This is a genomic window from uncultured Idiomarina sp. (assembly GCF_964010655.1).
Classification (GTDB): domain Bacteria; phylum Pseudomonadota; class Gammaproteobacteria; order Enterobacterales; family Alteromonadaceae; genus Idiomarina; species Idiomarina baltica.
On the sequence record NZ_CAXGLS010000021.1, the window covers coordinates 1 to 41,820 of the forward strand.

Here is a 41,820-nt window from a genome sequence, read left to right on the forward strand (position 1 = left end):
ACTCTGCCGGATCGGTCAACCGATCATTGAAAATTTCTTAACTGATCGGCATTACTCACTGAGCGGGTTTTTTATTACCGTTATCTCACTTACTGCAATAACGATATATCAGCAACTCGCAAGAACATACCGCGGAGCTGATACAAAAGGTTCAATCGATTTTGGCGGACTGCTGGGTCTTCATCATTAACCATCACGTTTTCAAAGAAATCGTCGATAGGTGACTTTAATGATGCCATTCGTGTAAGTGCACCTTCGTAGTTACCCGCAGCGATTTCCGGCTCAGCACTTTTCTCTGTTTCAGATATCTGCGCTGCTAAAGTTTTTTCCTCTGCGGCCACCAAGAGCGTATGATCAATTTTACCCGTAAGATCGCCTTCGGATTTAGACAGTATATTACCGACACGCTTATTAGCCGCTGAGAGGCTCTCTGCCGCATCATGTTGCTTAAATGCATCAACAGCGTGAATGCGGAGGTTAAAGTCGGCAGGGCGTGATGGAGCGCGTGCTAAGACCGCCTGAATAACATCTACAGAGATACCTTGTTCTTGATACCAAGGACGGAAACGACCAATAATGAAGTTAAAGACGTTTTCGCGCACATCATTGTTACTAAGACGGTCACCGAATTCACCGATTGCCGCGTCAATTAACTCGTAAAGGTCGAGGTTTAAGTTAGATTCAACAATGATACGAATTAAACCTAGAGCCGCTCGGCGCAGCGCAAAAGGATCACGATCGCCTTTAGGTGTTTGGCCAATACCAAATATACCCACTAAAGAATCAAGTTTATCGGCTAATGCAACGGATCGACTTACATCCGAAGTAGGCAAATTATCGCCCGCAAAGCGTGGCCAGTAGTGCTGTTCAATAGCATCAGCCACTTCAGCATCTAAACCGTCATTGAGCGCGTAATGACGACCCATTACGCCCTGTGTTTCTGGGAATTCAGAAACCATATCAGTGACTAAATCTGTCTTACATAACTCACCGGCTAAGCGCGCATGCTGCTCATCGGCATTAAGAGAACCTGCAATTCGAGCACTCAATCTAGAAATGCGTTCAGATTTGTCTTTCATCGTGCCTAGTTGCTTTTGAAACAACACCGTCCCAAGCTTATCGAGCCGCGAGGAAAGCGTTACCTTTTTATCAGATTCAAAGAAGAACTGTGCATCGGCAAGACGCGGGCGAACGACACGTTCGTTACCCTTAATGATTTGCTTAGGATCTTTGCTGTCGATATTGGTGATAAAAATGAATACAGGCTTCAATTCACCCTTATCATCTTGGACGGGAAAGTAACGTTGATCGTCTTTCATCGTCACGATAAGCGCTTCTTTTGGCACTGTTAAAAACTGTTCATCAAAAGTCGCTGATAGTGCAACGGGCCATTCAACAAGCGCTGATACTTCCTCGACCAAATCCTCGTCAGTTTCGACCGTGCCACCTAACTGTGAAGCGAGGTCATTGATGGAGGTACGGATTAATTCCATACGTTTTGCTTGGTCGGCGATCACGTGGTGTTTATAAAGTTGCGCTTCGTAATCATCGGCATGCTGAATATCGAAACCATCAGGTGCGTGGAAACGATGCGCATTAATGTGCCGACCGCTTTTAATTCCAAGCAAGCTAGCATTAATGAGTTCATCACCAAACAGTAAGGTTAGGGTATGCACAGGGCGAATGAATTGTGCATCGGAATCGCCCCAACGCATCGGTTTCGGAATTGGAAGTTTCTTTAAAGCATCCTCGACAATGCCTGGCAATACCTGCGCAAGCGATTCGCCTTTAACCTCAGCTTTATGTAACAGCCAAGCACCTTTATCCGTCTCTAAACGTTCGGCTTCGCTCACCTCAATACCATTAGAGCGTGCCCAACCCTGTGCTGCTTTAGTCGGTTGACCCGCTTCATCAAAAGCAACATCTACTGAGGGACCACGTTTTTCGACCACTTTATCTTGTTGTTGGCCTTCTAACGAATTAACCAAAACGGCTAAGCGGCGGGGTGTTGCAAGGGCCTTAATTTCACCAAATGCCAACTCTGCTTTGTTTAAGCCTTCCTCAATACCATGCTTAAAGCTCTCGCTTAATTGCTTGAGTGCTTTCGGTGGAAGCTCTTCGGTTCCTAATTCAACGAGTAAAGTATCCTGCTTCACAACTAAGCTCCTTTCGCTTCCGATGAGGTTTCACATAAAGGAAACCCGAGTGCTTCGCGCGCTTGATAATAGACTTCAGCACATGCCTTAGCCATTGTTCTGACGCGCAAGATATAGCGTTGGCGTTCTGTCACTGAAATAGCGTGACGGGCGTCTAATAAGTTAAAAGCGTGTGACGCCTTCATGACCTGTTCATAAGCGGGTAGTGATAGACCACGTTCGATCAGCACATTACATTCTTGCTCACACTCATCAAAACGACGAAATAGGGTATCGGTATTGGCAATTTCAAAGTTGTACGTCGATTGCTCAACTTCGTTTTGGTGGAATACGTCACGGTAGAAAATTTTACCACGCGGGCCGTCGGCCCAAACCAAATCATAGATGCTGTCGACACCTTGAATATACATGGCAAGACGTTCAAGGCCGTAGGTGATCTCTCCAGCAACAGGTTTACATTCAATGCCGCCGACTTGCTGGAAGTACGTGAACTGAGTGACCTCCATGCCGTTCAACCAAACCTCCCAGCCTAAGCCCCAAGCACCCAGTGTTGGGCTTTCCCAGTTGTCCTCGACAAAACGAATGTCGTGAGTAAGTGGGTCGAAACCGAGCAACTTAAGTGAGCCAAGATAGAGTTCTTGAATATCCTTTGGTGACGGTTTCATGATGACTTGAAATTGGTAGTAATGTTGCAGTCGGTTAGGGTTTTCACCATAGCGCCCATCGGTCGGGCGACGACAAGGTTGCACATACGCAAAGCTTGCCGGTTCAGGACCCAGTGACCGCAAAAAGGTCATGGGGTGGAATGTACCTGCACCCACTTCCATGTCTAGCGGCTGTACTACCGCACAACCTTGCTGAGCCCAGTAATCTTGGAGGGCGAGTATCAGCCCTTGGAAAGTATTAACGTCGTATTTTGCCATAAGTGTATGCAACCTATTTTTTGGTTGACCAAAGATAATCATGTATGTCTAGATTATACCCTTTGATAAGCCTCGGTTATAGGGGATAAAATGACAAATCAGCAACTCGTTCGCTGTGGTTGGTGTGAAGGCGACAGCGAATACGAGCATTATCACGATACGCTCTGGGGGATGCCGGTTAAGGATCCGCAGGATTTGTTTGCAAAGCTATGTCTTGATGGACAACAAGCGGGATTAAGTTGGCTTACCATTTTACGCAAGTGGGACGCCTACCATGCGCTGTTCCATAACTTTAATCCAGATGCGCTTGTGAGGATGCCAGATTACGAACGTGAAGCACTGTATACCAACCCTGCCATCATTCGTAGCCAAGCGAAAATTGACGCGATATTTACTAATGCGCGTGCATACCTTAAATTGCGTGATAGGGGACAAGACTTTAGCGAATTTTTGTGGAAATTCGTCGACTTTGAACCCACAATTAATGCGTATCAGGCATTATCTGAAGTACCCACTGAAACAACTGCGTCGCGTCAGATGGCAAAAGCCCTAAAAAAAGAAGGCTTTAAATTTGTCGGCCCGACAATTTGCTACGCTTTTATGGAGGCCGTGGGTATGGTGAACGACCATTTGATCGACTGTCATCGCTATGAACCGTGTAAGACAGCGATGGAAACCTTTAGACTGAGCACTAAACGGAAGTGATATGATAGAAATTACCTTGGCTGACTACGCCAACCCAGCACATGCCCAAGCAGTGGTGAATATGCTCGACATGTATGCAAAAGACCCAATGGGGGGCGGAGAAGGAATATCGGAAGAGGTTAAGGATAACCTCATTAAAGAGATGGCCAAACGGGATAACGTATTTTCCTTACTTGCATTCGACGGTGACCAACCTGTCGGCGTTGTGAATTGTGTAGAAGGTTTCTCAACTTTTGCGGCAAAACCGTTGATGAATATCCACGACATTGCAGTGGTCGATGAGTATCGTGGCCAAGGTGTTGCTCAAAAGCTACTTGAAGAAGTTAAAACCTTGGCGCAGTTTCGTGGTTGCGTAAAACTGACACTAGAAGTACTCACCCACAACGACCGCGCTAAAAAGGCATACGAGAACTTTGGCTTCAAGCCTTACGAGCTGGGCGATGTTGGCCAAGCAGAGTTCTGGGAGTGCTATTTAAACTAAATGGGTTGCCAAAGTCGCACGTCTAATCGTGCGACTTTTCTATCCAGTATCGGAATGGTGTGTCTGCAACAGATTGTTGCACTAACTTGTGCTCCATGAACTCACAGAATTGTGGAATGTCGCGTCGCGTGGCAGGGTCATCGGCTATCACCATCAGTACCTGACCCACCGTTAGCTTACGGATCGTGGCACGCACCAACATGACGGGCTCCGGGCATCTCAGACCTAAAGTATCTAATTCTTTATCGACTTTGATTTGCATCGCTCATCGCTCGTATAAGGCAGTCATAAAAAAGCCCATGATACCATAGGTACCATGGGCTTTTATCTATCTAAGAGCGTTTAAACGCGCTCAAATACCGTTGCTATACCCTGACCTAGACCAATGCACATAGTTGCTAAGCCGAGTTTAGCGTCTTTCTCTTCCATTAAGTTAATCAGCGTCGTAGAGATACGGGCGCCAGAACAACCGAGTGGATGACCTAAAGCAATGGCGCCGCCGTTCAAGTTGACCTTGTCTTCCATTTGGTCGAATAGTTTAAGACCTTTAAGTACAGGGAGTGATTGAGCGGCAAACGCTTCGTTAAGCTCAACGACATCGATGTCATCCATACTTACGCCTGCACGTTTCAGTGCCTTTTCGGTCGCTGGCACCGGGCCATACCCCATGATGCTTGGATCGCAACCTGCGACGGCCATCGAACGAATTTTAACGCGCGGCGTTAAACCTAATGCTTTTGCTTTTTCTGCAGACATGACTAGCATTGCCGCAGCGCCGTCAGATAGTGCAGATGAAGTACCTGCGGTAACCGTCCCGTTAGCAGGGTCGAATACTGGGCGCAGCTGAGCGAGAGACTCCGCTGTGGTTTCCGGACGAATGACTTCATCGGTTGTAACACGAACCAGTTCGCCTTTTTCGTTGTGGCCGTTAATTGCATAGATTTCCTTAGCGAAACGTCCCTCAACCGTGGCTTGATGCGCGCGTTGGTGAGAGCGTGCACCAAAGGCATCTTGTTGTTCGCGAGATATACCAAACTTGCGAGACAACAGTTCTGCGGTCATTCCCATGCTCCCCGCAGCGCGTGCCACGGACTTATTCATGCCTGGATGGAAGTCGATGCCGTGGGTCATTGGCACGTGACCCATGTGTTCAACACCGCCCGCCATAAAGATGTCACCGTCGCCATTCATGATGGCGCGTGTTGCATCATGCAGCGCCTGCATTGATGAGCCACATAAGCGGTTTACGGTAACGCCAGCTACCGAATGCGGAATTCCCGCGATAAGCGCTGAGTTACGTGCAATATTAAAGCCTTGTTCAAGCGTTTGCTGAACACAACCCCAATAGATATCTTCTAGTTCATTGACATCCACCTCGGGATTGCGCTCAAGAAGACCTTTCATCAATGCGGCCGACAGGTCTTCGGCGCGCGTATGGCGAAAAACGCCATTCTTAGAACGTCCCATTGGGGTACGAATACAGTCTACGATAACTACGTCTTTCATTATAAAATCCTCCTCGCCTTACTTCGCGCTAGTTGTGTCGAAGTAAGATTTGCCCGCTTTCGCCATTTCGCGCATACCGTCAGTCACTTGGTAGATTTCACCTAAGTGCGCGTATTTATCTGCGAGCTTCACAAAATTCTCGATACCCACGGTTTCTAAGTAACGGAAAGGTCCGCCACGGAAGGGAGGGAAGCCAAGACCGTAAAGTAACGCAATGTCTGCTTCTGCAGCTGACCCAATAATGCCTTCTTCGAGACAACGAACGACCTCGTTCACCATTGGGATCATGCAGCGAGCGATAACTTCATCTTTATCTGCTTGCTTACCAGGTTCTGCACCAATGAGTTTATAGGTTTCAGGATCGGCTTCTTTAGTCGGCTTACCTTTCTTATCGGTGCCATACACATAGAAACCTTTGCCGTTTTTCTGGCCGTAGCGTTCTGCTTTTGCTAACTGAGCAATTGCGCTACTCTCGTTGCGCGCCATGCGCGATGGGAAGCCATCAGCCATGACCACGGTACAATGATCAGCGGTATCAATACCGACAACGTCGCTTAAGTAAGCAGGGCCCATGGGCCAACCGAACATCTTCTCCATGACCTTATCAATACCAACAAAGTCGATACCTTCGTCGACCATGCCAGCAAAACCAGCTAAGTAAGGGAAAAGTACACGGTTAACGTAGAAGCCAGGACAGTCGTTGACAACAATTGGTGTTTTACCCAACTTCAGCGCGTAAGCGACAACTGCGGCAACGGTTTCGTCGGAGGTTTTTTCGCCACGGATAATTTCAACTAATGGCATTTTATGCACTGGATTGAAGAAGTGCATACCGCAGAATTTCTCGGGACGCTTAAGGTTCTTCGCCAGTTCTGTGATAGAAATAGTCGATGTGTTGGACGTTAAAATAGCATCGTCGCTGATCACCTCTTCGACTTCTGCTAACACCGAGCCTTTGACTTTTGGATTCTCAACAACCGCTTCAACAACAATATCGACGTCTTTAACTGCGTCGTTTAGCAACGTGGGTGTGATAGAAGAAAGTACCTTAATCATTTTTTCGCTAGATACTTTGCCGCGTTCAACACCTTTTTTAAGGATCTTGCCAGCTTCTTTCATACCCAGATCAAGCGCATCTTGCTTGATGTCTTTCATCACTGCAGGAACGCCTTTGAGGGCTGATTGGTAAGCAATACCGCCGCCCATGATGCCGGCACCCAGTACCGCTGCGGTGTTGATCTCTTTACTTGCTGACTTAGCGTATTTCTTTGATTTTCCTTTAACGGCTTGGTCAGCGAGGAAAATACCCACTTGTGCGTGGCATGCATCAGTCTGAGTTAAATCAAAGAATGCCTGATTCTCGGCATTTAATGCACCTTCGCGCGCTTCGCGGGCACCGTTTTCAATGGCTTCAATAGCTTTATGAGGCGCGGGGTAGTGTTTACCCGCTTTGGCTGCGACCATACCTTTAGCGGTCACTAAAGTCATGGTTAGCTCAGTGTCATTCGCTTTCAGCGGTTCCAACTTCGGTTGACGCTTAGCTTTCCAGTCTTGTTCGCCTGCAGCAGCTGCTTTAGCAAGATTCAAAGCTGCTTCCGTGAGGTTGTCCGGTTCAACAACAGCATCGACGGCACCCACTTTTAGTGCGTCTAAAGCAGAGTTGTTCTTACCTGTAGTAATCCACTCAAGCGCGTTGTCAGGGCCGATTACACGCGGTAAACGCATCGTGCCACCGAAGCCTGGAATGAGACCTAACTTCACCTCAGGCAAACCAATTGTGGCAGTGCTATCGGCAACGCGATAATCACACGCAAGTAATGCTTCACAGCCACCACCGAGTGCAAAGCCTTTAACGGCACCAACGGTTGGAACCGGCAGGTCTTCTAATTGGTCGAATACGCGTGAAGCTTTTGCGACCCATTCGCGAGTGTTCTCAGGGTCTGCAAACATGTTTAAGAATTCAGTGATATCAGCGCCGACGATGAACGTTGGTTTAGAACTGGTGACAATCACACCACGCAAGTCATCGGTTTGTGCTAATTGAGTAAGTGCGTCACTAAACTCTTGTAAGGTTTTTTGGTCAAATTTATTAACCGAGCCTTTGGCATCAAACTGAAGCTCTGCAAAACCCGGCTCTATAAAATCAACCCGGATGCTTTCGCCTTGATAAATCATGTTGGGTCTCCCAAGACATCATTAAATTTTTACGTTTCCAATACTTTATTTGGAAAGTAGTTAAGTTAAAGTAAGAAGAGTGTGGCGCGAAAGCGCTAAATTTTCAACGGTTATTTAAACATGCGTTTGAATCAATGGATAAACTGACGTCTATCATTCGTTACAGCTTATTGGCTTGTTTTCTCAGCACAGTGCACGCTATCGCTGCGCAGCCGGGTGGACAATCCGTAGCCAATGCACCTCAGCAGTCGGCGGATGTTAGCCAACAGCGTGAGCTATTTAAAAAGGCTGAATATGCAGCCCGTCGAGGCCGCATTGCTGAATATAACCAACTTTTAGCCCAGTTGGAAAACTATCCTCTCAAACCTTATCTTGAACTTGAGCGGTTACAGCAGATCGGCTATTTAGCTAACGAAGATAGAGTAGTCAGTTTTCTTGAGCAATATAAAGGTACGCCGTTAGACTGGCAATTGCGTCAGCCGTGGTTAGATTACTTAGCGAACCAAGGGGAATATCAGCGTTTTATTCGCGATTTTCGACATCCAGGTACGTTAACGCATCAATGCTACCTCATTGAGGCGGAAAGGGCTCGCGGACTTCAAGACGGTCCCTTTATCCGGAAAGTAGACGCGATATGGCGGCATGGATTTTCCGTGCCTTCAGCGTGTGATGGTATTCTGAATGAATGGGCGGACTTAGGCGCGCGTACCAAAGATAAGGTTTGGCAGAGACTGGTACTTGCCGCAGAGGACGGAAACCCGACTTTAATCCCATATTTGACGAGTTTGTTACCCAACAAAGAACAGTATCTGGGCGATCTCTACTATAAAGTACGCTATTCACCCGCAGCGATTGGTCAGCTATCGAGATTTCGTGGTGTTGATGCTGCTAAAGAAGCACAAATAGCAACGTTTGCGTTGACCAAACTCATTTGGCGAGCAGAAGAGCTCGCACTTAAAGCCTATGAGCGCCTGGTGTCACGTTTGCCATTTACCGCAGCGCAGCGGCACAGAATAGCTGAGGAGTTTGCCGTCGCGTTGAGTTTGAAAGAGCACCCAGAAGCTCGGGTTTGGCATCAAAAAGTACCACCGTCTGAGCTCGATGAGCGCGTTTTACAGTGGCGTCTTGCGGCATACTTGCGTGATCATGACTTCGCGGCCTTAAAGATGACCATTCAAACATTGCCGCCGGCCATATCGGGTGGAAACCAGTGGCAATACTGGCTTGCTCGTGCCATGGAGGAAACGGGCGATAAGCTTAACGCAAATAAAATCTACTCGGAGCTGGCAAAAGAACGCCACTACTATGGCTTTTTGGCCGCGGCGCGTATTGGTGCACCGGTGAGTTTAGAGAAGGACCCGGTCAAGGCGACTCAAACGCAGATAACTACCTTGTTAGAGCGCGATGATGTTAAACGGGCTTATGAATTTCTTCAGTTAGGGCGCGATGTCGATGCCCGCCGCGAGTGGAATCATCTACTCAGTGACATCGACGGTGAGGCATTTAAGACCGCCGCCGTGATAGCCAGTGACTGGGGCTGGCATGATCAGGCCATTTGGACGTTGGCCCAAATTGGTCACTTTGATGCCGTCGAGATAAGGTTTCCCATGGCTTATAGCGAAATCATCAATCTCTCGTCCGAAAAATACGGTATCGACCCAGCGTGGGCGATGGCTATAACCCGACGTGAGAGTAGCTTTCGAGCCGATGCCTACTCAGGAGCTGGCGCGCGCGGGCTCATGCAGATCTTGCCCGGTACCGCGAAGTTGCTACGCAATGATGATAGCTTTAAACGTCTCAACACACCGGAAGTTAATGTCGCGCTTGGTACTTACTATTTGAGTCGGCTGAAAGAACGCTTTGATGGTAATCATGTGCTGGCTACCGCGGCCTACAATGCGGGCTATTATAAGGTCAAAGATTGGCTACCCTCTGAGCCGACTGCGCTCGATGAATGGGTCGAGATGATTCCTTATTACGAAACGCGGGACTATGTAAAAGCGGTACTCAGTTATCAACAGATTTATGAACTTCTCAATGGTAAAGAGGTTAATTTATTTGATGCCTTTGCTACCATGAGAGTGAAAGATGACTAACGGTTCAGAAGTACGTGAAAAAAGCTAATTACCTGCGCTTGACGGAAGCTGTTGAGCATGAGATTGAAATTAAAAACAGTCGTTTCATTGCGTCGTTAGCGCCTGTATTGAGCGCGGACGATGTGGCGAACCATATTGCCGACGTTAAGCAACGTTGGACTAAAGCCAATCACTATTGTACTGCATCTGTCGTCGGGAGCCCCTTCGATGATACCTGTTATGCAAGTAGCGATGATGGCGAGCCCAGTGGCACCGCGGGGCGACCAATGCTTAACGTATTAACCCATCATCCGTTAGGTGAGGTTTCAGCCGTTGTCGTGCGTTACTTTGGGGGGATCAAGCTAGGTACAGGTGGCTTACAGCGTGCTTACAGCCAAGCCGTAGCGGAAGCACTCCCGTTCATCAAAACAGCAGAGCGTAAATACCGTGAATACTACAGTTTAGTCTATGAGTACGGGGATCAGGGTGCTGTTGAGAGCATTTTGAGCAGCTGCGAATATAAAGTTATTGAGCAAACATACACTGAGACAGTACATCAAATCATCGCCATTGAGCCTGGATACCGCGCTCAACTCGACAAGCAGTTTCAGGCTCAAACACAAGGGCGCGTAAAGCTTTTAGAAGAACATCGCGCTGGGTTGGAATAATCGTTCGACCTGATCTATGTACTTCTTGTCTAGCAAGAATAGCATCACATGGTCATCAGATTGAATAATGGTCTCGCTATGAGCCATCAGTACTTCGCTTCCTCGCACAACCGCACCGATAGTCGTTCCTGGGGGAAGCTTAATATCTTTAATGGCTTTACCCACCACTTTTGACGTTGATTCATCCCCATGTGCAATCGCCTCAATGGCCTCGGCCGCACCTTTGCGTAGCGAGTAAACGTTGACGATATCGCCGCGGCGCACGTGCGTTAACAAGGCGGAAATCGTTGCCCGCTGTGGTGATATAGCAATATCAATCTCACCGCCTTGAACTAAATCGACATAAGCACTGCGTTGGATAAGCACCATGGTTTTGCGGGCGCCCATACGTTTTGCCAGCATCGCCGACATGATGTTAGCTTCATCATCGTTGGTTACGGCAATAAAGACATCGGTATCTTCAACGTGTTCTTCCTCTAAAAGCTTTTGATCGGAAGCATCACCTTTGAACACTAGTGTGTGCTCTAGTTGCTGCGATAGAGCCTCTGCACGCGACTCAGACCGTTCGATGAGCTTAACGCGATGATCTGCCTCAAGCTGTTTGGCAAGGCCGGCACCAATATTACCACCGCCCACAATCATAATTCGGCGGTATCGATTTTCGAGTTTTTGCAACTCTTCCATGACCCGGTTTACATGGCGTGTATCGGCAATGAAAAACACCTCGTCATCGGCTTCAATGACGGTTGTACCGGTAGGTCGAATCGGCTTACCTTGGCGATAAATAGCCGCCACCCGCGTATCGATATTGGGCATGTGCTCTTTGAGTGTTGAGATAGCATGACCGACCAGCTTGCCTCCGTAATACGCTTTTACGGCCACCAAACTGGCTTTGCCTGAGGCAAACTCCATGACCTGCAGTGCGCCCGGGTAGTCAATCAACTTACGAATATAGTTAGTGACGAGTTGCTCCGGTGAAATGATGTAATCCACCGGTGCGTCGTTCTTGTGAAACAATTGATCACGGTACCGAATGTACTCTTCAGAGCGAATACGAGCGATTTTAGTCGGCGTATTAAAGATTGAGTAGGCGACCTGACACGCAATCATGTTGGTTTCATCACTGCTTGTTACAGCGATTAATAAATCGGCATCTTCGGCACCAGCGCGACGCAACGTGTCTGGATGAGAGCCATGACCTACAACAATACGTAAATCGTACTTATCTTGAAACGATTCTAGCAGTTCGGCATTAGTATCGACGAGTGTAATGTCGTTACGTTCGCCGACAAGGTTTTCAGCGAGCGTTCCGCCAACCTGACCTACACCCAATATAATTATTTTCATGACAGTTTTTCTATCTTCGCATAAAAGAATCCGTCACCATCATTTTCGCCCGGTAGGAGCTGTAACATGGGACGGTTCGCCTCAATAGCTATAAGGTTAGCATCGGAATGCTGACCGAGGAAGCGCGATATTTGCTCACTATTTTCCTCGGGTAAGATAGAGCACGTGGCATATATGAGCTGACCTCCAGGCTTTAATGTAGGCCAAAGACGCTCTAACATGCTTTGCTGTAACTCAACAAGCTGATCGATATCTGATGAACGGCGCAGCCACTTGATATCTGGATGGCGACGAATGACACCCGTAGCGGAGCAGGGGGCATCTAACAAAATACGGTCAAAAGGCTGCTTATCCCACCAACTATCAAGATCTAAAACGTCGGCACAAACCACTTCGCATGAGAGGTCGGCGCGATATAAGTTCTCACTGACGCGCTCAAGGCGCTGCTCATCAACGTCAATAGCGATTAAGGGTGTTTGAAACTCGGTGCGTTCAAGCAGGTGAACCGTTTTCCCGCCGGGTGCTGCGCAGCAATCAAGCACTCTGTGCTCGGGTTGGGCGTTTACCATATCCGCTGCTAGTTGTGCTGAACGGTCCTGAACTGAGACCCAGCCTGCTTCAAAATGCGGGAGTTTAGTCACCGGCACCGGTTTAACAAGTCGAATCGCATCGCTTGCCTGACTGTCGGCAACGGCTTCAATACCGTTTTCAGCTAACAGTGCAGTGTAGTCAGTCACGTTAGTGTGGCGTCGGTTTGCGCGGAGCCAGAGTGGTGGCTGAGTATCATTCGCTGTGAAAACAGCTTCCGCTTTTTCACCGTAGGCGGCTTTAATTTTTTCTCTAAGCCAACGCGGATGGTTAACACCTTCAGCGCTTGGCAAGTCGCGTTCGCCATCATCGTTACGAGTGGGCGCTTCACGTAAAACTTGACGTAAAACCCCATTCACCAAACCACTTAATGCTTTACGTTTTAATAATTTGCTTGCCTCAACGGTGGCGCTCACCGCTGCGTGATCTTTAGTTCGCAACTTAAACAGTTGGTAAGTGCCCACTAACAGTAGCGACTGGATAATTTGGTTTTTGCCCTTCAAGGGTTTATCTAACTTGCCGCTGACTTTTTCAGTCAACACGGGTAAGTAGCGCATGACACCATAACTAATCGCTTGTGCGAGGCGTTTATCTTCCGCGGATAACTGCTCACTATAGGTGGTTAATGCTTGGGTCAGCGACTGGCCTTGTTCCAGTACTGCGTGGATAGTTTGAGCGGCGACAGCGCGACTGTGCGCGCCCGTCGATGTGTTAGTCGACATTGGTTAAATTAACCCCAATTGCAAAGGTGGTGGCATACCCATTCAATAGGTCACTCACGGGTAACGGCTTTTTACCGGGTAACTGCAATGAGTGAAGGGTTAAGGCACCTTGTGAGCAGGCAACGGTAATACCCGCAGGTGAACAGTCGATAATGGTGCCTGGCGCTGAGCGGTGATCAGTTTGGCTAACGCTGGCTTGATGAACCTTAACAGTGCGTTGGCCGGGTTTACCGCCAGGAAGCTCAAACCAAGCAAACGGCCAGGGATTAAATGCACGTACATTTCTCTCGAGCTGGGTCGCGTCCGACCAGTCAATTTTGCCTTCGTCCTTACTCAGTTTTTTTGCGTACGTCGCGGCATCGTGGTTTTGAACTTCCGCGCGTTCACGGTAGCTTTCAATATCGTCCAATGTGGTTACCAGTGCACGGGGTCCGAGTTGAGCGAGTTTTTTATAAAGCGAAGCGGATGTCTCTTGTGCATCAATGGCACAACGCTCAACGTGAAGGACTGGACCCGTGTCGAGTCCTTTTTCCATTTGCATAACGGCAACACCGGAAGCCTCATCGCCCGCCCAAATCGAGCGTTGGATAGGTGCCGCCCCACGCCAGCGTGGTAGCAGCGAACCATGCACGTTAATACATCCATACTTGGGCGTGGTCAAAATAGGTTCTGGCAACAATAAGCCATAAGCGACAACGACCATCACGTCGGGACGATACTCCGCGAGTTGCTGCTGAGCCAACGCTGTGTTTAGTTTTTCGGGTTGCTCCACTGCAATCGCGTGTTCAAGAGCCAGCTCTTTGACAGCACTGGGCTGTAGCTTTTTCCCTCGTCCGGCTTTGCGGTCCGGTTGGGTATAAACCGCAACGACTTCGTGATCACTGTTAAGTAGCGCCGCTAAATGGTCGGCTGCAAATTCAGGTGTACCCGCAAAAACAATACGTAATGGTCTGTGTGTGCTCAATCGATTAGGCTCCAGTGCTTAATTTTTCTTGCAAACGTTGCTCTTTCTCGAGTTTCTTACGAATTCGTTCACGTTTAAGCGGTGACAAGTAATCGACGAACAGTTTGCCATCTAGGTGATCAATTTCGTGTTGCACACAGATGGCTAATAGACCTTCCGCATCCATTGAGAATCGCTCACCATTTTTATCCAACGCTTGCACGGTAATACTTTCTGCACGCTCAACTTTAGCAAAAACGTTCGGAAACGACAGGCAACCCTCTTCGTTGGTGAAATGACCCTCAGAGCGTGTAATCTCAGGGTTAATAAATACTAAGGGTTCGTTCTGATTTTCACTACAGTCAGCGACGAATAAACGTTGATGAACGTCTACTTGAGTAGCCGCTAAACCGACGCCTTGAGATTCATACATCGTCTCAAACATATCGTCAATTGTGGCGCGTAGCTCATCGTCAACCTGTTCGATAGGCTGCGCAACAGTGCGTAAGCGCTCATCGGGGTACTTAAGTACCGTTAACTTAGTCATTCCAAAATCTCCTTCGCTTTAACTACTTTTATTTTACCTTAAATTGGGGGAGGAATGACAGCCGTGCAGTATCATGAACTTGCTTTATTAATGAGTCTCAACAAAGCGCCAATCGCTGTACAGCGGGAATGTAGAAAGTCTGAGCAGCTAGAAGCGATTGAAGATCGATGTCTGCAATCGATTAAGTCGGTGCAGAGAGCTTACGTACTTCAGGCAATGCATTGGCTGGAAAACGATAACTGTGGTGTCGTGGGCTGGTTTGATGACCAATATCCCACACTTTTAAGAACCATAGAGCGCCCGCCTATGGTGTTATTTTATAAAGGGCGTACTGAACTACTATCCCAAGCGAGTGTCGCCATGGTCGGTAGTCGAAAGGCGAGTCACTATGGTATTCAGGTTACCGATCAATTGGCTCGGGAATGCGCGCAATCAGGGTTAGCAGTAGTGAGTGGCTTAGCGATGGGCATCGATGCGGCGGCGCATCGCGCAGCGTTAGACTATGGGGCGACCATCGCGGTATTAGGCACCGGCATCGATCAGATCTATCCGCGTAGAAATCGAGAGCTCTATGAGTTGATCAGCCATCAGGGGTTAATCATCAGTGAGTTTTCACCAGGCACGCCAGCACGCATGGATCATTTTCCGCGTCGCAACCGTATTATAAGTGGAATGTCGAAAGGTGTCGTTGTTATCGAAGCCGCTCGACGCAGCGGCTCCATTTCCACAGCGTTGTCTGCATTAAGAGAGGGCCGCGAGGTCGGTGCCGTGCCTAACAGTATTTTTGCGAAGTCGCAGGAAGGGTGTCACTGGTTGTTGAAAGAGGGTGCTCATTTGATCACGTGTGCAAGTGATATCTTGTCTTGGTTTGACATCAGTGCGAGTGAACCGAGTCAGCAAACAAGATGTACAATTCCTAAACACTTGGCAAACAATCCATTGTTCGCTAATGTGAGCAATGACCCAGTGAGTTTAGATGAGCTGGTTGAACGAACGGGGTTATCGGTTGCTGAGGTAAGCGAACAATTATTATTACTTGAGCTTGAAGGACTGATTACAGCAATTCCGGGTGGTTACATAAAAGTGGGGAGGCGCTAACCATGTTTGATATCCTCATGTACTTGTTTGAGAACTATATACATTCCGACTCTGAAGTTGTGGTTGACCACGATGAGTTGACGGACGAACTCGCCCGGGCCGGATTCCATCGGCAAGAAATCCAAAAGGCGTTAGCGTGGCTTGAACGCTTGGCGGATTTGCAGGAAACAGAGGCTAAGACCTATCTCAACGTCACACCTGTTGCTTCAATGCGGGTCTATACGGAAATTGAGTGCAGTCGGTTAGATACTCAATGTCGTGGGTTTTTAACTTATCTCGAAAACCTGGGCGTATTGGATTTTAGTACCCGAGAAATGGTCGTTGATAGAGTGATGGAGCTTGAAACCAGTCGATTTAGTCTCGACGATCTCAAGTGGGTTGTGCTTATGGTATTATTTAACCTACCAGGGCGTGAAGCGGCCTACGATAAGATGGAAGGTTTGCTATTTGAGGAGCCGGAGGGGCCGCTGCACTAATCTACTTAAGGATATAGAGTCATGCAGGCGTGTCCGAAATGCGGCCGAGAGCTGGTTGTAAAGCACAAAGGTCAGCAGAGTTTTTTGGGGTGCAGTGGCTACCCCGATTGTGAGTATACCCAAGGGCTTCGCGAACAATCAGAGATTGAGCCGGAGAGCTTGGGTGTGCCTTGTCCCCAATGCGGCAATGACTTGCAGTTAAAAAGCGGGCGGTTTGGGCTTTTTGTTGGTTGCAGTAATTATCCAGACTGTGACTTTATTGCTGAGGATCCAACTCAACGAGAACAGGACTCGGTTCCGTGTCCTGAGTGTGAAAAGGCTGGCCGAAAAGGTCGAGTTGTTGCAAAGACGGGTCGTTCAGGTAAACAGTTTTTTTCTTGTGATCAGTTTCCAACCTGCGATTTTTCATTGCCATTACCTCCCGTTAAGGAAGCCTGTCCCGAGTGTGATTTCCCTTTATTAATGCGAAAGCGCAGTCAGGGCTCTGAGCGACTTGTTTGTCCGCAAAAGCACTGCGACTACCGCTCCAAGCCGCTATAATACGCTTAGTTTTTAGTTTTAGAGAGGAACTCCAGTGTCAGCACTCGATATTGAATCAGCGCGTTCGGCGCTACTGAATGGTGTAATCGCGTACCCAACTGAAGCAGTGTTCGGTTTAGGCTGCGATCCACGCAATGAGGAAGCGATCCGCAAGATTTTAACTTTGAAAGACCGTCCCGAGGACAAAGGACTTATTCTTATCGCTGCTGACTACAGTCAGCTGACGCCTTATGTTAAGGACTCTGCCATCGGTCAAGATAAGCGCTTTAGCGTGCTATCACATTGGCCTGGCCCGGTGACACTGATTCTTCCCGCACGCGATACGGTTTCACCATTGCTGACCGGTGGACGAGATACCATTGCAGTGCGTGTTACAGCCTATGAGCCCGTGCGAGAGCTTTGCCGAAAGCTAGGTACTGCATTGGTATCTACTAGCGCCAACCCCAGCGGTAAAGAGCCCGCTAGAACAGCATCCGAAGTGAGTGATTACTTCGGCGATAATATCGACTGGGTTTGGGATGAAGAAACCGGTGGCGCAGAGCAACCCTCTAAAATCATCGATCCATTTAATAACACCGTGTTGAGGTAAGGTTTTTGTCATGATGGAACAGACTATGTTGCAGCCGGTATTGAATTACCTGCTCAGCTTGCAAGATAGTATTTGCCAACAATTGGAAGCTGTTGATGGTGGTGGACGCTTCCAACAGGATGAGTGGCAGCGGGAACAAGGTGGTGGCGGTCGTTCTCGAGTTATGAAAGAGGGCGCAACTTTTGAACAGGCTGGCGTGGGCTTTTCGCATGTTTACGGTGAACAGTTGCCTAAGAGTGCAACGGCGCACCGGCCCGAACTTGAGGGTCGTGACTTCAATGCCTGCGGCGTGTCTTTGGTCATTCATCCACGTAACCCCCATGTACCGACCGTTCATCTTAACGTCCGGTTCTTTATTGCCGAAAAGGAAGGTGAAGACCCCGTTTGGTGGTTTGGTGGAGGCTTTGACTTAACACCTTATTACCCCTACACCAACGATTGCATTGAGTGGCATAAAAAAGCGAAAGCATCGCTCGATAAAGTAGACCCTGCACTCTATGACAAATACAAAGTGTGGTGTGATGATTATTTCTATTTGAAACATCGAAATGAAGCGCGTGGCATCGGCGGTATTTTCTTTGACGACTTGAACGATCGATCGTTTGACGAGGCATTTGACGTAATCAAAGCGGTTGGCGATGCTTTTTGTGAAGCTTACGTGCCTATCGTAGAACGTCGCAAAGAACACGAATACTCAGAGCATCAACGTCAATTTCAATTGTATCGCCGTGGTCGTTATGTTGAATTTAATCTAGTCTGGGACCGAGGTACCCTGTTTGGCTTACAAACCGGTGGTCGAACCGAGTCAATTCTGATGTCGATGCCCCCGTTAGTGCGGTGGGAGTATGACTGGCAACCGCAGCCTGATTCAGCCGAGGCCGCACTGACGGAATACTATTTGCTACCGCGGGATTGGGCTGCCATGGACTATGTTGATGAGTGATAAGTTAGGCGTTTTCGGTAATCCAATTAAACACAGTCTTTCACCGAGAATACACAGCTTATTTGCTGAGCAAACCGGGCGCAGTGTTGATTACCAGCGTCTATTAGTCAGCCCTCACGGTTTTCCTAAAGCGGTAGCTCGGCAATTTTCGCAAGGCTTAGCTGGCGCCAATGTAACGGTGCCATTTAAGCAGGTGGCGTATCAGCTTGTAACTCAACATATGGGTTCTGCGGCACACAGCGGTGCCGTTAATACGCTTATTAGCGCGCCTCATGGTGGCCTGATCGGTGCCAATACCGATGGCGACGGGTTAGTCGCTGCGCTCAGATCGAAAGGCGTTAGTTTAGCGGGGCGCCGCATTCTCTTGCTTGGGGCCGGCGGTGCGAGTCGCGGTGTCATGCCAGCGCTTAATGCCGAGAAGCCCGATGTGATTTGGGTGTGGAACCGCACAGTGGAGCGTGCCGAGCAACTTGCTTCGCTATTTAATTCGGCGCAGGCGTTACGGCATTGGTCTGATGCGCGTAAACCTGACCTCATTATTAATGCAACCAGTGCAAGTCTGTTTGGCGAGTCGTTGGCGCTCCCCGAGCATGTCATTGATACCGATACTCTTGGTTATGACATGGTTTACAGCCGTGATGCGACGGCTTTTCAAAGTCAGTTCAAGGCATCCGGTGGTGGTGTTTGTTTTGATGGTTTAAGAATGCTCGTGGAACAAGCGGCGGTCAGCTTTAGCCTTTGGTTTTCCTGTGACAAACCAAAAACCGAAGCCATCTATCATCAGTTGCGTAATGAGTTAGCCAAGCTTGACTAATGCGAGGTTGGCATTCACACCGATCTCGTTAAGTGCTCTCAGCCAACGGATTTGATTTGGGCGTAATGTGTCGCCTGGACCTTTAACTTCGATCAGCATGACCTGTTTATCGCGATACAACCATAAGTCGGGAAAGCCGGCGCGATTGTTGTGTACGTCGCGAGCGATACGCTCAAAAATAGCCGCCCATTGCTGACCTTGGAGGCGTAACCACCAATCTGTGAGCGCACTCTTATCAACACCGGGCCAGTAAATAAACGGATTCGCGAGGCCTATTTTTTCATCGATAACCTGAGTAATACGTTGCGTTACGGTGTCGGGGCTGTGCTTGATTTCATCAAGTCGTTTCTTTATTAACGCTTCGCGACGATGATAAAACTCATGACTATTGAGATCTCTGGGGCCTCGCTGAAACGGGTGAACAAAGGCCCCCTCGATATCTTCAAATATGATATCCCAAAAAAGAATGCCAAATAGTGTTTGTGGGATTGTGTTTTCGTGGTGTGCACCCTGCCAACCTTGCTGCTCAAAGTGAGTTAAGGTTTCTGCTTCTATTGAGGTTCCCCTCGATGCAAAGCTTAAATGGTACGTTTCAGGCTCGATTTGCTGTGCATTAGGCTCAGCAAACCAACGTGACAATAATTGCTCAGCAATGGCGTGCTCTGGGTCGTTCCATGGATCCTTTGCCATTTGACTCAGGGTCGAATAAGCCTGCTTATTGTTACCTTGCTTCCTATAAATTCTTGCCATTCGTTCGCGGGCAGGGGGGCGAAATGACTGCTGATAAATCTTTAGAGCATCGTCGAGTGCATCGGCTCGTTCACAGTCCCGCGCGAGCTTATTGCAGAGCCGGCTATAGGCGCCTCGAAACTTCTTCCATCCTTGATGATTTGCTGCGCGTTTATACCAGTCGCGGATAATAGGTATACGCTCAGTTAAGCCTTCTGTATCGGAGTAACGCTGGCGAAACGCGCTCATCGCATGGTAGTTAGCAACATCCTCAGAACTATTGAATAAGCTTTTAGGTCGAATCGTGTAGGTTTCATAACGAACATGACCGAGTGCTGTCTTAATAAACTCGGTGAGATCTTGATGCGCGTTGCCAAAAAATAGTAGCGATAGGCGATCAAAGTTCGCTTGTTGTGTTAACGCATACCATTGCAGTTGAGCTGCGACTGGCCATGGCGTTGGACATGCCCGTAATGCCTCGAGAATGTCGGCTTTCTTAGCCGATGCAGAGAGCGTGCAGCCGTTTTCTCGCGCCAACTGCAGTAGTTCGGCGCGCTTTAACAGCTCAAGTCCTTCAGGACTATCAATCTTATGATATACGTTCAGCCAGCCCTCACGCTCAAGCGCGGTGACTGCTCGATCGAGGTTGATTTCAGAGTAACTTAGGGCATCCCCCCGAAATTGTTGACCGCGGCGACTCGATAACCGGATCCATAGTTTTTGTGCGTCAGTGTTGAGTGACTCATAGCGTGCGAGTGTCAGCCGTGTCTCTTCATCCAACAGCGTATCGTGGTGGTGTCGCACCCAACGCAAGATAGTATTGAAGTTCTGCCAATAGTAATCGGGCTGATCAACATCAGCGGGTTCCCAACGCATTGAATTCTCGATATATAAGTTAGTCGATTATAAAGGTACGCTTAGTTTGGAAGAAAAGAGTATAAAAAAACCGACAGTGTGACTAGACCTTGTCTCATTTTGTGGTAGTCTACTTAGTCTGCTCGATTCGACATGTAGTCTGGCCTCGAAAAATCGGGTAGCAAAAATAAGTTTCCACAGCGAAACAAATAATAAGAAGTAGGGCACATAGGGTAGCCCGCCGTTTAAAAATCCCTTTTTAAATCAAGTAGTTACAACCAATCGAACACACGATAACCATTTGGTTCTATTCGTGGGGCGAGCTATTGTCAACAGATTTATCCACAGCGTATCCACATTGACTGACTAGCCTTGTTTCAGCGCCTATGGCATCCTTAGCCTATTAATTTTTAGATCAGCGAGAATCGCATTCATGGCGCAGACAGTACCTGAAAATCCTTTCATTTTAGTCGATGGCTCCTCGTATTTATTTCGAGCTTTTCATGCTCCGCCACATTTGACCAACTCAGCCGGAGAACCCACGGGTGCAGTTTATGGCGTCGTTAATATGCTGCGCAGCTTGCTTAAGCGTTACAAGCCGTCGCATATGGCGGTGGTATTCGATGCCAAAGGCAAGACGTTTCGCAGCGATATCTATGATGAATATAAAGCTCATCGTCCGCCAATGCCGGACGATTTGCGCACGCAAATTGAACCCTTACATGCCATTGTTAAGGCAATGGGGTTGCCATTATTGTGTGTTGAGGGCGTCGAAGCGGATGATGTGATTGGCACGCTGGCCAAGCAAGCCGGCGATAAGGGTCGATTTACGCTGATAAGCACCGGCGACAAGGATATGGCGCAACTGGTTAATGATCATGTCATGTTGATTAATACCATGACAGATACGTTGCTTGATGAGTCAGGCGTGATCGAGAAATTTGGTGTAAAACCGAACCAAATTATCGACTACTTGGCGTTGATGGGCGATAGCTCAGATAATATTCCGGGTCTTCCCAAGGTTGGTGAGAAAACAGCGCAGGCGATGCTTCAAGGTATTCCAAGCATCGACAAAATCTACGAAGATATTGATGCGGTGACAGAATTGGGCTTTCGCGGCGCTAAATCAATGCCGAAGAAGTTGGAAGAATTCAAAGACCAACTGTTGATGTCGCGTGAGTTGGCGACTATCAAGTGTGATGTTGAGCTCGAATGTGCACCCGATGCGTTAACGATTGAACCGGCTGACACGGATCAGCTACAAACGCTGTATGGCAAAATGGAATTCCGTCGTTGGCTGAATGAGCTGTTAGAAACTGGCGCGGCAACGGATCAAGCCTTAGGCGAAGCGAGTCCTGCCGAAGAGCAAAGCGAACAGTTCAGTGTTAACCGCGACGCGTACAAGACGTTATTTAATGAAGAAGAAGTCTCTGATTATATTGAGCAATTAAAATCAGCTGAGGTCATCGCGTTTGATACCGAGACAACGAGCCTTAACTACATGGAAGCGCAACTCGTCGGCGTTTCGTTTTCAATAGCGGAAGGCGAAGCGGTTTACATACCGGTGGCGCATGATTACGTCGGGGTCGAAAAGCAAGTCGATCGTGACTGGTTGTTAAAAGTCTTAAAACCACTACTTGAAGATTCCAGTATCGCTAAAGTAGGTCAGAATCTTAAGTACGATGCGCACATTCTGCGTCGTTACGGTATTAAACTTCGTGGTATCAAGAATGACACCATGTTGGCGTCGTACGTTTTTAATAGTGTTGGTTCGCGTCACGACATGGACACGCTCAGTCTTCAATACTTGAACCATAAGCCGATTAAGTTCGAAGAGATTGCGGGGAAAGGAGCAAAACAGCTTACCTTTAACCAAATTGAGCTGGCGCAGGCAGCACCTTATGCTGCGGAAGATGCCGATATTACGTTGCGGTTGCATCATATTCTATGGGACAAAGTCCACCAGACAGGTGAGCAGCTCGCCTCTGTGTTAACCGATATTGAGGTGCCTCTGGTCAGTATTCTAACCGACATGGAAGAGTACGGTGTAAAAGTTGATGCTGAAATGCTCGGCAAACAGAGTGAAGAGATCGCTAATAAGCTCGATGAACTCGAGCAAAAGGCCTTTGAAATTGCCGGTGAAGAATTCAACCTCGGCTCACCGAAGCAACTGCAGCAAATTTTGTTTGAAAAGCTTGAACTACCGGTCATCAAAAAAACGCCGAAAGGCGCACCGTCGACCGCCGAGGAAGTCCTGCAGGAGCTTGCGCATGATTATCCACTGCCGGATGTGATTTTGCAGCATCGTAGCTTGGCTAAATTGAAATCGACCTACACCGATAAATTACCGCGTATGATTAACCCAGATACTGGGCGTGTGCATACTTCGTATCAGCAAGCTGTCGCCGCAACGGGTCGATTGTCATCTACTGAACCTAACTTACAGAATATCCCTATTCGTACGCCCGAAGGCCGCCGTGTTCGCCAAGCGTTTGTGGCTGAGGAAGGCTTTACGGTTGTAGCTATCGACTATAGTCAGATAGAGCTCAGAATTATGGCGCATTTATCGCAAGATGCCTCGTTGCTAAGAGCCTTTGCCCACGGGCAGGACATCCACCGTGCGACGGCCAGTGAAGTGTTTGGTTGTAGCTTAGAGGACGTCACTGACGAACAGCGCCGCCGAGCTAAAGCGGTTAACTTTGGTTTGATATACGGTATGTCTGCGTTTGGGTTATCGCGCCAACTTGATATTCCTCGACATGAAGCGCAAGCCTACATGGACAAGTATTTTGAGCGTTTCCCTGGTGTTTTAGAATATATGGAAAATACTCGCGAAACAGCGAAGAAGCAGGGTTATGTATCAACGCTTTTTGGCCGTCGCTTACCGCTTCCAGAAATCAAAGCATCTAATGGTGCTCGTCGCAAAGCAGCCGAGCGCGCAGCGATTAATGCACCGATGCAAGGTACCGCGGCCGATATCATTAAGCGAGCAATGATTAAGGTAGGCGACTGGATCGATGAAAAAGGTTGTCAGTCAGATGTTCGGATGCTGATGCAGGTGCACGATGAATTAGTTTTTGAAATTCGTACAGAACATGCCGAGAGTTATGCCAAAGCCCTTGCTGATGTGATGGGTGAGGCGGCTGACTTGGATGTGCCACTGCTTGCTGAGTATGGCTTTGGCGCAAACTGGGATGAGGCGCATTAATTTTTTTGAGAAATTTTGAACTTTCTTAATTAGGGCGACTCTGAATAAGTGAAGGCGAGAGGTAAGCCTTCAAAAATTTGTTCTCCCTGGATTGTTTTTAGCCCGGCCTTTTAGTCGGGCTTTTTTATTTGTTTTTCTGCGGGATACCTGCAAGTCCGCTACGACCACGGCGGTTAGCAAACCAAACACCGATTAAAATAGCGAGCATGCCTAAACCGTGCTGCAGAAAGAAGGGCTCGCCATCAAGCACTCCCAGCATCATAGCGACAATGGGAATCAAGTAAGTCACCGAGCTGGTGAACACAGTGTTGGTCAGCTGTACCACATAATTGAAAATGATCAATGCACCGGCGGTGCCTACAATTCCTAGTACGAGTACGGCGGTCAGTGAAAGTGGCGCGTCAGATCGTTGTGTATGGGCTAAAAAGTCAGTACCTAAAAATAAGAAGATCGCTGCTGGAATACTGGCCATAAGGAGTGATACGCCCGTAATCGTTAGCGGCTTTAGGTCGGCAATTTTATGTTTAATTAGATTTAAGTTAATGCCGTAGCATACGGTCGCAAGCATGACTAATAACGCATAGCTATTAAACGTAAAGGAGCCATTTGCGGTTGCGGTAATCAACAATACGGTGCCAACCAAACCAATGACGATACCCACCCACTGTGCCCAGCGAGCTGACTGGCTAAACAGCAATACACCAATCACGAGCGTCGATATGGGGGTTAACGCGTTTAATACACCCGTAACACCGCTTTGTAGCTGAGTTTGTGCGATAGCAAACATAAAGGCAGGTATGAAACTGCCTACTAAACCCACGCATGCCAGTTTAAGCCAATGTTTACGCGAAATTTGTCGCAATTTCGGTAGAATTAAAGGTGTTAGAACAATGCCCGCTGAGGCGATACGCAAGGCACCCACCTCAAGTGCAGTAAAGGCAATCAGTCCCTTTTTAATAAGTAAAAATGAACTGCCCCAAATGAGTGCTAAAAGACCCAGCAATAGCCATGCTTTTAGCGGCGGATTTTCTGAGGTGCTATGAGTCATCGCTTTGCACAAAGTTATCGTCTACAGGAGATTCGCCTAAAAACCATTGATCGAGTTTATTCTCGAGTTGATCAATACCGAACTTTTTAAGAGAAGAAAACACCTCAACTTGAACATCACCATTAAAGGCAATCGCTGCTTGGCGCGCTTTTAGTAACGTCGACTTTCGAGCACCTTGTTTGAGTTTATCGGCCTTGGTTAATAGGGCCAATACTGGGATACCGCAATCCACCGCCCAATAAATCAGCTCTTGGTCGGTCTCACGAAACGGATGGCGAATATCCATGAGCACGACCAACCCTTTGAGCGAATCACGCTTTTCTAAGTACTCGGACAGTGAACGTTGCCACTGCTCTTTGACCTCCATGGGAACCTTGGCAAAGCCATAACCTGGTAAATCAATTAAGCGTTGACCGGTTGCGGTTTCAAAGACGTTAATTAATTGCGTTCGCCCAGGTGTCTTACTGGTCCGCGCTAAGTTGCGTTGACGCGTGAGCGTGTTCAACGCACTGGATTTCCCGGCGTTTGACCGGCCGGCGAAAGCGATCTCGATACCACTATCCTCCGGCAACTTGCGTATATTAGGGGCACTGGTAATAAAGGTAGCTGTTTGATAATTGATGCGCTTTTCTGACACGACAGGCTCACTTGCTTGTAAAATGTTCACTAATGCGCCGTATTATGAAGCATCTGTACACTTTCTCCAACGCTGAATTGCATAAACAATGTGCATTAGACGTTTAATCGTGCGTTGTTTTGTGTAAAATGAGCTACCGTTAGATGCGATCGGTTCAGGCACGAGGGTGCCTCACAGAGACAAGAGAAGCAGACATGAAAAAATTCGCGATCATTCTAGGATTGTTTATTAGTTCGACCAGCGTTGCGATGGCGCAACAGGGTGATGTCGAAGCAGGGAAACAAAAGTCTCAGGTATGTGCAGCATGTCACGGACCTAACGGCGTTTCCCCCTCAGATATGTATCCCAACTTAGCAGGTCAACACCCCAAGTACATCTATAAGCAGTTGATGGACTTCAAAACCGCCTCTGAAACAGGCGGTGAACAAGGTCGTAACAATGCTATCATGATGGGCCAAGTTGCTAACTTGTCGGAACAGGACATGAAAGACTTAGCCGCTTATTTTGCAGCACAAGATCCTGCAAAAGGTGATACCCCAGAGGACCTGATCGCTAAAGGCTCAGATCTATTCCGTCGCGGTAACCCAGAGACAAATATTCCATCATGTGCGGGTTGTCACGGACCACGCGGTAACGGTATGGGTCTTGCGGCTTTTCCTGATATTTCAGGCCAGCATCCGGCGTACGTTATTTCTCAACTAGAAAATTTCCGTAGCGGTAAGCGCGCCAATGATCCTAATGGCATGATGCGCGGTGTCGCTGCAAAAATGACCGATGAAGAGATGAAGTTACTCGCTGAGTACTTACATGGTCTGTATTAATAAGTGATTTTAATTCTGAAGGGTGGCTCGAATGCCACCCTTTTTTATTTCATTTGTTATGTTTTTATGCGTTTTTTACGTCTTATAAACAAAAATGTTATAAAAAAATGAATTTTTAGAGCGATAAAATCATTGAACTCATCCGTATAAATACGTAGTCTGTAAAGCGTCCGAGGGAGATACTGTCTTCCCAGACAAAAATAATAAAAAGACTGTTTTAAAACAGCGATAAAAATCGATACACAAAAATAACAATAAATCGATTCTGGATTTCGTTTCGCAAAAACAATAATAATTGAATAGAAATCCAGGGAGTAAAACGTAGTATTGGTTGCTCCTTTCAATAATAACAACAACTAGAAAACTAGGTTACGGAAGACCGAGACAACAACTCGGAAGCAGTGACAACCATTCTCATAGTTGCAGTGCGCTGCCAAATATGAGAAATAAAGGCGATGGAAACATCGCCTTTTTTCTTTTCTAAAGAGCCTATTATGTTGTTATGCCCACTATGTCACGCTTCTAGTTCATTCTATGCACGCGATAAAAGACGAGCCTTTCATCAGTGTAGGCAGTGTAGACTCGTATTTGCTGATCCAGCAACTCATGTTGATCGAGAAGAAGAAAAGCGGTTATATGAAACACATGAGAACGATCCGCTTGACCCTCGTTATCGGGCTTTTTTAAATCAACTGTGGCAGCCACTGCAAAAAGTGTGTAGAGATTCCGGCTACCGAACAGCACTTGATTTTGGTTCCGGTCCAGGCCCAACTTTACATCTAATGATGGAAGAGTCGGGTCTTAATGCACGTCATTACGATCCTATCTATTCACCCGATGAAATACTGTTGAGTCATAGCTATGATGTGGTGACCTGCACCGAGGTTATCGAGCACTTTTTCTACCCACAACGAGAATTTGCACAGTTACGTCGTTTAGTTAAACCGGGCGGTACGCTAGCGACGATGACAAAGCCCTATGTGTCCGCGGAACGGTTTCCCAACTGGCATTACAAAAATGATCTCACCCATGTGTCGTTCTTTAATGACGAGACATATCGGTATATCGCTGAGCAGTTCGGATTTCGAGTCGAGCGAATCACAAATGAAGTAACCTTCTTTCGTTGCATTAAATCCTGCTGATTACAAGCGTGCTATGCGTTACAATAGGCACAACTTTATGAAATAAGGAGTCGGCTATGACTCGTAAGAAGAAAACACGCAAAACCGGTCCTCTGGCGCCGTCGAAAGCGCCCAAAGAAAAGCGCCAAGTTGAAAACCTATCTCGCGGTAAGAAAAAGGGTAAAGGACAGCCTGCGGGCAAACGTCATAGTGAACCTAAGCGGGAGCAACAGTCCGGTCAACACAACGAACTGCAAACGGATCCGCGAAAGGGAAGTAAACGTAAGATCGAATTGGTGCCTGTTGCTTCGGCAACGGCTGAAACGGCGCTATCGCCTCAACAAGAGCTTGAACAATTGCAAAGTGATTTACGATTGCAGGAGTTGGTTGAGCGTTTTGAGCAAGGCGAAGTGCTATCAAATGACGATCAACGTTATCTCGACGAGCAGTCTGAACGCTACGAAAAGCTAGCAAGTCAGCTAGGTCTCGATCTTGACGATGATGACGATGAGTGGGATGACGAGGAGTATTGATGTCTACATTAGCGATCATTTTATACATACTAGGTGTCATTGTTATCGTGGGGTTAGCTGTCTATGCGGTGACCTTGCTGAAGCGTTTACGCTATCAAAACCAGCTTCGCCAACAGGCTGTTAAGAAGCGTGTCGATCGTATTGATGAGAGCATTATCACAATTGCCAAGGGCATGCAGCAAGATCAATGTCCACTGTCGGAGGGATGTTTGCGTATTGTTGTGCTGCTGGATCATCGTCCTGAATCGACGGAGTATGACTACTCGAAAGATTATCCTGCAATGCATGATATGTACGAGCGAATCAAACATATGCCGACGCACGAAAACCGTAAAAAGTTTCCTAAGCAAAAGATTAAGGAACTTGATAAAGAGCGTGAGGGTTATGAGGTTGAGTTGAAAGACGTTATTTTAGCTGACGTCGAGAAATTGTTACGCGAGTTTCCCACTCGGTAAAAGGAAGCGCCGATGTTATTTAAAGGCATTCGAGAAGATATAAAAAGCGTCTATAGTCGCGATCCAGCGGCCCGCAACGCCTTTGAAATACTCTTTAATTATCCTGGATTACACGCGATTTGGCTGCATCGATTCAGCCATCGCTTGTGGATGTTAAAACTCTATTGGTTGGCTCGTTTTATTTCTAATCTTGGGCGCTGGTTTACTGGGGTTGAGATTCATCCAGGCGCCAAAATTGGACGGCGATTCTTTATCGATCACGGTATGGGTGTAGTCATCGGTGAAACGGCGGAGATAGGCGATGACGTGACTTTGTATCATGGCGTGACTCTAGGCGGAACGTCTTGGAACAAAGGTAAACGGCATCCGACGTTAAAAAATGGCGTAGTCATCGGGGCGGGTGCAAAGGTATTAGGTCCGTTAACGGTTGGAACTGAAGCTCGAATCGGTTCAAATGCTGTAGTGGTCCGTGATGTACCTGAAGGTGCCACCATGGTTGGTATTCCTGCGCGCGTTGCTAAGTCAGGTCAAGACAAAGAAACAAACGAGCGAAGAGCGAAGATGGCAAAAGCTTATGGCTTTGATGCTTACGCTATCGCAGCTGATAACCCCGATCCAGTGGCAACAGCCATTGGTCGAATGCTCGATCATGTACACGTATTGGATCAAAAGGTCTCGGATTTGTGTCAAGCAGTCAACCGGTTAGGCGGTGACGTCTGTGGTGAACTGCCTGAAGTCGAGATGGATGACGTGGCGTTTTTGGAAGAAAAACAACGTGCTGCACAACAGCGCGAAGCGCAGCACGAAAGTAAGCACGAAGCAGACTAGTTTTTCAGATTGAAGCGCTCAATAAGCTCGTATAATTCATACGATGTGCGCTTCAAGTCATCACTGGATTTTTGAGTACTTTCTGATGTTTGCTCGGTTTGACGAGCAATTTCGGCAATTTCTGAGAGCTGTTGGTTGATGTGTTCTGCAACGCCTGATTGTTGTTCCACGGCTGAGGCCATTTGCGTAGACATATCTGCAATTTGCTCAATAGAGGATGATATCTGCGACAACGCGTTATCTGCGCGCTTCACTTTATCGACACCTTCTGCCGCCGATTGTTCGCCTTGCTGGGATACCGTGACCGCCTCTTTAGCGCGGCCGCGTAATTGGTTGATAACGTTGTGAATACTATCGGTCGACTCTGAGGTTCGGCGAGCGAGGTTACGAACTTCGTCCGCGACCACGGAGAAGCCTCGCCCATGTTCGCCCGCACGCGCAGCTTCAATCGCCGCATTCAATGCCAACAGATTGGTTTGTTCGGCAATCGATGAAATCAGATCGGCGGCTTCGCCAATTTCAGCGGTCGAGGCATCAAGCGCATCCACGGTTTGTGCTATCTGCTTAACCGCTTCATGCAGTTCGACAATGACGGCACTCGCTTGACGCGCAAGGTTTACACTTTCATCGGTATTCTGCTTCGCGCTATCCGCTTGTTCTGCGTTTTGCTCAACGGTTGCCGCCACCTGTTGAATGGTCGTCGACATCTCGTTCATCGCAGCCGCTGTTTGGTCGGTGGCTTGAGTTTGACGTTGCACGTGCTCGTTCGACGTCTTGGCTTGTTGACTTGTATCATCAGCAACCCGGAGTAAACGCCCAACAGCATCTTTTATTCGTGCTAATGCTGTTCGGTTGCGCGCGCCTTCACTGAGTAACATCAGTGATAACTGAGCTTCTCGACCTTGAGCGTTAAAGTAAGTGCTACCGACTAGCTCATCATGAAACGCCTCGGGTCGGATATCCAACATACGTTGCATGATAGAAGATACGTAGCGCGCATACCACAACCCACTTACTGCCATTGCAGCAAAAGTTGTTGCGCCGGCCTGCCAAGATCCAAACAGCGAAGCCGCGATAGTTGCAGCAATACCCGGTACGATAACCGGTAGCAAGTCGCGTAGTGCGTAAAACGTGCTTGTCGCTAGTGGCACCGGGCGTTTGCCTTGATTTATGCGCTGGTAAATAGTCATTGCGCGTATTTTACGCTCATCGGAGGTTTTTACCCGCACCGACTCAAAGCCAGCGGGTTTTCCGTCATGAATAATGGGTGTTACATACGCGCTTACCCAATAGTGGTCGCCATTTTTACATCGATTTTTAACCAGTCCCATCCATGGCTGGCCTTTCTTAATGGTTCGCCACATATTTTCAAAGACAATAGCGGGCATATCGGGATGACGTAAAATGTTATGCGGCGAACCAATTAATTCTGCTCGGGTATAGCCGCTGACTTCTACAAAATCGTCATTGCAATGGGTGATGACACCCTTGCGATCGGTCGATGAGATGAGGCGATACTCATCCGGAATATGTCGTTCTTTTTGAGTGATGGGTCCGTTATCTTTCATAATATCCCTTTTAACTTGATATACATCAAGGATATACGATTATCGGAAAAATAAAAAAAATCTTTAGGAAGCGTGAAAGGTTTTGGGGCTGGAAATAAAAAACGCCGCTGAAAAGCGGCGTTTAGAATTCTTTTTAAACGTAGATTACATAGGAACTACGTTTTCTGCTTGAGGACCTTTAGGACCTTGAGCAACAGTGAAAGAAACTTGTTGGCCTTCAGCTAAAGTTTTGAAACCGTCAGCTTGGATTGCACTGAAGTGAACGAAAACGTCTGCGCCGTTTTCTTGTTCGATGAAACCAAAGCCTTTAGCTTCGTTGAAAAACTTAACTTTACCAGTAGTAGTAGACATGCTGATCTTCCTCGTAATGCATGTGAATTAAAAATGCTCAGAAATTGGTATTACTTGGACTTACAAAACGAGGTACAGCAAAGAAGGACTTCGTACACAAATCTCAAAACAATAGCCGAATTTCATCAGCGATCATCAGTATATACCCTTGTTTAGGTCTGTCAATTAAACTCGGGCTTATTTTAGCCAGTTTTTGCTGATGTGTCGGAACGTGTCGGTCCCTGACTTTTCTAACCACTCAAAGGCAACCATTTCTGAAGTCACGATTTGCACACCGGCCTCTCGCATACGGGCAACGGCCGTGTCTTTATCATTAGGTCGACGAGAACCGACTGTATCTGTGGGCAAGAACACTTGATAGCCTTGTGCCACAAGGTCCAGCGCCGTTTGCATGACACACACATGGGTTTCCATACCCATGATTACAATTTGCTTTTTGTCGTATTCTTTAACCACATCTTGAAACGTTGATTCACGCCAGGCGCTAAAATGTGTCTTCTCGACAACACGTGCGACTTCGATAATTTCTGCCAATGCAGAGACCGTATAGCCTAATCCCTTAGGATATTGCTCGGTAATTAGTACGGGAACGTCAAGTTGCAAACCGATCTCGCCCAGCCAACGCATTCTAGAAGTCACAATATCGCGTTGGTGAATCGCTGGTGTAATGCGCTCCTGAGCATCGACAACCAAAATAATTGAATCATCACGTTTTAACAGCATACGACTGACCTTAATTCTCAATGTTTGAACTCATACTACCGAAAAGGTGTGTGATGTACATAGTGCTTTGGTCGCAACGGGGTTCGCTAACGGTCAAAAAAACCGCAGAATATTTGCAGTTTTGTCCCCTGATCGCTACAATTTCGGCCTTTTCAGCCCCCTCTCTTTCAAAAAGGTGATACATGGCTACCGTACTGATCTTAATGGGTTCGCAATCTGACTGGCCAACCATGCAGAAAGCTGCCTATATGCTCAAAGACTTGGGCGTAAGCTGGGAAGCAAAAGTGGTTTCAGCACACCGTACGCCTGATTTGCTCAAATCGTCTATGGAGCAAGCAGAAAAGGATGACGTAAAGGTAGTCATCGCAGGTGCGGGTGGTGCCGCTCACCTACCCGGCATGCTTGCCGCACACACGTCGATTCCTGTGCTGGGTGTACCGGTATCGAGCAAACAGCTTAAAGGACTTGATAGTTTGCTTTCTATTGTGCAAATGCCCAAAGGCGTAGCGGTAGGTACTTTGGCGATCGGTGACGCAGGTGCGGCTAATGCCGGCTTACTCGCAGCACAAATTGTCGGCTCATTCGACGCGACCGTGCGTCAGCGTGTGACCGAGTTTCGCAACCAACAGCGCGATAAAGTAATGGCGAATGCAGACTTGGAGTTACCAGAATGAAAGTACTGATTTTAGGTAACGGACAGTTGGGGCAGATGCTGGGTAAAGCGGCTATCCAGCAAGGTCATGAATGTATTTTGTACAGCGACCGCGACCATCAAGTGAAGGCACTGGGTAGCCAGCAAGCACTGGCTTTAACCTTGGAAGAAGCAAAAGAGTGGGCTGACGTTGTCACTTGGGAACATGAACACCTTGCCGATGAACTGATTGATGCGACCGCAGATAAGTGGTTATTAAAAGCCAGTTTGTTCCGTCAATTAACCGACCGTCGCACGCAAAAAGCCCTGTGTGACACGCTAGAGATTCCAACATCTGAATGGCAACCTTTTAATGACGCTGCTGAGCTCGAGAGCATTTTGGCTGACTGTGACCGTGCTGTTGTCATTAAATCAGCCAAGGGCGGCTATGATGGTAAAGGTCAGTGGCGCTGGAAGCCCGGTCAGGCTAAAGATGACATCATCGCCGAGGCGGGACAACGTCCGGGTATCGTCGAGGATATGATCGACTTTAGCGATGAAGTCTCAGTTGTCGCAGCACGCGATCATCATGGTGAACAGCGCGGATATCCATTGACGTTGAATGTCCATCGCAAAGGCATTCTGGCTTATAGCATTGCCGGTGCACAGAGTTTTTCCGAAGCACTGGAGCGTCAAGCACAAGCGTATCACCAAAAACTGACCGATGAACTCGATTATATTGGCGTGTTGGCTATCGAGTTTTTTGTGGTGGGCGAGGGTGACGACCAGCAATTATTGGTCAACGAAATTGCGCCGCGTGTTCATAACTCGGGTCATTGGACGATGAGTGGTTCAAATTGTGACCAGTTTAACCTGCACATGCGCGCAATTACAGGGTTACCCACGCCTGATTTACTGGTTGCTCCCACATTGATGCTAAATGCCATTGGCATTGACGGTTTTCCGGAAGTGTTATGGGAAGCCGGTGCCGCTGATTGTCATTGGTACGGCAAAGACGCGCGCCCCGGTCGTAAAGTGGGCCACGTCAACCTCATGGTCGACAGTGCTGAACGCGCTCATAAGCTCGCCGACCAATGGTGCGACGAGCTACAAGTGCTAAAAGACGCTTAAAGGCGCTCGACTAACCACTTCTGCATATCCTCAACCTGCTCCATGCACAGTGAATGCGGCATGGGGTAGGTTTGATAAGTCACTTCGTAACCCATCTCTTTTAAATGCGCCACAGCCCGTTGACCGAGCGTTTCAGGAACAACGGGGTCTTGCGTACCGTGTTGTACTAAAATCGGCAGTGAACGATTAGCCTCGGCAGGTTTTATGTCACCTTGCGTTGCGAAATAAGTCGAGTGTGCCATCAAACCACCCAAGGGTTTGGGGTAGGTTAACGCGGCCTCATAGCCGACCGCACCGCCTTGTGAAAAGCCAGCAATAATAATGCGTTTGCTATCAATGCCTTGCTCTATTTGCTCATCGATCATTTGATGAATCGCGGCAGCAGAAGCGCGTAATTGGGTCGCATCAATCTCACGATCAATGGTCATCGCTGTGATGTCATACCAAGCGGGCATCACCATACCTTGATTAATGGTGACCGGAAGACGTGGCGCGTGAGGGAATAAGAAACGTACGCGGGCCGGGGCCAAATTTAAGTGTTCAACCATGGGGACGAAGTCGTTTCCCGAGGCGCCCAGTCCGTGCAACCAGATAATGACCGCATCGGCGGGTTCGCTTGGATCGTGTTTGATTACTTCTAACTGCATAAAATCTCCTAATTAAAGGCTGGATACGAACCCAACCAGCGAATTTGATTCAACTCAGCGAGCTTTTTGAGCGCCTTTTGTACCGAAGGGTCCTGTTCATGACCATCAAAATCAATGAAAAAGTGATACTGGCCAAAATCATCCCCGGTAGGACGTGAAACAATCGATGTTAAGTTAATGCCTTGCTCGGCAAATGCTTTCAAACTATCGACGAGTAAGCCCGGGTGGTCATTATCGTCGATCAGCATCACGCTACTTTTCCAACGTCTATCTTGCAGTGCCAGCAAGGGCTCCGCGTGCGCGGATAGTAACACAAAGCGCGTTTGGTTTTTGTGGCTATCGGCGATAGTACGCTGAATGCAATGCAACTGTTCTGGGCAGGGTATATGGCTCGGGACGATGGCGGCCGATGGCTTATCGGCGGCGATTAACTCATTTAACGAAGCGGTGTTGCTTGCGGTATGCACAATCGGTAATGACAGGGTATTTAACGCGTGATGACATTGGCCAGCCGCGACAAACTGCGCCCACACCTGTTCGGGTTTCTCGCTATTGGCGAGCAAATGATACTGAATCGGTAGTCGGTATTCTGCGTGAATATACAATGGATGGTGCGCGAAATAGTCGACAACGGGCGAAACGAAACCATCAATCAGATTTTCGATAGGAACGACCGCAAGTTGCGTGTCATTTACACTGTGCAGGACATCTGCCAACGTGCTTTTAAACACGATGGGCACTGAATCGCCTAACTGCTGCTGAAAGTGCTGCGCGGCACGCTCCGAGAACGTGCCGGCAGGACCGAGTGTCACTAACTGTTCAATCATAAAACCTTTACTTCTTATAGTGTTCGAACCAGGCTAACGCGTGTTCGATCTTGGCAATCATATGTGAAGGACGGTGGGTTACACCGTGAGATGCGCCGGGCACACGTACCATGGCGGTATCGATGTGGCGCAATTTCAGCGCTTGATAGAACTGCTCGGTTTCCGAAATGGGCGTGCGGCGGTCATTTTCTCCAGTAAATAGCAACACAGGCGTCGAGACATTACCTACGAGTGACAATGGCGAACGTTTCCAATAATGGTCTAAATCCTCCCATGGCATCGCCGGAAACTGATTGGTAATTTGCCCAATGGAACTATCTGCCGTGAGTACTTTACTGACCCAGTTAATCACAGGGTTGGTGGCCGCTGCTGCATTAAATCGGTCAGTTAAGCCTACCGCATAAGCTGTGGCAATACCGCCCGCCGAGCCACCGGCTATAAACAAGTTATCGGCATCAACAAAGCCCTTATCAATCATCGCATCAACACCGCTCATGTGATCGGCAAAGTCATACTCTGAGGCGTAGTTGCCATCGAGTAGCATCGCAAAGTCTTTACCGTATGAGGTACTACCACGATAGTTTACATACAGAACGACGTAACCTTCAGCCGCGTAGCGCTGGTGCTCGGCCGCAAAATGAGGACCGTAAGACAGATGCGGACCACCATGAATTTCAACGATCAGCGGATACTCTTTATCCTCGTCAAAGTCGGGGGGTGTGATATACCAACCCTGAATCGGTTGATCATCGTAGCTTGAGTTGTATGTGATTTCGTGTACCTTGCCGAGCTTTTTGTTGCCCAACAAGTCTTCGTTAAGCTGAGTCAACGTTTGTGTTTCATCCCCAGACGCTTGATAACCTACATCAGCGGGACGGTAAGGAGTACCTTGCGTATAAGCGATAGCGCCATTATTCGAGGCACTGAAACTGCCCATCGTATATGGACGACTGACATAGGTACCTGACACATCATCAGCGCGGCGGGTTAATTCATCGTCAAGACTGACGTTGGCGATCACGGTTTTACCGCGGTCTGCAAATTGCACCGCAATCGTGTCTGCGCCATTCCACTGTGGGTTGGCAAACGAGCGATCCAATTCACTTTGCAGCTCGCGCTTTTGTTTCGAGGACCAGTCCATGACCCACAGTTCACCTTTGTGATAAGGAACCGGCTCATCACTACTGTGTAAATAAACCAAACGCTCACCATCGGGTGAAAACTGTGGTGCGTATTCCTGACCCGCCGTCTGAGTGATGCGCGTGAGCTGCTGAGTCTTCACATTAACGGCATAAAGGTCACTGTCATTCACCTCATAGGCCCAGTCTTTGTCGCGGTTAGCGGAAAACACGATCGACTCGCCATCGTGGCTCCAAGTCAGCGGCCCAGAATGGCGGAACGCCCCCGTGGTTAATTGCTGTACACTGCCACCGGTCGCTGGAACAGTAAAAATTTGTGCATGTGCGGGTTTTAGCACACCTTGACCATCGCTTTGATAGTAAGCTTCTTGCACAACAACCGGTTGCCCACCCCAGTCGGCGCCCTCCGGTTTAGTGGGACGTTTTACTTTCTTTTCAAAGGCCGTTTTTTCTGCCGGCACATCCATTAAGAACGCGATCGACTCACCATCAGGTGACCAGGCCAATTGACTTGGCGATTCATGCACATGGGTAATCTCTGCGTGCTTATCTTGGTTGAGCCAATACACATGAACCTGATAACTGTCCTTGCGATTAGATGTTAATGCCAGCCGTTTACTGTCAGGTGACCAAGTTAAGTTGCCGTAGGCGTCGCCCTTATCAAAGAGCGGATAATGTTGATTTGATGCCGTATCAAGGATCCAGACCGAGCGCTCGGTGTTGTCCTTCATATCGTTAAAGCGATTACGAATGTACGCGATATAGCGCCCATCAGGCGAGATGCTTACATCGTTGGCATACTCAAGCTGAAAGATATCGTCGATAGCAAAATAGTCATTGGTTTGCGCGTTAATAGACGGTGACAATGTTGCAAGCCCAATAACCAGGGCGGATGTTTTTAACCACATAATGCGTCCTTAATTTTTATTCTAACGGGTGTTCTGTAAACGCTTCGAAAAATCATCATTGAAACCGCGCTAAAACGCTCGAAGCCAAGCCACGAACATGATTAAATGTTCGCTATCATTTACCTATTTGAGCTTTGGATCGCCTGCATGTCTCAGCCGCATCGACAAACCCGCGCTCGTATCTTACTGACAAATTTACGGGACAATGCCAAACAATTAAAGTCGTATATCGACCAGCAGCCGATGCTAGGCGTTATAAAAGCGGACGGATATGGTCATGGCGCGACAGAAGTGGCGCATGCAATCGCGGATTATGTAGAGAAATACGCCGTTGCATTTATTGATGAAGCGATCGCGTTACGCGACTCAGGTATCGACAAACCCATCGTCATTTTGCAGGGGGTATACAGCACTGAAGACTGGTTGATATGCGCTGAGCAGCACTTTGAACCCGTGATACACAACGCGCAGCAAATTGAGTTTCTGAGCGAAATTACTTCGGAAACCAATCGGGTTAATGTTTGGCTGAAGCAAGACTCAGGTATGCACCGATTAGGCTTTTTTGCCGATGACGTCGAAGGGGCGGTAGGGCAGCTTCGTGCGCATGCGCTGATCAACCAAATTGTGCTGATGACTCACTTTGCTGAGGCGGATAATCCTGAGAGCCCACTGACCGCGATACAGTTAGAACGCTTTTATGCGGTACTCCATGCGGTGCGCGATAAAATAGATGGCGTTAGCGTGGCAAACAGTGCCTTTATGTTGGGTGACGATGTACTGGACGCGATGGGCCTGACTAAATGGTTTCGGGCTGGGATTGCGCTTTATGGGCAAAACCCTTCTCAGGCTAAATTAAGCGATGCTGAACTACTCAAACCAACCATGGTGCTTGAAGCGCCCGTGATCGCGTTACGCACAATTCAGCCAGGTGAAACCGTAGGTTATGGGAGTCGCTGGCGAGCACAACGAGAGAGCCGTATCGCGACGGTGGCAATAGGTTACGCCGATGGCTACCCGCGTAGCTTACCCGATGGCACACCGATGATTATTAATGATCAAGTAGGCTGTTTAGTCGGTCGTATTTCGATGGATATGATTACGGTCGATGTGACCGATATTGAGGGTATTGAGCTCGGCGATAACGTTGAGCTCTGGGGTGAGCGTCTACCGATACAAGTGATTGCCGATCAAGCACGGACAATCACTTACGAGCTATTTGCTCAAGTGACACGTCGCGTGCCACGCGTTTATGAAGACTAACGTTTGTTGCGACGTTTTAGGTAAAACCAAACGCCGGTGACAGGTAGCAGCAATAGCGCAAGACCACCGGCTAAAATAATCAAGGTCATGGTGGTGCCGCCAATCGCCGCGACATGCAGCGGATAGATCATATGGGACACTTGCTCACCTAAGGGGCGTGTCCGCACATCCGTAATGCTGGAAAGTGTCCCTGTTTCATCAAACGCAATGTAATTACGACCATTCGGATGCCATTCATCAGGCCATTTTAAGCGCATGCGCCCTGAGCCTAAATAAATTAAACGTATATCAGCATCGGGTAAGACCGTATGAGCGATTGCAAATCGTTCCTGCCAGTGTGTGGCGGAGCGTTTGGGCAACGAATGGTGTATCTGCGAAGGGGTCATTGGCAACACGGCGGCTAAGCCGTTCTTAACAGTGCCTGCGTACATAATCGCGCTACCAGTAAGCATCAGTAATGCCACCGGGATAAAGACGATAGCACCGGTGCTGCGGTGCAATTGCCATAAGGTTTGCATGCCTTTAGCCGAGAACGGGTTATAAAAGCGTACGGCGAGGTTTTTCCAACGCCATTGTCGCTTAGGCCACCAGCGCACTAAGCCGGTGGTAATCAATACCAAGGCAAATAGCGACAATACACCGAGGATGTCCTTACCGAACTCATCAAGCGCAAGATGATGGTGCAGTTCGACAAACCAGCTCACCGTGTCAGCGTAGGGCGCTCGAGTAAGCAGTTGCTCACCTTGAGGGCCAAAATAATGATGGTTACCGTCACCATCAACCAGCTCAAACCAGGGACGGTCGTCAGTAGGAAGATACGCGTACCCTGCCGTATAGCGATCGGCAATAGTTGCTGATGTCGCTTGCGACACGGGATTGTCGAGTCGCAGACTGGGGTATTGCCACATCAGCCACTGATTTTTGAATAACAGCATTGAGCCCGTCACTGCCACGAGCAGTACCCAGCCACTCAGCACAAGGCCAAGCCAGCGATGCCACTGTGTCAGTGACGGTAGCTTAATGCGCTTCACGTATGACTTACCAAGCGTAGTTCCAGTTTAAGCTGATAGTACGTCCGCGACCGGTAAAGTTACGGTTATCACCACCGACCGTTTGTGCATAGTAGGTGAAGTAGTACTCATCGAATAAGTTCTCGATACCGAGTGCAAATTGACCATAGTCGCGAGTTTCAAGCAAGACCGATGCATCGACGGTGTTATAGCCATCAAAGTTATTAACGGCTTCTGCACCTGAGTAGATGTCGCGGTCAAAGAACTTGTTCCATTGTACCCGGCTCGAAACTTGTCCAGTCCATTGTTGTGACCAGTACAGGTTCGCGCGTTTCGGGGCGATATTACGACCACCAAGCTGCGTATCGACTTGGTTATCGCCATCACTGTCAAACTCTCCGTCAGTATCAGCGTAGTTCAAACCAAATGCCGTATCGTTCGAGAACGCATATTCTGCGCTAGCCTCGATACCGTCGATTTCAGTGCGTTCACGTTTAACCGAGTAAATGCCATCAGCATCCGCTTGCAAACGAGCGCCTAAATCCGATTCAGAACGGTAATAGCTGATTGAAGCGCGCCATGCGTTGTTGTTGAACTCGACGCCGATTTCCTCGTTATCAGCAAGTACTGGCTGTAAGTCTAAGAAGCTACTGACACTCAAATCAGGTGTTGAGATACCGCGCAAAACACGCCCTACGTCTGGCATGCTAAAGCCTTCTGAGTAACTCGCGAATACACGCCAGTTATCGTTCAACGCATAAACTGCGCCTAAGTTGGTGAGCAATTCATTGAAGCTCGGCTCCCCGCCTTCGACAAACACACTGCCGTAAGAGGCGAGGGTGGTGAAGCTATCTGCTTTGAGCTTGCCGTATTCGTAACGTAAACCACCACTCAGCGTGAGTCCGTTGGCTTGATAGCTCAACTGTGCGTATGGCGCCCAGTTTTCAAATTCAGTCTCCGGTACCCACTTACGACCGGTTTGTGCGAGCTCTTGGAACGTCTTATCGTTCATGAAGTCGACACCTGCTGTTACATCAACAGGTAGGTCAGCAACTTTTGCCCAGTTCATGGTAATGCGAGAACCATACTTACGCGAGTCATTGCGAGACTGGTCAAAGATATCATCGCCGTACTGCGGATCTTGGAAGGTGGCATAGTTGCCGCCACCATAAAGCGCGGAGAAGTCTTGTAAGAATAGCTGCCAGTTGAGGTCAGCACCTAAAATGTCGGTGTTTTTATACGTCAAACTACTGGTGGTGACTTCGTTTTCTGGTGCATCGCCTGGATATTCACCTTCGACCGACAGGGCAGGAACGCCCAGTTCGCGGTTACCTACAGTAGCAAAGTAATCACCATTACCCGCCATATCAAAGTGATTGACCATTAACGCCAGTGACTGGGTGCTATCAATGCGGTATTCGCCTTTGAAAAACACGTCATAGCTCTTCGAATCCATGGTGTCGCCTTGGGTGGTATCGACACCAATTAACTGGCCCTTACCATCAACGTACATACCGGTATCGCGGTATTGTGCGCCGGCAACAAACTTCCAATCGCCTTCGGCGTGACGCACTAAATAGCCCGCTTCGTAGCTGAGCCCTTCTGAGATTTCGCTATCGGGTGCCGTGAAACCGGCGTTTACTTCTTGCGTGGTGCCTTCTTGTGCCTGCTTAGTCACGATATTAATAATACCGCCGCTTGCGCCTAAACCTTGAATAGCGCTGGCGCCATGGATGACTTCTACACGTTCAATCATGAACGGGTCAATGGTATACGCCGCGCGTGAACCATCCCGTAATGGATTGGACTGAGGCACGCCATCAATTAAGTAAAGTGGTTGGCGGCCGCGTAATGTCTCGCCCGATGAGGTTAACTTTTGACGCGAGGGAGAAAATGCAGGAATCAACTTGCCGAGGACATCAGAAAGCGACTCTGCAACCATCATTTGCTGGCGCAACTGCTCTCCATCAATGACGGTCACCGTAGCCGGAATCGCGCTTTGAGGGATTTTAGTCCGTGTTGCAGTAATTTCGATGGTCTCATCGACACCTGTACGGTTAACTTCGTCTTGGGCCAACGCCTGACCCGATACAA

39 protein-coding genes are annotated in these 41,820 nt (G+C 48.2%); 19 read left to right on the top strand and 20 right to left on the bottom strand.

The genetic code is table 11. The features are described 5' to 3' along the window. Positions 1-89 precede the first annotated feature (89 nt). Complete coding sequence (glyS, locus tag ABNS04_RS06805; RefSeq protein WP_272978780.1) at positions 90-2,156, bottom strand: glycine--tRNA ligase subunit beta; 2,067 nt, start codon at positions 2,154-2,156, stop codon at positions 90-92. A gap of 2 nt (positions 2,157-2,158) precedes the next feature. Continuing rightward, on the bottom strand, positions 2,159-3,079 hold the full coding sequence (gene glyQ / locus ABNS04_RS06810) for a glycine--tRNA ligase subunit alpha (RefSeq protein ID WP_006954133.1): 921 nt from the start codon (positions 3,077-3,079) through the stop codon (positions 2,159-2,161). Between the two features lie 90 nt (positions 3,080-3,169). Between glyQ and ABNS04_RS06815 the strand changes: the two genes are divergently transcribed. Together ABNS04_RS06815 and ABNS04_RS06820 are read left to right on the top strand one after the other, a co-directional pair. Next, positions 3,170-3,784, top strand: coding sequence for a DNA-3-methyladenine glycosylase I (locus tag ABNS04_RS06815; protein ID WP_006954131.1), 615 nt, complete (start codon positions 3,170-3,172; stop codon positions 3,782-3,784). A 1-nt stretch (position 3,785) separates the two neighbouring features. Then, the gene (locus ABNS04_RS06820) at positions 3,786-4,265 is read left to right on the top strand and encodes a GNAT family N-acetyltransferase (protein ID WP_006954128.1); all 480 of its coding nucleotides are present in this window, start codon (positions 3,786-3,788) and stop codon (positions 4,263-4,265) included. Between the two features lie 22 nt (positions 4,266-4,287). Here ABNS04_RS06820 and tusA read toward each other — a convergent pair whose 3' ends face one another. The 3 genes from tusA to fadB form a co-directional block, all read right to left on the bottom strand. Further along, positions 4,288-4,527: a sulfurtransferase TusA gene (gene tusA, locus ABNS04_RS06825; RefSeq protein WP_006954127.1), complete on the bottom strand. Its 240-nt coding sequence runs from the start codon at positions 4,525-4,527 to the stop codon at positions 4,288-4,290. 80 nt (positions 4,528-4,607) lie between these two features. Beyond that, positions 4,608-5,771, bottom strand: coding sequence for an acetyl-CoA C-acyltransferase FadA (gene fadA, locus ABNS04_RS06830; protein WP_006954125.1), 1,164 nt, complete (start codon positions 5,769-5,771; stop codon positions 4,608-4,610). Positions 5,772-5,789: 18 nt separating this feature from the next. After that, positions 5,790-7,946 (bottom strand): fatty acid oxidation complex subunit alpha FadB, encoded by a 2,157-nt coding sequence (gene fadB / locus ABNS04_RS06835; protein ID WP_348671260.1) that lies wholly within the window; start codon positions 7,944-7,946, stop codon positions 5,790-5,792. Between the two features lie 134 nt (positions 7,947-8,080). Here fadB and ABNS04_RS06840 point away from each other — a divergent pair, with 134 nt between their 5' ends. Beyond that, positions 8,081-10,042 carry a transglycosylase SLT domain-containing protein gene (locus tag ABNS04_RS06840; RefSeq protein ID WP_272978774.1) on the top strand — a complete coding sequence of 654 codons (1,962 nt, stop codon included), beginning with the start codon at positions 8,081-8,083 and terminating at the stop codon, positions 10,040-10,042. Between the two features lie 14 nt (positions 10,043-10,056). Beyond that, positions 10,057-10,689, top strand: coding sequence for a YigZ family protein (locus ABNS04_RS06845; protein ID WP_348671261.1), 633 nt, complete (start codon positions 10,057-10,059; stop codon positions 10,687-10,689). Here the strand turns inward: ABNS04_RS06845 and trkA are convergent. From trkA to def, 4 genes are read right to left on the bottom strand one after another with little or no spacing between them, the layout of a single operon-like run. Then, positions 10,660-12,036 (bottom strand): Trk system potassium transporter TrkA, encoded by a 1,377-nt coding sequence (gene trkA, locus ABNS04_RS06850; protein WP_006954118.1) that lies wholly within the window; start codon positions 12,034-12,036, stop codon positions 10,660-10,662. The genes ABNS04_RS06845 and trkA overlap by 30 nt on opposite strands. Next, a complete protein-coding gene (rsmB, locus tag ABNS04_RS06855; protein WP_272978770.1) occupies positions 12,033-13,346 on the bottom strand; it encodes a 16S rRNA (cytosine(967)-C(5))-methyltransferase RsmB in 1,314 nt (437 codons plus the stop codon). The genes trkA and rsmB overlap by 4 nt, the downstream gene beginning before the upstream one ends. Then, positions 13,336-14,310 (bottom strand): methionyl-tRNA formyltransferase, encoded by a 975-nt coding sequence (gene fmt, locus ABNS04_RS06860; RefSeq protein ID WP_272978768.1) that lies wholly within the window; start codon positions 14,308-14,310, stop codon positions 13,336-13,338. The genes rsmB and fmt overlap by 11 nt, the downstream gene beginning before the upstream one ends. Positions 14,311-14,314: 4 nt before the next feature. Next, entirely contained in the window at positions 14,315-14,836 is a 522-nt protein-coding gene (gene def, locus ABNS04_RS06865) for a peptide deformylase (protein ID WP_272978767.1), read from the bottom strand. A gap of 54 nt (positions 14,837-14,890) precedes the next feature. Between def and dprA the strand changes: the two genes are divergently transcribed. Genes dprA through aroE form a run of 6 tightly spaced genes read left to right on the top strand, consistent with a single transcriptional unit; the run spans position 14,891 to position 19,296 of the window. Next, positions 14,891-15,934, top strand: coding sequence for a DNA-processing protein DprA (gene dprA, locus ABNS04_RS06870; protein ID WP_272978765.1), 1,044 nt, complete (start codon positions 14,891-14,893; stop codon positions 15,932-15,934). A gap of 2 nt (positions 15,935-15,936) precedes the next feature. Continuing rightward, positions 15,937-16,410, top strand: coding sequence for a DUF494 family protein (locus tag ABNS04_RS06875; RefSeq protein WP_006954110.1), 474 nt, complete (start codon positions 15,937-15,939; stop codon positions 16,408-16,410). A gap of 21 nt (positions 16,411-16,431) precedes the next feature. Beyond that, positions 16,432-16,950 carry a topoisomerase DNA-binding C4 zinc finger domain-containing protein gene (locus tag ABNS04_RS06880; RefSeq protein ID WP_272978763.1) on the top strand — a complete coding sequence of 173 codons (519 nt, stop codon included), beginning with the start codon at positions 16,432-16,434 and terminating at the stop codon, positions 16,948-16,950. 34 nt (positions 16,951-16,984) lie between these two features. After that, entirely contained in the window at positions 16,985-17,539 is a 555-nt protein-coding gene (locus tag ABNS04_RS06885; protein WP_272978762.1) for a Sua5/YciO/YrdC/YwlC family protein, read from the top strand. A 13-nt stretch (positions 17,540-17,552) separates the two neighbouring features. Next, complete coding sequence (hemF, locus tag ABNS04_RS06890; RefSeq protein WP_272978782.1) at positions 17,553-18,482, top strand: oxygen-dependent coproporphyrinogen oxidase; 930 nt, start codon at positions 17,553-17,555, stop codon at positions 18,480-18,482. Continuing rightward, a complete protein-coding gene (gene aroE / locus ABNS04_RS06895) occupies positions 18,475-19,296 on the top strand; it encodes a shikimate dehydrogenase (RefSeq protein ID WP_272978761.1) in 822 nt (273 codons plus the stop codon). Before hemF ends, aroE begins: the two co-directional genes overlap by 8 nt. Here aroE and ABNS04_RS06900 read toward each other — a convergent pair. Then, positions 19,279-20,901: a VRR-NUC domain-containing protein gene (locus ABNS04_RS06900; RefSeq protein ID WP_272978760.1), complete on the bottom strand. Its 1,623-nt coding sequence runs from the start codon at positions 20,899-20,901 to the stop codon at positions 19,279-19,281. The genes aroE and ABNS04_RS06900 overlap by 18 nt on opposite strands. Before the next feature lie 412 nt (positions 20,902-21,313). On the opposite strand from ABNS04_RS06900, the gene polA reads away from it, so the two are divergent. Beyond that, positions 21,314-24,088 carry a DNA polymerase I gene (gene polA / locus ABNS04_RS06905; RefSeq protein ID WP_272978758.1) on the top strand — a complete coding sequence of 925 codons (2,775 nt, stop codon included), beginning with the start codon at positions 21,314-21,316 and terminating at the stop codon, positions 24,086-24,088. Positions 24,089-24,212: 124 nt separating this feature from the next. Here polA and ABNS04_RS06910 read toward each other — a convergent pair whose 3' ends face one another. Together ABNS04_RS06910 and yihA are read right to left on the bottom strand one after the other, a co-directional pair. Then, positions 24,213-25,136, bottom strand: a complete 924-nt coding sequence (locus tag ABNS04_RS06910) for an EamA family transporter (RefSeq protein ID WP_006954103.1) — start codon at positions 25,134-25,136, stop codon at positions 24,213-24,215. Continuing rightward, a complete protein-coding gene (gene yihA, locus ABNS04_RS06915) occupies positions 25,126-25,773 on the bottom strand; it encodes a ribosome biogenesis GTP-binding protein YihA/YsxC (protein ID WP_040487530.1) in 648 nt (215 codons plus the stop codon). The genes ABNS04_RS06910 and yihA overlap by 11 nt, the downstream gene beginning before the upstream one ends. Before the next feature lie 194 nt (positions 25,774-25,967). Here yihA and ABNS04_RS06920 point away from each other — a divergent pair, with 194 nt between their 5' ends. From ABNS04_RS06920 to cysE, 5 genes are all read left to right on the top strand, one after another. Continuing rightward, positions 25,968-26,594: a c-type cytochrome gene (locus tag ABNS04_RS06920; RefSeq protein WP_006954101.1), complete on the top strand. Its 627-nt coding sequence runs from the start codon at positions 25,968-25,970 to the stop codon at positions 26,592-26,594. Positions 26,595-27,088: 494 nt separating this feature from the next. Then, positions 27,089-27,736 carry a class I SAM-dependent methyltransferase gene (locus ABNS04_RS06925; RefSeq protein ID WP_348671263.1) on the top strand — a complete coding sequence of 216 codons (648 nt, stop codon included), beginning with the start codon at positions 27,089-27,091 and terminating at the stop codon, positions 27,734-27,736. Between the two features lie 56 nt (positions 27,737-27,792). After that, on the top strand, positions 27,793-28,248 hold the full coding sequence (gene yihI, locus ABNS04_RS06930) for a Der GTPase-activating protein YihI (RefSeq protein WP_006954099.1): 456 nt from the start codon (positions 27,793-27,795) through the stop codon (positions 28,246-28,248). Beyond that, positions 28,248-28,703: a DUF2489 domain-containing protein gene (locus tag ABNS04_RS06935; protein WP_006954098.1), complete on the top strand. Its 456-nt coding sequence runs from the start codon at positions 28,248-28,250 to the stop codon at positions 28,701-28,703. The genes yihI and ABNS04_RS06935 overlap by 1 nt, the downstream gene beginning before the upstream one ends. 12 nt (positions 28,704-28,715) lie before the next feature. After that, positions 28,716-29,531 (top strand): serine O-acetyltransferase, encoded by an 816-nt coding sequence (cysE, locus tag ABNS04_RS06940; protein ID WP_006954097.1) that lies wholly within the window; start codon positions 28,716-28,718, stop codon positions 29,529-29,531. Here the strand turns inward: cysE and ABNS04_RS06945 are convergent. From ABNS04_RS06945 to ABNS04_RS06955, 3 genes are all read right to left on the bottom strand, one after another. Further along, on the bottom strand, positions 29,528-31,099 hold the full coding sequence (locus tag ABNS04_RS06945; protein ID WP_272978754.1) for a PAS domain-containing methyl-accepting chemotaxis protein: 1,572 nt from the start codon (positions 31,097-31,099) through the stop codon (positions 29,528-29,530). The two genes, cysE and ABNS04_RS06945, sit on opposite strands and share 4 nt — an antisense overlap. Positions 31,100-31,243: 144 nt before the next feature. Next, the gene (locus tag ABNS04_RS06950; RefSeq protein WP_006954095.1) at positions 31,244-31,450 is read right to left on the bottom strand and encodes a cold-shock protein; all 207 of its coding nucleotides are present in this window, start codon (positions 31,448-31,450) and stop codon (positions 31,244-31,246) included. 177 nt (positions 31,451-31,627) lie between these two features. After that, on the bottom strand, positions 31,628-32,173 hold the full coding sequence (locus ABNS04_RS06955; RefSeq protein ID WP_272978749.1) for a hydrolase: 546 nt from the start codon (positions 32,171-32,173) through the stop codon (positions 31,628-31,630). Positions 32,174-32,355: 182 nt separating this feature from the next. Between ABNS04_RS06955 and purE the strand changes: the two genes are divergently transcribed. Together purE and ABNS04_RS06965 are read left to right on the top strand one after the other, a co-directional pair. After that, on the top strand, positions 32,356-32,847 hold the full coding sequence (gene purE, locus ABNS04_RS06960; RefSeq protein ID WP_006954093.1) for a 5-(carboxyamino)imidazole ribonucleotide mutase: 492 nt from the start codon (positions 32,356-32,358) through the stop codon (positions 32,845-32,847). Beyond that, entirely contained in the window at positions 32,844-33,935 is a 1,092-nt protein-coding gene (locus tag ABNS04_RS06965) for an ATP-grasp domain-containing protein (RefSeq protein ID WP_272978746.1), read from the top strand. The genes purE and ABNS04_RS06965 overlap by 4 nt, the downstream gene beginning before the upstream one ends. Here ABNS04_RS06965 and ABNS04_RS06970 read toward each other — a convergent pair. The 3 genes from ABNS04_RS06970 to ABNS04_RS06980 are packed head-to-tail and all read right to left on the bottom strand — an operon-like array spanning position 33,932 to position 37,456. Further along, positions 33,932-34,582, bottom strand: a complete 651-nt coding sequence (locus ABNS04_RS06970; protein WP_272978745.1) for an alpha/beta fold hydrolase — start codon at positions 34,580-34,582, stop codon at positions 33,932-33,934. The two genes, ABNS04_RS06965 and ABNS04_RS06970, sit on opposite strands and share 4 nt — an antisense overlap. Before the next feature lie 8 nt (positions 34,583-34,590). After that, positions 34,591-35,409 carry a prephenate dehydratase domain-containing protein gene (locus ABNS04_RS06975; RefSeq protein WP_272978744.1) on the bottom strand — a complete coding sequence of 273 codons (819 nt, stop codon included), beginning with the start codon at positions 35,407-35,409 and terminating at the stop codon, positions 34,591-34,593. 7 nt (positions 35,410-35,416) lie between these two features. Then, positions 35,417-37,456 carry a S9 family peptidase gene (locus ABNS04_RS06980; RefSeq protein WP_272978743.1) on the bottom strand — a complete coding sequence of 680 codons (2,040 nt, stop codon included), beginning with the start codon at positions 37,454-37,456 and terminating at the stop codon, positions 35,417-35,419. Positions 37,457-37,603: 147 nt separating this feature from the next. Here ABNS04_RS06980 and alr point away from each other — a divergent pair, with 147 nt between their 5' ends. Beyond that, positions 37,604-38,716, top strand: a complete 1,113-nt coding sequence (gene alr / locus ABNS04_RS06985; protein ID WP_272978741.1) for an alanine racemase — start codon at positions 37,604-37,606, stop codon at positions 38,714-38,716. On the opposite strand, the gene ABNS04_RS06990 is transcribed toward alr, so the two are convergent. Together ABNS04_RS06990 and ABNS04_RS06995 are read right to left on the bottom strand one after the other, a co-directional pair. Then, a complete protein-coding gene (locus ABNS04_RS06990) occupies positions 38,713-39,747 on the bottom strand; it encodes a PepSY-associated TM helix domain-containing protein (protein WP_272978739.1) in 1,035 nt (344 codons plus the stop codon). The genes alr and ABNS04_RS06990 overlap by 4 nt on opposite strands. Before the next feature lie 7 nt (positions 39,748-39,754). Beyond that, positions 39,755-41,820, bottom strand: a 2,066-nt coding sequence (locus ABNS04_RS06995) for a TonB-dependent receptor (RefSeq protein ID WP_348671264.1), incomplete at its 5' end; no start/stop codon positions are given.

Bases quoted from the DNA above. Each gene is read 5' to 3' on its own strand.
- glyQ (WP_006954133.1), bottom strand. From the start codon at position 3,079: ATGGCAAAATACGACGTTAATACTTTCCAAGGGCTGATACTCGCCCTC.
- ABNS04_RS06815 (WP_006954131.1), top strand. From the start codon at position 3,170: ATGACAAATCAGCAACTCGTTCGCTGTGGTTGGTGTGAAGGCGACAGC.
- ABNS04_RS06820 (WP_006954128.1), top strand. From the start codon at position 3,786: ATGATAGAAATTACCTTGGCTGACTACGCCAACCCAGCACATGCCCAA.
- tusA (WP_006954127.1), bottom strand. From the start codon at position 4,527: ATGCAAATCAAAGTCGATAAAGAATTAGATACTTTAGGTCTGAGATGC.
- fadA (WP_006954125.1), bottom strand. From the start codon at position 5,771: ATGAAAGACGTAGTTATCGTAGACTGTATTCGTACCCCAATGGGACGT.
- fadB (WP_348671260.1), bottom strand. From the start codon at position 7,946: ATGATTTATCAAGGCGAAAGCATCCGGGTTGATTTTATAGAGCCGGGT.
- ABNS04_RS06840 (WP_272978774.1), top strand. From the start codon at position 8,081: ATGGATAAACTGACGTCTATCATTCGTTACAGCTTATTGGCTTGTTTT.
- trkA (WP_006954118.1), bottom strand. From the start codon at position 12,036: ATGAAAATAATTATATTGGGTGTAGGTCAGGTTGGCGGAACGCTCGCT.
- rsmB (WP_272978770.1), bottom strand. From the start codon at position 13,346: ATGTCGACTAACACATCGACGGGCGCGCACAGTCGCGCTGTCGCCGCT.
- def (WP_272978767.1), bottom strand. From the start codon at position 14,836: ATGACTAAGTTAACGGTACTTAAGTACCCCGATGAGCGCTTACGCACT.
- dprA (WP_272978765.1), top strand. From the start codon at position 14,891: ATGACAGCCGTGCAGTATCATGAACTTGCTTTATTAATGAGTCTCAAC.
- ABNS04_RS06875 (WP_006954110.1), top strand. From the start codon at position 15,937: ATGTTTGATATCCTCATGTACTTGTTTGAGAACTATATACATTCCGAC.
- ABNS04_RS06880 (WP_272978763.1), top strand. From the start codon at position 16,432: ATGCAGGCGTGTCCGAAATGCGGCCGAGAGCTGGTTGTAAAGCACAAA.
- hemF (WP_272978782.1), top strand. From the start codon at position 17,553: ATGGAACAGACTATGTTGCAGCCGGTATTGAATTACCTGCTCAGCTTG.
- aroE (WP_272978761.1), top strand. From the start codon at position 18,475: ATGAGTGATAAGTTAGGCGTTTTCGGTAATCCAATTAAACACAGTCTT.
- ABNS04_RS06900 (WP_272978760.1), bottom strand. From the start codon at position 20,901: ATGCGTTGGGAACCCGCTGATGTTGATCAGCCCGATTACTATTGGCAG.
- polA (WP_272978758.1), top strand. From the start codon at position 21,314: ATGGCGCAGACAGTACCTGAAAATCCTTTCATTTTAGTCGATGGCTCC.
- ABNS04_RS06910 (WP_006954103.1), bottom strand. From the start codon at position 25,136: ATGACTCATAGCACCTCAGAAAATCCGCCGCTAAAAGCATGGCTATTG.
- ABNS04_RS06920 (WP_006954101.1), top strand. From the start codon at position 25,968: ATGAAAAAATTCGCGATCATTCTAGGATTGTTTATTAGTTCGACCAGC.
- ABNS04_RS06925 (WP_348671263.1), top strand. From the start codon at position 27,089: ATGTTGTTATGCCCACTATGTCACGCTTCTAGTTCATTCTATGCACGC.
- yihI (WP_006954099.1), top strand. From the start codon at position 27,793: ATGACTCGTAAGAAGAAAACACGCAAAACCGGTCCTCTGGCGCCGTCG.
- ABNS04_RS06935 (WP_006954098.1), top strand. From the start codon at position 28,248: ATGTCTACATTAGCGATCATTTTATACATACTAGGTGTCATTGTTATC.
- cysE (WP_006954097.1), top strand. From the start codon at position 28,716: ATGTTATTTAAAGGCATTCGAGAAGATATAAAAAGCGTCTATAGTCGC.
- ABNS04_RS06945 (WP_272978754.1), bottom strand. From the start codon at position 31,099: ATGAAAGATAACGGACCCATCACTCAAAAAGAACGACATATTCCGGAT.
- ABNS04_RS06950 (WP_006954095.1), bottom strand. From the start codon at position 31,450: ATGTCTACTACTACTGGTAAAGTTAAGTTTTTCAACGAAGCTAAAGGC.
- ABNS04_RS06955 (WP_272978749.1), bottom strand. From the start codon at position 32,173: ATGCTGTTAAAACGTGATGATTCAATTATTTTGGTTGTCGATGCTCAG.
- purE (WP_006954093.1), top strand. From the start codon at position 32,356: ATGGCTACCGTACTGATCTTAATGGGTTCGCAATCTGACTGGCCAACC.
- ABNS04_RS06965 (WP_272978746.1), top strand. From the start codon at position 32,844: ATGAAAGTACTGATTTTAGGTAACGGACAGTTGGGGCAGATGCTGGGT.
- ABNS04_RS06970 (WP_272978745.1), bottom strand. From the start codon at position 34,582: ATGCAGTTAGAAGTAATCAAACACGATCCAAGCGAACCCGCCGATGCG.
- ABNS04_RS06975 (WP_272978744.1), bottom strand. From the start codon at position 35,409: ATGATTGAACAGTTAGTGACACTCGGTCCTGCCGGCACGTTCTCGGAG.
- ABNS04_RS06980 (WP_272978743.1), bottom strand. From the start codon at position 37,456: ATGTGGTTAAAAACATCCGCCCTGGTTATTGGGCTTGCAACATTGTCA.
- alr (WP_272978741.1), top strand. From the start codon at position 37,604: ATGTCTCAGCCGCATCGACAAACCCGCGCTCGTATCTTACTGACAAAT.